This window comes from Streptomyces sp. STR69, assembly GCF_024519455.1.
Lineage (GTDB): Bacteria > Actinomycetota > Actinomycetes > Streptomycetales > Streptomycetaceae > Streptomyces.
Genome location: NZ_JALJRY010000005.1, coordinates 1 through 57,671 on the forward strand (window position 1 = coordinate 1; position 57,671 = coordinate 57,671).

The window sequence follows — 57,671 nt, forward strand, 5'->3', positions numbered from 1 at the left end:
TGTGCAGGTCGCTGACCTGCGGAAACGTTTGTTTTTGGGTGTCGGAGCGTCAACTCTGCCTGGACGGACTGAATCCGCTGCTCGCGAGTTCGTGCCACGTTGGCCTGCGTAGATTGATGTCCTTCTGACCTGCGTGGATGTGCATCAACCGAGTGGTGTTCTGCCTGGCTCCCCGGCGACGGGGCATGAATTGAGGCCGTCCTGAGGCCGGAGGTACTTGCGAAGTACGCCGGATGCGTTGTCCGACGAGTCGTCTACCGGTGGATCAAAGCGTTCGTGTGACGGCCGGGGCCTGCGGGCAGTAAGTCTGACGAACGTCCGAGGAAACTGCCCCAACAGGAAACAGTCCGGAACGCAGGTGTAGCAGCCCTTGAGGGGCCTTCGCCCGTTCCCGCAGGAACGCGACGGCGGGCGGCGATGAGCGGCCTGCCGTCGCGTCGATCGGCCCTCGTGCCGCATGTCGGCCTCGCCCTGAGCTGTCCTGTAGGGAGCGGCTGGGGGCGGGCGCGCGGCGTGCCCGACCCCAGCGTTCACGAAGGTGTGTCGGTCAGGTGTAGTAGCCGCTGGAATCGATGACGAGGTCGATGGTGCCGGTGCTGTCGTTGTAGAGGGTGATGGATCCCCCTGCTGTCGGTGGGGGTGAGGGCCGTGAGGGCCGGATCGTCGGAGCCGATGTCGTTGGTGAGACCGCTCTCGTCCAGCACTGTCCGGGCGGGGCGGAGGGCCGAACTCCAACCCGTCGGCGGTGGTGAGCCTGCCCTCCAGCGGATGCGGTCGCGTACCGGGACGGGGCGATGTCGGTGAGTTCCGCGACGGCGTCGAGGCCGTCACCCCGTGTTCGCCACAGGGTCGGCCACCTCGGCCGACGCGCTCCCCTCCGGCAGGTCGTGCAGCAGGAGTCGGCTGACATCGGCGGCGTGCGGGCTGACCGGTTCGAACCGGTCAGCCCGCCACGGTGAGTCTTGGCGATCAGGCTGTGGCGAGCAGCGAGCGGGCCCGTTCGGCCGGGACGGGCGCGACGCGGGCCGGCTGTGCGCCCGCGGTACCGCTTGCCGGGCCTGTCTCCGTGTCCATGCGCACCGCACCCTTCTGTAAAAGGAAGGTTCACCTTATTCACGTGCGGACAGGAGGTATCCGCGCCCACCCGCCGACTTGTGCCTCCGTCCGTTCCCGGGGAGCCGACATCTCCCTAGCGCGGGGGCCGCGCTCGGCTCGTCGTGGTGCGACGGCGGACCGAGCGTTCGTACGTGATCGCGGTGGCGAGGGTCAGGCCGGCGGCGGCGGCAGGGGCGGCGTCCAGCGTCCAGCTCCCGCTGTCGCCGGACGCGGCGGTCACCGCGACGGCGGCGGTGACCACGGCGGAGACCAGGCCGCAGGCGAGGAGGGCGGCGACAACGTACCGGGCGAGGTCGTGTCTCCGGCCGTGCTGGGGCAGGCCGGCGTCCAGCGCCGCCCAGTGACGGACGATCTCCCGTACCTCGTGGTGGTGCTGTGCGGCGGCACGGATCCGCAGAGCAGCCGTGACGATCGCACCCGCCACAGCCACCACGCATGCCGCCTGCCAGATCACGCCGACGAAGAGAAGTACGGCGATGCCCGCGAGCGTCGTCCAGCCGGTGAGACAGGCCGCCGCCGCGGTACGGCGGGAGACCGGACGGTCGGCGCCCGCACGCAGGTCGGCGAGGGCCGGGAGGTACCAGACGCAGCCGGACGAGGTCACCACCGCGGCGCCCAGGGCCAGGACGTGCTGGGCCATGGCCTACTCCGCCACGTCGAGTGCGACGATCTCCGGATGGTGCAGGTCGAACGCCGGGGACTCGGACCGGATCCGCGGCAGGGACACGAAGTTGTGCCGCGGCGGCGGGCAGGAGGTCGCCCACTCCAGGGAGCGGCCGTAGCCCCAGGGGTCGTCGACCTCGACCTTCTTTCCGTACTTGGCGGTCTTCCACACGTTGTAGAAGAACGGCAGGATCGACAGGCCGAGCAGGAACGAACCGATCGTCGAGACCGTGTTCAGGGCGGTGAAGCCGTCCGCGGCCAGATAGTCGGCATAGCGTCGGGGCATGCCCTCGGCGCCCAGCCAGTGCTGGACCAGGAACGTGGTGTGGAAGCCGATGGTGAGCGTCCAGAACGTGATCTTGCCGAGGCGTTCGTCGAGCATCTTGCCGGTCATCTTCGGCCACCAGAAGTGGAAGCCCGCGAACATCGCGTACACGACCGTACCGAAGACGGTGTAGTGGAAGTGGGCCACGACGAAGTACGAATCGGAGAGGTGGAAGTCCATCGGCGGCGAGGCCAGGATCACGCCGGTCAGGCCGCCGAAGAGGAACGTGATCAGGAAGCCGGTGGCCCAGAGCATCGGGGTCTCGAAGGACAGGGACCCCTTCCACATGGTTCCGATCCAGTTGAAGAACTTCACGCCGGTCGGCACGGCGATGAGGAACGTCATGAAGGAGAAGAACGGCAACAACACGCCACCGGTGACGTACATGTGGTGCGCCCACACCGTCACTGACAGGCCGGCGATCGCGATGGTGGCGCCGATCAGGCCCATGTAGCCGAACATCGGCTTGCGGGCGAAGACCGGGATCACCTCGGAGACGATGCCGAAGAACGGCAGCGCGAGCACGTACACCTCGGGATGGCCGAAGAACCAGAAGAGGTGCTGCCACAGCAGCGCCCCGCCGTTGGCAGCGTCGAACACGTGGGCGCCGAACCTGCGGTCCGTCTCCAGCGCGAACAGGGCGGCGGCGAGAACCGGAAAGATGATCAGGACCAGCACCGCGGTCAGCAGCACGTTCCACACGAAGATCGGCATGCGGAACATCGTCATGCCCGGTGCGCGCATGCAGATGATCGTGGTGATGAAGTTGACCGCGCCCAGGATCGAGCCGAAGCCGGACAGTGCGACGCCCATGATCCACAGGTCGGCGCCCAGGCCGGGTGAGTGCACGGCGTCCGACAGCGGGGCGTAGAGGAACCAGCCGAAGTCGGCGGCTCCTCCCGGGGTGAGGAAGCCGAAGGCCGCGATGGAGGAGCCGAACAGGAAGAGCCAGTAGGCGAGCATGTTCAGCCGGGGGAAGGCGACGTCGGGGGCGCCGATCTGCAGCGGCATGATCCAGTTGGCGAACCCGGTGAACAGGGGCATCGCGAACATCAGCAGCATGATCGAGCCGTGCATCGTGAACGCCTGGTTGAACTGCTCCTGCGACATGATCTGCAGGCCCGGCCGGGCGAGTTCCGCCCGCATCAGCAGGGCCGTCACACCGCCCACGATGAAGAACACGAACGCGGTGACCAGGTACAGCGTGCCGATCTTCTTGTGGTCGGTGGTCGTCAGCCAGTCCGCCCACGACGGCCGGGCCGCGGGCCGCACCGCAGGTCCGGATGCCTCGTCCGCCACGGCGACCACGGCACGCGGCCGCGCGGTCCTCACCTGCTGTATCTCGTCCACCGGACGGCGTCCTCCCCTGGTGTTCATGTCGTCGGCGAGCCGGGAAGCACCAGGAATGCGGGAACGGACCTGACCCTTCCCGGCCGCTGCCACATGATCGTCGGTGGGGTACGGGGTGCGGATAGGGTCGAACGGCCCCTGCGGAGGACCGCACATAGGGTCCAACGTCCCCTCTTCGTGCCGTTGGGCGGCCGGGTGCTCCTCACCCCGCGCCACGGTCGTACGCTGCTGAGCACCGACCGGTTCAGGAGCGCCAGAAATGCACGAATCGCCACCCCCGAACCCTGCGCCGTCACAGCGGCGACTCGATGTGCCGGACCGGATGCACAGCCTCCTTGAGGCCGTCACGAACATCGGCCGCGGCCTGGAGCTGCCCCAGGTCCTCGGCAGCATCGTGGATGCGGCGGTCACCCTCACCGACGCCGAGTACGGCGCCCTCGGCGTGATCGGCGACGGGCAGCGACTGTCGCAGTTCCTGCCGGTCGGTATGGCCGACGACCTCGCGGCCCGCATCGGCCAGGCCCCCTGCGGGCGCGGCATCCTCGGCGAGCTGATCCGCAATCCGGTTGCCCTGCGTCTCACGGATCTGACCCGCCACCCGGCCAGTTTCGGATTTCCCGAGCACCATCCGCCGATGCGCACGTTCCTGGGGGTGCCGGTCCGTGTCCGGGGCGAGGTGTTCGGCAACCTCTACCTGACCGAGAAGCGCGGGGGCGCGGGCTTCGACGCCGAGGACGAGGCCGTGCTGGCGACGCTGGCCAACGCGGCCGGGGTCGCCGTCGACAACGCCCGCCTGTACCACGACAGCCTCCGCCGGGAACGCTGGCTGGAGGCACTCAGCGAGATCACCCGCGCCCTGTTCGCCGGAACCGCCGTCCGCGAGGTGCTCCGCCTGATCGCCCGCAGGGCGTGTGAGGTGGCCGACGCCGACCTGACCGCCGTACTGCTCCCGGTAGAGGCGGACGGTGCCCGGCTCACGGTGGAGGTGGCTTACGGTCATGACGCCGAGCACGTCGAAGGAGCGGTCCTTCCCGCACACGGGTCGCCGGCCGGCCCGGCCGCCTGTACCGGTGAACCCGCGACCACTGCGGACGCCGGTGGCGAGCCGCGGGCCCATGCGCTCGGCGACGAGGGCGGCGATCCGAAGGGGTACGGCCCCATTCTGGCCGTCCCGTTGCCGCTGGATGCCTCGGCCTGCGGCGCCCTGCGCCTGAGCCGGCGCGTGGGCCGCCCGGCCTTCGACGACACCGAGGCGGCCCTGGTCTCCCGGTTCGCCGACCAGGCCGCGATCGCCCTGGAACTGGCCCGGCGCCGCGCCGAGTCGGAGGAGCTGGCCGTGCTGCACGAACGCGACCGCATCGCCCGCGACCTGCACGACCTGGCGATCCAGCGGCTGTTCGCCACCGGCATGACGTTGCAGAGCGCCACTCGCATGATCGAGAGCCCCGACGCCGCCGAGCGGGTCTCCCGGGCGGTACGGGATCTGGACACCACCGTCCAGATCATCCGCTCCACCATCTTCGAGCTACGCTCGGCCGGGGACGACCGCGGCGGTCCAGGGCTGCGCCGCCGGATGCCTGAAACCGCCCGGCTGGCCGCCCAGTCGCTCGGCTTCAGCCCGGTTCTCCGGATCGACGGACCGGTGGACTCCACCGTCCCCGCCGAGGTGGCCGAACACGTCCTGGCGGTGACCGCCGAAGCCCTCAGCAATACCGCCCGGCACGCACACGCCCGCCGGGCGGACGTCGTCCTGACCGTGCCGGCGACCGGGGATGTCCTCACCCTCGCAGTGACGGACGACGGGGTCGGCATGGGTGGCGCCCAGCACACCGGCGGACTGGCCAACCTGCGCTCCCGCGCCGCGCAGTACGGCGGGACGCTGACCGTCGAGTCCCCGGCACAGGGCGGCACCCGGCTCGTGTGGCGGGTGCCGCTGCCCGCAGACTGACGGAGCGCCGGTCTACCGCTCGGGCCCCCGCTGCTCCCGCAGCTTCCCGGCGAGCATCGCCGCCTGGATGCGGCGGCCCACACCCAGCTTGGCCAGGATGGACGACACCCGGTTCTTGATCGTCTTCTCCGCGAGGAACAGCCGCTCGGCGATCTGGCGGTTCGTCAGCCCCTCGCCGATCAGCTCCAGGATCTCCTGCTCGCGTGGCGAAAGCCGCTCCAACTCCGGTGAGACGTACGGGGCTTCGGGTTCCGGCCGAGGGTCGCGCAGCCGAGCCATCACCCGCGCGGCCGCCCGGGGATCCAGCATGGACTCCCCGCCCGCCACCGTACGGACGGCGGCCACCAGGTCCGAACCGTCGATCCGCTTGAGCACATAGCCGGCCGCGCCCGCCATGATGGCGTCGAACAACGCCTCGTCATCGTCGAACGAGGTCAGCATCAGACAGGCAAGTTCGGGCATCCGGGCCCGCAGCTCCCGGCACACCTCGACCCCCGCGTGGTCCCCGTCGCCGCCCTCGCCGAGCCGCACGTCCAGTACCGCGACATGCGGGCGGACCGCAGGCACCCGGGCGAGCGCCTCCCGGGCACTCGCCGCCTCCCCGGCCACGACGATGTCCGGCTCGGCCTCCAACAGGTCGCGCACCCCTCGGCGTACCACCTCGTGGTCATCCAGGATGAACACCCGCAGAGGTGAGGTGGGCGAGGGAACTAGGCCGGCGCGCGTCTGTGCTTCCACGGAAGCCAGCCTACGAGCCGGGCGGCCGCGGAGACCGACCACTTCGTGCCGGGCGTTCTGCGGGCGGTGACGTTCATCCGGTTCTGGACATTGGTCATGAAGGTGAGCGTGATGAGCTGCGCCGATTCCCGCTCCTCGAAATGGCGGGGCTCTTTCGTCGTACGCGGCATCGGGCACCCGCTGACGAGGTCGCTGACGGGGCACCAGCGGCAGGCGCGGGTGAACGCACCTCCGTCGCACGGCCCGCGGCTTCCTGTGGTCCGGCCGCAGGCCGCCGCATCCCCGCTCCGCGGGCTCCCGTACCCCCCCGGACGGGAGCGGGGCCGCAGCACCTGGTACGCGCCGGCCTCCGCGCCCGTACGCGCCAGTAGGGCCGAACGGCCCCTGCGGAACCACGGCGCGGCCTCATAACTTACGGAACCGTAGGTTGGCTCCCGCAGCGAAAGGCCGGTTTCTCCATGGCCGCCGTCTCCCCGTCCCCTTCCGCCCGCCGCACCACGTGGACGGACCCGCAGCTCCTCCACGCGCTGGAGGAAGTGGTCGAGCGCGAACTCAACCGCCACCTGGGGGTGTTCAAGGAGTGGATGCCCCACGAGTACGTCCCGTGGAGCCGAGGCCGGGACTTCGAGGGGGTCCTGGGCGGTGAGCCCTGGGCGCCGGAGCAGTCTCCGCTGACCGCGGTGGGCAAGGTCGCGATGGTGGTGAACCTCCTCACCGAGGACAACCTGCCCAGCTACCACCACGAGATCGCCACCCTGTTCGGGCGTGACGGCGCCTGGGGCACCTGGGTGCATCGGTGGACCGCGGAGGAAGCCCGGCACTCCATAGTCATGCGGGACTACCTGGTGGCGTCCCGCGCTGTGGACCCCGCGGCACTGGAGCGGGTCCGCATGACTCACATGTCCGCCGGATTCGTCTCCGACAACCGGCACTCGCCGCTCCACACCGTGGCGTACGTCGCCTTCCAGGAACTGGCCACCCGCATCTCGCACCGCAACACCGGGCACAGCTCGGGCGATCCGGTCTGCGACCGCCTGCTGGCGCGCATCGCCACCGACGAGAACCTGCACATGGTCTTCTACCGCAACCTGCTGGGGGCTGCCCTGGAGATCGCCCCCGACCAGGCATTGCGCGCCGTCGCCGACGTGGTGAGCGGCTTCCGGATGCCCGGCCACGGCCTGCCGGGCTTCGAGCGCGCCGCCGTCGAGATCGCCCTGGGCGGTGTCTACAACCTGCGCGTCCACCACGACGACGTTCTCCAGCCGGTGCTGCGGCACCTCAAGGTCCTGCGTCTGACCGGCCTTGGGCCCGAGGGGCTCAAGGCCCAGCAGGAGCTGGGCGAGTTCCTCGGTTCACTGGATGCGCAGGCGACCCGGTTCGACGAGCGCAGGGCCGTCATCGTGGCGCGGCGCGCTGCCGCCAGGCGCTGAGCGTGCCGTGTCCGTCACCGCCGAGTCGGCGCAACTCGACGATCTCTGCCTTGAACTCCGACGGGGACGACCGGCGTGAACGAGCGGTGGGGACGAGGCCTCTTCTTCCCCAGGTACTCCGTGAGGGACATCATCCTTCCGGGGCCGAAGCCCCTGATCTTCGATGTCCGTCAAAGAGCGCCCGGGGCGGGCTCCGTCGGCACCGGATGGGGAGTGGGTGACGCCGACGGTGTGCCGATTCACGGTGCTGCGGCCATCCGGACCGAGCACGACCACGCCGAACTCCCGAGCACGCTGGACTCGTTGGAGACATCGCTCCAGGTCAGCGTCATCCTCCCGCTACCGCCGGCCCTGACCGCGGTTCCCGTCAGGTCTGCCGGCATCGAGGGGGCCGATACCTGGACCGTGACGGGAGAGACGTCGTGCTGCGCCCGGCGACGTTCACCGCCGAGATCCGGTACTGGTAGGGCGACCCCAGTGCGACGGTGCCGTCAACGGACGTGACCGTTCCGGTTCTGTCGCGGGCCGGGGCGTGCTGACCTGGCTGAACGTCACGCCGTTGTCCTTCCCGATGAGGCCGGCGTTCGGCCAGGTCCGCAACGCGGCGGTCAGGCCGGTGGGGACAGCGGAACGTTGACCGCAAGGGGGTCCGACACCGACTTCACCGTCATGCTCGGGAACTCGCCGCCGTATCCCACCGTGTTGAGCGCGACGACCCGGTAGAGGTACGGCGTGGTCGTCGATGCCGTCGGGTCGGTGAAGGCGCGGGTCTCGTGGATGTTCGGCTGGTCGAGCGGCGAGTCGACCGTGCCGACGTCGACCCACGTGGTGCCGTCCCCCGACCGCTGGACGACGAAGGAGGTCTCGTTGATCGAGCTGTCCTGCCATTCCAGCCGGATCCGGGCGTTCTCGCCCGTGCCCACGACAGCGGACGAGAGCCCGCTCGCCTTCAGCGGCGGCAGCGCCAGCGACTCGGGACGCATCATGTCCATCTCCTCGTGGCTGAGGATGTGACAGTGGATGACGTACTCCCAGCCGAAGTTCACCAGCTTGTTGGTGATGGCTGCCGTCGGGTTGCCCTGCGGATCGATGTTGTTGAACATCGACGTGTCACCGAGTGGCATCGCCGGGTCCAGCGGCCGGACGGAGTTCGGCACTTCGAAGGGCACCGTCGGCACGACCGGCCTCAGCGCGACGATCGTGTCCTCCAGCGGGCTCATCCGCACCGTGTCCTTCCACCCCAGCTCGTTGGCGTCCGGCCGGATGACGATGTTGTCCCAGGTCACCCGGTTGAGTACCTGGACGTCGTACAGGTGGAAGTGGATCGGGTGCGTGTCCACCCCGTTGTGGGTGAACCGCCAGATCTGCGTCCCGTCCGCGTTGGTCCTGACAGGCGTCACCTTCACATCCCCCTTGGGCAGGTCGGTGCCGTCGATCAGCTCGGTCTGCGGGTTGATGTACGGGTACAACGTCACGTTCTGCGCCCCCGGGGTCGGTGGCTGCGCCTCGACGCCGAGGTTGGCCTGCATCCGGCCGAAGTCGTCGAACGTCGTCGCGTTCATCTCGTCGTGGATGGCCTTCGGCTGCAGCGGCATCGTCATCTTGCTGTTCGGTGTCTTGAGTGTGTTGAAGCCGAACGTCGACGTGTCGTTCACGCGGACCAAGCCGTCGCAGCTGTTCACGGACGTGTTGGCGACGTTGCAGTTGCTGCCGGCGGCAAAACTCGTGCCGTACGCCGAGTTGTAGGCCGCCTGCCCGACGATCGTCGGGTTCTGCCCCGACTCGAAGACGCCAGAGCCGTCCGCATGGTGCTTGAAGGCGGCCCGCAGCTTCACCAGGTCGAACGCCGGAGCCGGCGTCGTGCCGGCGATGGTCACCTGCATCACGGTGCGGGTGTTGGGCCCGTACCCCGGCAGGATCTTCGGCGCCCCGACCGGGCTTAGGTCGGGTGCGCCCGTGTAGTAGTCGTACGACGCGATGCGTGCCGGGTAGGCCGCGGGGGCGTCGTTGTACAGGATGAGCGTCTTGCCGGCGAACTTCGAGAAGTCCACCAGCACGTCGGCCCGCTCGGCCGGTGCGAGCGCCAGCGAGTGCTTGTCCACGTTGCCGACGTCGAAGCGCGTCGGGTCGGTGATCCAGGTCGTCGGCTGCTGACCGTCGATCACAGCCGGCGCGGGCAGGAAGCCGCCCTCGTTGGCGATCTGGATCCAGTCCGGCCCGGCGGCGTCGTTGTTCGCGTCCGCCGGGGTGGGCGACACGTTCGGGTCGGTCTGCGCGGCCGCCAGCTCGCTCGGCTTCAGCGCCACCTCGGTCGTGCCGTCGCCCTGCTTCGGGTCGGCGGTGTACCACTGGAAGTTGAAGAACCGGTCGTTCGCGGCGTTGAGCAGCCGCATCCGGTAGGTCTTCGGCTGGAGCGTCACCTTCGGGTAGGCGACCCCGTTGACGATGGGTGTGTCGTTGAACTGCTCCATGCCCGTGGAGATGTTCGGTGTGCCGGGGATCTGCTCCGGCTCGCAGTACGGGTCGGTCTGGTACTGCCAGGTCGATGGGTCGTCCAGCTTGCACTTCGGGTCGTAGTACGGGTTGGCGATCGGCCCGTACCTGGCGGTGCCGGCCGGCGGCCAGAACCACGGCCCGTACATCCAGCGTCCGTACGCGCTCATGCCCGAAGGGTCGCCCGGGTTCTGCGCGGGCATGTAGACGTGCTGGTACCAGAAACTGCCTCTGGTGCCCCAGCGTTGCGTGTTCCAGGTGGGGTCCTGGCCGTAGGAGACCGTCTTGCCGTTGGCGTCCTTCTGGTCCTTGAGCTGCGAGTCGTCCGGCACGAACGTGCGGTCCTGGACCAGCAGCGGGACGGTGTCACCCGCGTCGGGGATCGTACCGCTGTTGACCAGAGCCTTCTCCGTGTCGTCGGTGATGGTGTAGCCCGCGGCCTCGCCGGCGTACACGTTCAGCCGGGTGATGCCGTAGGAGTGGTCGTGGTAGAACATCAGCCGGGCGCTCTGCTGGTTGGTGTAGTAGAACGTCGAGCAGCCGTCGTCCTTCGCGGCGCAGAGCGTTGCCCCGGTTCCGTCCACCATGTCCGGCACGTTCTGCACACTGACACCCTGCGGCCAGTCGGTGGTCTCGCCGGCCGGGGTGATCCACTGGTGCGGGGTGCCGTCGCTGATCCACGGGGTGACGCCGCCGTGCAGGTGCAACGTGGCCCGGTTGTCCGGGAAGCAGCCGGTCTTGTCGTTGGTGCACATCGGGTTGCGCACCTCGTCCGTGACGGTGCCGTCGTTCTTCGGGGCCGGCATCGTCATCGGGCCCATGCCGGAGCCCATGCCGGTGCTGTCGACCGGCAGGAACAGGTCGCCGTCGGCGCCCTTGGGGAGCAGGTTCCGGAACACGATCCGCACCGGCCGGTCCTTGGTGGCGGTGATGAGGGGGCCCATCCACTGCGGTGAGGCCACACCCGTGTACGGCAGCGGTTGCCTGGTTCCGTCCATCAGCTCGTTGTAGAGCGGGACCTTCCGTCCGGGCACCGCGTCCGTCGACAGCTGGACGTAGCCCCGCACCAGGGTCGGCGGCAGGTCCGAGGAGAACCGGGTGAGGTACTGCACAAGGCCGATGACGTACTCGTCGGCCGGCTTGCCGCCGGTGGTGACGGGCTCCGGCACACCCACGGGGATGAATTTCTCCGACGGCTTCGTCGACGGTGCCTGCAACTGTGCGACGTCGGGGCAGCCCGTGCCGTTTGCGTTGGGGTCGCAGGTGACCGGGAGCTCGTCCTGGAACTTCTTCATCCCGGCCGAGAGGTAGCCGGCCCCCGGGGCGGTGACCTTGATTCCACTGATCGCGCCGGCGTTCGTCACGGCGGTTGCCGTTGCCCCGGTACCTCCCCTGCCCGTCGGGTCGGTGATGGTGACATCGGGCGTTCCGGTGTAACCGGAGCCGATGGTGCTCACGGTGAGCGCCCCCAGTTTCAGGCTGCTGGAGACCGTCGCCTGCGTCGCGCCGGGGATCGGGTCGGCCAGGGTCCCGTTGTGGATCGCGACGCCCGGTGCGCTGCCGTAGCCACTGCCGGGATCGTCGACGGTCACCTTGGTGACGCTGCCGTCGGCAGCGAGATCGGCCGGGTCGACGTGGCCCTTGGCCACCGTGCCGTTCGGGTCGTCGGGAAGGTCGAAGTCCACCGTCGGCATGGTGTAGCCCGACCCGCCGTCCGCGATCGTCACGGCATCCACCCCACCGGAGGCCGTTGCGGTGGCACCGCTGCCCCCGCCGCCGGTGATGCCGACGGCGAAGCCGCCGTAGCCGCCGCCGCCCGTGCCGGCCGTGAGGCCGACCACGGCCCCGGTCGACTGGACGGTGGCCTCCGCGGTCGCTGCCGTGGTGCCGCCGTCGACGGTGACCGACGTCGCGTCGGCGACGTAGCCGTGCCCCGGGGCGGTCACGTCGATACTGGCGATGCCGCCGGTCTGCGGGTCCACCGTGGCCGTCGCCTCGGCACCGGTCCCGGCGATCGCCGGGACCACCTGCGCCCCGAAGGAGTACTTCCGGTCCTGGGTCGGGTAGAGCGGGTAGTCGGTCGAACCCACCGTCACCGTGCCGCCCTTGGCCGGAGGCACGTTGGTCGGCGGAGAGGTGGTGCTGTCGACGCCGGCCGGGTACATGAAGGTGTCGGTGTTGGATGCGACGCCGGTGTCGACCGGGATGCCCTGGCCGTAGAAACCGATGACGTCGCCGGCCTGCACGGCGACGTCGGGGACGTTGTACGTCGTGACCTCTCCGGTTGTGCCGGTCGGCTTGGGCACCGTCTGCAGCCCGCTGTCGGCCACGACGGTGTATCCGTCCGGTGCGCCCGTCGGCCGCAGGACGTAGGCGTGGAAGAGGCCGCCCTCGGATGCCGTCGGGCTTCCCCCTGGCGTGGTCTGGTTCCAGGTCCGGAAGCTCTTGAGGCTGCCGCCGGGCAGCGGAGTTCCGGCCAGGACGACGAGTTCCGGCCCGAGTTCACCCGGCGGCGTCGCGTAGTCGGTCGCGTATGCCCGCTCGGCCAACGGGTTTCCCACCGATATTGCGGTGGACGTGATGGTCACCTTGGCCTTCGACAGGGTCAGCGGGCTGTTGGCCCAGTTCGGCCACGGGCCGAAGTAGTGTGGGACCTTCGTCCCGTCCGTCGGGCTGCTCGGCCCGCCGGCGGCAGCCGCCTGCGCCTGCTGGACCGGCGCCGGCGGCAGACCCATGAACATCGCCGCCATCGCCCCGACGCCCAGCAGCGCGACAGTGCGCCGCCTTCGCTCCTTCCCTGACGATCTCTTCTCTAACGATCTCTTCCCTGACGGTCTCGTTGCCTGTTCGGTGAACACGTCTTCCCTCTCCCTTTGGCGACCCGCAGCCGCTTGCACGCTCGGATCCGGCCCCCTTGGCCCACCCGAAGGCGGCGAGAACGAGGGCGCGAGCCCCTGCCACCGGTCGATGGCGCGGCCTGCCCGGGCCGCGCGACAACTCTGCGGTCGGCCGCAGAGTGCACGGGCAAAGATGACGAGCCTCTCATCCAGCTGTCATGACGGGGCGTCGCGAGGCCGGACTGCGCGGGACACCGCCACATCGGACGCTTCATCACTGGATGTGCCGACCGCATCACTTGATGTCACCGTGAGCGCCTTCGGGTGGCGCGAAACGGGTCGATCCAGGCGCTTTCCGCGATCGTCTTTTGAACATGTGGTGTGGCATTTATAAAGATCCTGTGAAAGTGGTAGATGACAGCGCAAGAGAGCGCTGTCGAGTGCGCGGGGAGTAAGGAAGTAACCACCATGGCCCGGCTGTTGGTCGTCGAGGACGAGGCACGGCTGCGCGCCTACCTCGCGCGCACGCTGGAGGCGGATGGTCACGTCGTCGACAGCGCGGGGTCCGGCCCGGACGCCGTATGCCGTCTGCTGGACGGCGAGTTCGACCTGGTCGTGCTCGACCTCATGCTGCCGGGCTTCGACGGCTTCGAGGTGATGCAGCGTGCCTTCGGCCGAAGACCCGGCCAGCGGGTTCTCGTCCTGTCCGCCGTGATGGATGTCGCCACCCGGGTCCGGTGCCTGCAGATCGGGGCCGTCGACTTCCTGGGCAAGCCCTTCGCGACCGCGGAGCTGGTGGAGCGTGTCCGTACCAGGCTCCGTACGCCCTCCGCCGGCGTTTCCCAGCGGTGGCTTCGCGTCGGGGAGGCCATCCTCGATCTTGAGCGGCAGGCGCTCACCCTCGACGGGAGGGACGTGCCCCTGTCGCACCGCGAGTTCATGCTGCTCGGCCACCTCATGCGGCGCGCAGGGGAGGTGTGCAGCCGGCGTGAGCTCCTCGCGAGCGTCTGGGGCTACGCCGACGACCCCGGGAGCAACGTGGTCGACGTGACGGTCCGGCGGATCCGCGGCAAGGTACCCCGGCCGGTCATCGAGACGGTGCGCAATGTCGGGTACGCGTTCAGTGCCGACTGACCGCCGGCGTCTCGTCTTCATCGGCTGGGCGCTGTTCGCCGCGAGCAGCCAGCTGCTGCTGTTCGTCGCACCCGCCCTTGAGACCGTGTCGTTCCACCTGGTGTGGATCAGCATGTCCATCGTCTACGGCGTCCAGAGCTGGTCGGTCCGTCGCATGTCCGTCGTGCTGACCGTGGTCATCCTGGTCACGGCTACTGCATCGAGCGGGTTCATGGAGGAGGGCTACGCCCGCTGGGACGAGCTCGCCGAAGTGCCGCTGATGGCACTGGTGTTCCTGGCCATGGTCTGGCACGTACGCCGGCGGGCCGCTGCCTTCGCGGAGACGCAGAGCCTTGTCGAGCGCGAGCGTCGCGCGCAGGAGGTCAAAGAACTGTTCGTCCGCAACTGCTCGCACGAGATGCGCACGCCGATCACGGTGGCCCGCTGCTACGCGGAGATGGTCCGGCACGAGCTGTCGACCCCGGAGAGCAAGGATGACCTCGACGTCGTGGTGGACGAGCTGGACAAGCTCGGCCGCCTCGCCGGGCGTCTCCTCGTCCTGGCCGATGCCTACGAGTCCACCGTGTTCGAGCGGGACCCCGTCGATCTTGGCTCTCTCCTGCAGCGGACGGTCCAGCGGTGGCGGCCGGCTTCGGACCGTGACTGGCTCCTGGACGCGCCCTCCGTCCTGGTCGAAGGTGACGAGTCCCGGCTTGAGGCCGCCCTCGACGCCTTGGTGGAGAACGCGGTGAAGTTCACCGCGGACGGGGACGCCATCGCGCTGCGCTGTCGCGCGACCGGCGACGGTGCAGTGGTTGACGTGGAGGACACGGGCATCGGCTTCGCCCGGTCGCAGGTCGACTACGGGAGCGGCCAACCGCAGTCGTCGGGTCGCCCTGGCACGGGGCTCGGCTTGGCGATCGTGCGTGCCATCGTCGAGGGGCATGGCGGTGTCCTCACTGTGGTGTCCGAGCGGCCGAGCGGTTCGTTGCTCCGGATGGTGCTGCCGCTGCACCCACCGGCGGACGAGCCGAGGTCGGCACCGGCCGGTCCGTCGGGGAAGCCGCGCTTGCGAGCCGAACCGGAAGAGCCGACACAGCACGCCTCACCCACCAAGAGCCCGTACCCGCAGGAGGCACCCCGTGAGACCGAGACCGGTATGACGGGTCGGCTCGGCATATGGAAGCCGCACCGCACAGGGCGGGCCCGGGGTCGCACCACGCGAACCCTTGGTCGTTACGGGACCGGCTCGCCCTGGTGGCGGGCCTGAACTCTCCGTCCCTGGTCGTCGTCGGCCTCGTACCGTCGCGTGTGGAGATGTCGCATACCGGCGTCGCGCTCATCCTCGTCGTGGTCGCCGCACCGGGCAGTCGTACGGCGGGCGTCGTCGTGGCTGAATCCGCTGCTCGTGAGTTCGGCGCCGGGTTCGTCTGCGTCGGCCGATGCCTTTCTGACCTGCATGGACGCGTGCGGATGTGTTGCCGCTGAGATGGGTTTTGGTCTGCTCTGCTGCGGCAGGGCCATGTGTTGAGGCCATAGGGATCGCGAGGAGCGAGGTCGATCCAGGCCGGTTGGACCATCCGTTCCCACAGTTCGGAGAGCAGGTAAGGATGCCGGGGCCCTCGGCCTGAGCGGGCGCGGACCAAACTTTCGGCTGCACTCTGTACGCCACCCTCGCCGGCAACACCGGCGTCACCGCCCACGCCTGTGTCCTGATCGCCCTAGCGGGGCCACCGCCGTCGAGCGGCACCTTGACGAAGCGCCGGTGGCCAGGCTCGTGGTCCACGGTGGCCGAAGCCCAGCAGACCTTCCGTGACCTGTGTGCCGCCTCCGGAACCTGGGCCTGGAACGGAGGAGTGATCTTCCCCAGATCGTGCAGCCCGCCCAGAACGCCAGCACCCGCCGGGCCTCGGGCACCGTCAGCCCCAGCGCCCCCGCGATCTTCTCGCGTACCGGATCGCTCAGTACGACGTCCCACAGAGCACCGAACACCCCTGTGGTGTCCAGCAGATGGCAGATCACTGGGTACGGGTGTGGAAGGCCATGCTCCTTGCCCCATAACCGGGTGTCGACCGGGGGGTCCTCGGGCGGGACGGACTCGCGTTTCATCATGACGGCAATGGATAACAGGCCCCACTGACAACGCGCCCCCACCTGCGCGAAGAGCAGATCGGAGTAAGCACAGGGCCGTAGACTCCAAGTTGTGGGGCCTCAGTTGACGCAATGGCGAGCCAATCCCAGGCGAGTCCAGCCGCGTTCCGCAAAGAACTTGCAAACTGCCGCAAGAGGCTCAGGTCAGCAAGAGTGCTCTCCGCGTGAGCGGAGGTGAACCGTTCGCCCGGAAATCGAGCGCGATGCTGGCGCGATGCTGGCGCGGTGCTCTCCGTGTTAGCAGACGCTTCAGGCGGTACGCAAGCCCGGCCGTATGCGCCGCCCGGCCTCGCCGCTCTTGCTGGGAGTGACAGGGGCAGGAGCCGGCAGGGGAGCCAGCTCTGCTGGATGGCGTCAGTTCTCTGACCTCTACTCTTGTGTCCTTAGAGGCTGGGAAATCCGTGGCGCAAGGGGAGAAGGAAGACTGACCGGTGAGTGACCGGGGTGTCGCCGATCTATGGGAGCGACAGAGTCATGAATCTCCCCAGGCGTTCGAGGCATTCGCCGCGTACCAGGATCTCGGTCCGGCGCGGAGTGTCACGAAGGTGGCACGGGAGTTGGATAAATCCGGCGCGCTGGTGGGCCGGTGGTCGCGGCAGTTCGCGTGGGTGATGCGGGCGACGGCGTACGACTGGGAGCAGGACCGGCTGTTCCTCGCGGAGCAGGCGCAGGCGCGACGTGAAATCGCGCGCAGGCACTCGAAGTTGGCGCAGGCCGTACAGAGCAAGGCGGTGGCGCGGCTCCAGACGCTGGACCCTCGGGAGCTGACGCCGTCGGAGCTGCTGCGCTACATCCAGGTCGCGGCGGAGATCGAACGCAGGGCCGTGGGCGAGGCACCGGTGGCCGGGACGGTTGAGGACCAGGACCAGGGCGCGGACGTGAAGGCGTTGACGGACGAGGAGCGTCAGGCCCGGATGCTCCATTTCCGTAGGGAGTTGGAGCGTCGGCTGTCGGAGGGCGCCCAGTGAGCCGGGGCCGGGCCAAGCGTCGGATGGTCGAGGACTTCGCGGACCCGTCGCTGATGAGCGACGATCAACTCAGGGCTGAGGTCGCCGAGTTGATCCGGGCCGGTGAGCTGTCGGCGCGGCGGTGGACGTGCGAGGTGGTCGGTTGTGACGGGCTGCCTCATGAGGGGTGGCGGCATCACCATGCCCGTGCGGCGCAGTGTCAGCCGCTGTGGCTGTGGACGGGGTGGATGCTGCTCACCGGCCGTGGCTGGGGTAAGTCCCGGACGGCGGCGGAGGCCGTACGGGAGTGGGCGCAGACGCCGGGGTCGCAGATCGCGGTGATCGCGAGGAACGCCACGCTGGTGCGGGATCTGCTTCGAGTCCCCTAAGTCGGGCCTGCTGTCGGTGTTTTCGCCCGAGGAGGTGGCGAAGTACAACTCGTCGCTCGGCGACACGGTCCTGAAGCTGACGAACGGCACGCTGATTCGCGGGTTCGGTGCGGAGACGCCGGACAACCTGCGTGTGTGGGCGTTCGACAAGGCGTGGTTGGACGAGTACGCGGCCTGGTCGCGGCATACCGCGCAAGAGGTCTACGACATGCTGTGGTTCTGTCTGCGAGAGGCGGACATCCCGCAGGTCGTCATCTCCACCACGCCGAAACCGCTCCCGCATGTGAAGCGACTCGTAGAGCGCGGCCGCACCCAGGAGAAGGCTCACGAGGAGGGCGGCGCGCCACCGCGGGTGGTGCTGACCCGCGGGCACATGCGGGAGAACGATGCCAACCTGTCGGCGGCGGCTCGGGAGGAGTTGGAGGAGGAGTACGCCGGCACCCGGCTGGGGCGGCAGGAGTTGTCCGGCGAGCTCCTGGAGGACGTTGAGGGCGCACTGTGGAAGGGATGGATGCTGGAGGTCGAGGGCTTCCGTCCTCGGCCCGAGCATCTGCCGGACCTTCAGCGGGTGGTGGTCGCGGTCGACCCGGCTACGAAGTCCCATGAGAACGCGGACATGACGGCCTTCACCGTGGCGGGGCGCGGGTTCCCGGTGGAGTCGATGTACGGGGACGACCGGCCCCGCGGGTATCTGCTGCACGCGGAGCAGGACCGGTACACGCCGACGCAGGCGATGAAGCGGGCCGCGACGCTGTACCACGAGCACCGTGCGGGCTGCGTGGTCATCGAGGCGAACAACGGTGGCGACTACTTGCCCGCGCTGCTGGAGCAATTAGATCCGATGGTGAACTGGCGGATCGTTCATGCGACGCGGGGGAAGCGGGCTCGGGCGGCTCCGGCCGCTCAGCTGTACGAGCAGGTACGGGTGCATCACGTCGGCTCGGCGCGGGTGTTCGCAGAGTCGGAGGAACAGATGACGACGTTCGTGGGGCAGGGGAGACGGAGGACTCGCCAGACCGGCTCGACAGCGCGGTGTGGGCGCCGTGGGATCTGTTCTTTGATCCGACGATGCCGCCGCCGCGCGGTGGGGATGATCAGCGGTTGACAGGCAGGCGGTGATGGCTGGATGCGGTTGTGAACTCACCTACGGCGAAGGTGAGTTGTCAGTGGCACCCCTTACCGTTCGAGCTAGGAATTTTGGCTCGACCAGGAGGATGGCCATGACCGAGGATCTGCGCCGGAAGTACAGCAGCGCCGACATTGCTGCGTTGATGACCCTGGCCCGGGGCGGGTGTTACGCCCCAGAGTGTGGGGCGCCGACCCTGCGCATGATCGACGGGGAGCCGGTTCTCAGTCTTGAGATTGCACACATTCGTGCTCTCAAGCCGGACGGGAAGCGGTACACCGAGTCGTGGAGTGTGAAGGAGCGCAACAGCTTCGCCAACCTATTGCTCCTGTGTAATGTCCATCACAAGCGGGTCGATGGGAAGGGAGGCGAGAAGTACACCGTGGAGATCCTGGAAAGCTGGAAGTACGCCCGTGAGGCTGACGGGCAGGCTGCCTTGGCAGGGTTAAGCGGGCTGACGGAAGAGCGGCTGGCCGAGATGATTCAAGAGGCGCAGGAGGCTTATGTCGAGCGGATCGTCCCGGTTCTGGGTGCGGTCGCGCGGCAGATGCCGGAGCTGGCGTCTTTGATGAGGATTCTCAAGTCGGATATGGAGGAACTGCGGGGCCGTCGACCTGGGGTGTCCGAGGACTCGGCCTGGATGGTGTACCGGGCCAGCGAGGGGCTGGCGCACCTCCAGGACAATGCCCCCACGCTGCTGAAGGCTAGTGAAGATCTTCAGCATCTGCAGGACAGCCTGCCTGCGCTGTCGCGCCTGGCCGCCCTGCCGGGGAAGCTCAGTACGGCAGCTGACGAGATCAAGAGTGCGGCTGCTGCTCTTTCTGACGCTCGGCGCTACTGATCAGAGACTTGTGGGTCGGTCATCACGGCAGGTCGCATGACTACCCTGGTCCTTCAGCGCGGGGCTGACGACGGAGGAACCGCCCCTGATGGGCCTGCGCCAATTCGTGATCGATGCGTGGTCGTGGCTGAACTACAAGCCGGTGATGGCCGACGCCGGTCGTCCGGGGAGCCGCGCGTTTCCGGAGCTGACCAGGACGCGGGTGCCACCGGATGAGTTGCAGCGGCTGGCCGCATACAAGGTGCTCGCGTCGTACGACAACAACCAGGCCGGGCAGCTCGCTGCGGCCGGTGGTGACACGGGCGCGCTGGAGCACCGGAACTCGGCGACGCGGCCAACCTCGTGGACACCGCGCTCGGTTACCTCCTGGGTTCGGAGCAGAAGGTCGCGGTCGAGGGTGCGGAGCACGCCGACGAGGAGACGCCGACGTCGGGCGCGGCCGAGGCGGTTGCGGTGCAGGAGTGGTTGCGGACGTGGGCGGACAAGGAACTGCTGACGTTCCGGGTGCAGCAAGCGGAGCGGGCGGCGGTCTTTCTCGGGGACTCCGTGATGGGATGCCCAACCGGCAGCCGAGACCAGCCCCAGCACAAAACGGCGCTCCCGCAACCGTAGCCCGAAGACCAGTTCCACCTGACCACGTACGACTTGACCAGCATGCGGCCCCTCGTTCAACGAGGGGCCGCCGCGGTTGGCGATGTATTTCCTGCTGCTGAGCATCGCCAGCCGATTCTCAGCAGTCAGCAGCGGGTGCTATCGGACAGCACATCCCAGTGCCAGTGCTCGTTCCTGTACTGGTGGAATCCGAACCTGGCTGCGTTGGTGCGCAACCACGTCCACGTCGGCCCCGATCCGTTGATGCAGCCGACCGAGGCGTCGATGCCTGCAAAGTCGATGGCCAATCCCATCTGATGGTTCGAAGTCCCAGGGCGAGCCACACGGCTGTAGTTGCCCTGCCGGCAGAGGGAATTGGCGTTGCACAGGGCCTGCTGGTGCGCCATGGTCCGAAACGCGCTGGAAGCGTTCAGGGTGAGTCCTGACGCCCTTGCCGAGCGGAGCATGGCTGCGATGGCACCCGATACGCGAGAGTTCACCACAGCCTCACCGTTCGCGCCGGGTACCCGATAGGCGGTGTTCCCGCTCTCTTCGCTCGTGCTGCGCAGACCTGCCACCGCGCACAGGCGGATGAGCACCCTGGCGGAGTTGTGGTAGCCGTCCGCCACTCCAAGGTCTCGAGTCCCCGATGCGCAGGGCACGTTACGGGAGTCGTTGTAGACAGGAGTGATCGGAGTCGCCGACGTACCTCCGCCCGACGTGCGTGAAGCCCAGACGGCAACATGCCCTGGATCACGGTAAATTACCGCATTTCCATCGTTCTGCAGTTCGAGGTAGGCACCAGGGTGGCCTGCGGTGCTGCTGGCCCAGATCGGGACATGACTCGGCGCGTAGAGCACGAGATTGCCATCCGTCTGCATCTGCGCCACGGTGCCCGGACGGCCCGCGGTGCCGCTCGCCCAAAGGGCGGGATCGCTGCCTCGGTACAGGACCAGGTTGCCGTCGGTCTGCATGATCAGCGTGTAGCGGCCGTCAGGGGACTGAAGCTTGCCGCCCGTGGCCAGCGACTGTCCGCCTCTCAAAGTGTGAGGGGCTTGCGCCGCTTGAGCCGGGCCGACACTTCCCAGGAGCAGGGCGAGTATCGGGGCCAGCAGCACGGTCAGCCCAAGTCGCCGGAGGACAGTTTTCACAGGCGGGCTCATCTCTCGACTTCTGCAAGGCTGTGAGCCCACCCTCCATGCAGGGCGGAGCGCACACGGTCTTCAAATCCGTGTCCATGTCGTCAAGATTTAAAGATGAGATGCATCCCGGACATCTGTTCCAATCGGCCCTCGGCCAGTGGCTGCACGGCGTCATCCCGGGAATCGGCAGACACGCCGCGTGCATGGCTGCGCAGAAGCCAGCTGTACGCCAATCCACCCTTCGACCGACACAAAGCTGGGCGAGCCCCCGGCGGAGTGTTCATCCTCCACACCGCGCGCCCGAAGCCGCAGCCCGCCCGATCTCGCCAACTCGCTCTGGAAGAAGGTGACTGAGCCGGATTAACTGACGAGACAACGACTGGCCTGCGGAAATGGCTACAGAGGCTCCGCCCCGAGTAGAGGGGCGGAGCCTCTGCATGTTGGACGGGGAATCCGCTGCGCGCGGGTTCGATTCCCGTCCTAGAGCTGGCGCGATCGTCCTCTACGCCTTCAGTGTCATCTTGCCGGGCCTCGTTGAGGCCGCAAGGACAGGAACAGACTGGCACGGGCTGAGGAGCACCCACATGGATTACCTCATCTGACCTGCGAAAACGTCAAGATGAGCATTGATCGGCAAGGATCGCACAGATCCTCAAAGGACTCTTGCTGGGCTGCCCCTCCGCCCGAACCAGGGACGTCCGACGCGACTCCGAACCAGGCTGTCGAGCGGGACGAACCCCGGTCACGCACCTCCTTTGCCTGCCTCACTGGCAGCCGCTGACGCCACTCAGCAGTTCTTCACCCAGTGGACCCAGTACCAGGGGGCGTCGTCGTCCCAGCTGAGGGCACCTCCGTCGTGCCAGCGCGAGACGCCACTGTCGTCCAAGAAGTTGGCAACGGTACCCGTGGTTTGGTTGTTGATCCACGACCCATCAGCCGTCCACGGGATCCTGTAGCGGGCGCAGCTGTACATGGGGATCGACGAGCCCGTGAAGTTGATGCCGCTGTAGGCGCAGAAGTATCCGTAGTCGACAGACGAGGCGCAGGGGTCAGCCAGCGCCCCCTTGGTCATGTCGCGGGGGTGAGCTTCGCCAGGGACAGCCACGAACATCAGGTTCTTGCCGCCCAGGTCGATCACGTTGGCGGCCACCTGCTTCCCGCCTGTCTGGGTGAGATACCCGTCCACTTCGTTCTGGAGTGCCGAAGTCTGAGAGGCGGTGAGTCCCGCCTGCTTGGCCTGGGAGGCGTAGGGGCTGGTGGCGCCTTCAGCACCGGCTGATGCGACGCCGGCGCTGAAGGTCAGCGCCAGAGTGGCCACGGCAACCGCGAACATCGCCCTGATCTTTGACAATCTGCTTTGCATTGGTACCCCCTTATGGTGCGTGCCATGGATTGCTGCTCGGCGGTGGATTGCTGGACGTCTCAACGTAGGTGTCGCCGAATGGAGGGCGCCAAGGGTTCGATTACCGTCGAAACATGTTTGATGGCGAAGCGACCGCGAGGGGGCGCGGTGTACGACGTCTCCGACCACGAGACCGCAACCCAGGTCGAGGACCAGTCGGGCTGCCCGGAGTGCCGTCGCTGCGATGTGCCCGGCACCGCGGCCTGGGATGGCTGCGAAGACCCGTGCAGCGGCGCGGCGTCCGGGCAGCTCACGGTCAACGTGACCCGCATCTACCCGTCGACGACCACCTTCCCGTCGCCGGACCAGACTGTGAGAGACCTGCGGAACTGTCAGCCTCCGCCCGTGACCGCGGTCGAGATGGTCGTCACGCTGCTGCGGTGCGCGCCGGGCCCCACCGAAGAGGGCTGCCCGCCAGGCTGTGACGATCTGTCCGAGGCGGCTCGCGTCCTCCACGTCGATGCGCTGACGGCCTACAGCGCCCTGCTGCCTGCCGGCGGCCGGTGGGGCCGCAGAGGACGGCAGGTCGTAGCGGTTGACCGGTTACGTTGCAGTCGTCATAGGCGTTTGCCGAGCGGACCGCCGGACGCTTCCTGTCCACCGACCCGGTCCCCTGCGGCCCGAACGCCAAATCGAAATCGGCTTAACCCGCGGCTGTCGAACGAGTCTCATCCGGGTTCGCCCGGAGGGGTAATCGCCGCATGTCAGAGCGGCCTTCGTCCGATCCTGCGTTCCGGATCAAGAAACACGCGGGACCAGTACTAAGGCCGTAGGCATGAGTGTGGTGCGCCACTGCCGCAGAGGCTCCGCCCCGACACCCAGGGCGGAGCCTCTGCGCGTTGGAATGAAAATCCGCTGCGGGCGGGTTCGAAGGCCGTCCTTGAGCTGGCGCGATCGTTCTCCATGCCTTCGGCACGATCCTGCCGGGCCTCATTGAGGCCGAGTTGAGGCCGCAAGGACAGGAACAGACTGACAAGGGCTGACTAGCTCCAACATGGATAACCGCATCTGACCTGCGAAAACGTCAAGGATGAGCGTTGATCGGCAAGGACCGCCAAGATCCCCAAAGGACTCATAATCCGTCGGCCGTGGGTTCGAGTCCCACCCGCCCCACCACTCGCTACGCGAGCAGAATCGATCTGACTGGCAACTTTGCTGGAGGGTCGGGCGAGTTGAGGGTCCTGGCGGCCCTGTCGTGATCATGATTTCATGATCGTCTGGACAAATTTTGGACGCCGATTCCGGTCAAGTCGGGCATGGTGCCTACGTGGTATTTCGTGTCGACGTCGAGCAGGTCTTCGCCGCCTCGCCCCGTGGCGGGAAGTGGCCCATGGGAACGTCCCGACATCCAGCGCACTTCCCTCGCGTGGTTTGTTTGTGATCGATGGCTGCGCCCAATGTTGGTGATGTATCTTGGGTACATACATCGTGGATGTTGGAGGTGTCCGATGTCCGTCACGCAGATTGATCTCGACGACGAGGCGCTGGCCGAGGCCATGCGGCTCATGGGCGTCACGACGAAAAAGGAGACCGTCAACGCAGCCCTTCGGGACTATGTGGCGCGGATCAAGAGGCTCGAGGCTGCGGAGAAGCTGGCCGCGCGCGGTGCGCGTGGCGAGTTCGAGCAGGCCGCGGCGGCGCATGACGCGGAGAAGCGTGCCCGGCGCGAGGCCTTCGAGTGATCACGTATCTGGTGGACACCTCGGCTCTGTGGCACCTGTTTCGCACCCCAGGCGCGTTGCGGCCCTGGGAGGGACACATTGCCGCCGGGGTGTTCCACATCTGCGAGCCGACACGGGCCGAATTTCTCTACTCGGCAACCAGCCCGTCCCATCGGGATGAGCTCGCAGAGGAACTGGACGCGCTCTGCTCGCTCTCTCCGGTTCCGAAGAACGCCTGGCGTTGGGTCGACACGGCCCAGTACAAACTGACCCAGCGGGGCCGGCATCGCGCGGCTGGAGCGATCGATCTGTTGGTGTGTGCGACCGCGGTCCATCACGGGCACACCGTGCTCCACGTGGACAACGATTTCGTGACGGTGGCCGGAGTCCTCAAGGAAGTTCAGCAGCGAGACGTACGAGCCTGATCTTCTGAAGCCGGTTCACTGTGTCGGTCTGTTGGCCCCACCGATGATCGATGCCCAAGTCACTGCCCCAGAACTGTGAACCTGGTCGGTCCTCTGAGCGCGGCCGTCGCACCGTCCAGATCCGCGAGCCGAGCGGCAAGGGTGGCCTCCGCGAGCCGGGTCGGCAGTGCGGCGTTGAACTTGAGGCCGTTCAGCGCACGCGCGTCCACTGCCGGAAGGCACAGCTGATCGGCGGCCTCCGAAATGACCTTCCTCCATTCTGCGGGCGTCGCGTCCTCGCGAAGTCGGATGCAGGTGTCAGTTGGCCGCTGGAGGGGATCGGCGATCGTGGTGAGCGTGGCGGCCAGGGTGGCGTTGGCCCGGTAGCCGGCCCAGGTCCACCAGCGCACACTGGTGCCGCATCCGCCCCTTACGACCATCGTCCCGTCAGGGTGGACCAGTTCCGAGCTGCTCTCGCGTGCCTGAGTGAGCGCGGTCTTGGCGCGCCCGGTGAGGGCGACCGGTGGGTCGACGCCGAGGAGTACTTCCCGTGCCGCGCGCGTCAGTTCGTACGAGGCGGTCCGGCCGGAAGCTGCTCCTCCCCAGCGCGCCTTCCCGCCGCCGTCGACCGGTTCGACGAAGCATCGCCGCCGGGACCAGTCGATGTACGTCACCTGCCAGCTCTGCCCGGCGGGGAGCAGGCGCCGAGGCCCCACCACCTCTTCGGTCAGCAGCGCGGGATTGGTCGTGCCGATCTCTGTACGGCCCGCGAGCACCGTGAACTCCGGAGCCGCGGTGAACACCGCGGTGAGGTCCATGAAGTGCCGGTAGCCGAAGCGGCGTTCCGCCTCGGGGCCGATGAGCAGCATCCCTCCGTCCTGGCTCAGGAATCCCTCATCGACCAGGTGGCGCACGATAGGTTCGGCCGAGGCTCCGGCGGGGTCACCACCGGCTCCACCCAACCGCGCGACCACAGCAGCAGGGCTGCCGCAGCGATCAGTCCGTCTTCGTCGACGGTGAGGAACAGACAGTTGCGGGTGGAACCCGGCCGTCGGCCGGTCCGGCCAAGACGCTGGAGGAAAGAGGCCACGGTGGCGGGTGCATCGATCTGGATGACGCGGTCCAAGTCGCCTACGTCGATGCCGAGTTCCAGGGTGCTGGTGGAGACGATCACGCAGTCGCGTGCTTCGGCGAAGGCTTCCTCTGCTCGCCGCCGTTCATCCACAGAGAGGGACGCGTGGGACAGGAAAGTGGTCACGCCTTTGGCCCGCAGGCTCTCTCCGAGCTTCTCGACCTCTCGGCGCGATTCGCAGAACACGAGCCGCTTCTGGCCGCGGTGCAGCGCCGCGATCACCGTGGCCGCGTTCTCCAAGGAGCCCTCGTAGTCGACCTGGATGTCGCCGGGAGGCGGCAGCGCGGGGGATTCCTCGCGCAGGTGTGGGGCGACGACCCGCGCCGGACGGTGCCCGCTCGCCGAGCCCTGGAGCCAGCTGAACAGCTCATCAAGGTTGCCCACCGTCGCGGACAGCCCGATGCATTGTACTGGTCGTCCAACGACCCCGGACCCTGGTCCGGGAGTCGATCAGGCTGATGACCTCGTAGCCCTCGATGTTCAACGGCCGGGTCAGCACGGTCACCAGGCCTTCGGGACGGGTGTTCGTACGGCCGCCCGAGCCGATGGCGGCGGCAGCGACCGCCGCGAGTGAGAGCGTGCGAGCGCGTCTATGACGGCGGCCACCACCTTGTGCTCCGGCGCCTTGCGGACGAACTTGCGCTGATGCTTGTAGATCGTGGTGTCGAGTATCCGCATGCCGAGCGTGAGTGCGGCCGGTTCCACCGGAGGGGCTGCGACGGGCGCCTCGATCGCGTCGTCGGCGAACACTCGCCTTCCTGCGGCCGTGGCTTCGGCTTGACCTTCGTCGCCCTCTTCACCTGCTTGACAGGGACGGGCGCCGTCGTGGACCCGGCTTCCGCGTCCGACCACGCCGGCTGTACGGACTCGCGTGGCAGCTCGCGCCACTCCGGGGGTGCCAGCTCCGCCGACGGGGCCAGGACCAGTACAGGTACCGCCATCTCGGCGAGTGCGGCACCGCCTTGATATCCGGCCTTGCGCGGGGTGTAGCGGATCTCCCTCCGACCAGGGCACGGTGACCCGGCCGCCGTTCTCCAGTACCTGGGGTCCGGAAAGCGCGACCTCGCCCTCACCGACTTCCGTCCACGTACGCCAGTGAGCTGACTCCACGCCCTCTGCGGCCGACAACTCGCACCCGGCTTCCGCCCGGTCCAGCACATGTCCGTGGCCGGACACCACTACCACCGGACGCCCTTGCCCACGCGCGGCGTTGAGCAGTTCGGCGAGGTACTTCACCTGGCTCACCGACCAGTCGGCGAGTGAGCTCCGCTGTCCGTGATCGAGATTCTCGCCGATCGTGATCAGTACCACAGCGACCACATCGTCCGAGGCGACTGCCGCGACCAGTCGCGAATCGAGCAACTGCCCGGCCGGTCCGGGGATCTCATTCTTGTGGAAGAGGACCGCCGTGTGCCGGTGCTGTTCCCAGAAAGCGGCGAAGCCTTCCTTCTCCTCGTCCTGACCGCCGGACACCGGCCGTCCGCACAGCAAGGTCGCACGGCTGATCGCCGTGACCGAAGGGACCATCGCCACGGCGGCGGCCCGCTGCCCGGCGCCGGACAGTTCGCTCCACCGTCCGGTGACGGTCAGCTCCCCGCCGAGCTGGGCACCGACCGCACTGGTCATCCCGTCCAGGACCATCATCACCGGTGGCCGTACCTTCGCCAGCGGCAGCGCGACGCTCCGCAGGACGTCTTCAATGGGTAGCGCCCGACCGGGCTGTGCGGCGGTGGCGCGTTTGACCCACGGCCCGAGCCGGGCCACGAAAGCCTCGTCGAGTGTGGCCCGTCGCCGTCGCGCCGCGTCGTGCAACGTGCGATACGCCAGCGCCAGCGCGGGCTCGGCCTCTCCGTCTCCCACCCACAGCCGTGCCAGTGCCCGGTCCACTCACCCCCAGTCGGCGACATGTGTACGCACGGCCTGCCCGACCGAGGAGACGGTCGGTTCCGCTGCGTCCAGCCAGCGCCGCAGCCTTACCGCCATACGAGCGAGTTCGACCCGCTTCGGGCAGAGGACGGCTGCGAGTTGGTGCTCCGCCACATGTTCCCAGGCGGTTTGAGCGGCCTGCGGCCCTTCGGCCAGGGCTTCGGCCAATCCGTCCAGGCGCGCCTGGAAGCCTGAGGGAAGGAAGGGATTGCCTGCGAGCGCGGCGGTCAGATGGGCGTCGTCCGCCAGCAGGTCGGCCTGCTGCAACATGTCGACAACCCATTGCAGAGCCTCCTCGCGCTGGTGGCCCCCGGCCCGAGGCCTCGCCGATCCAACGGGTCAGCGTGCCCTCCACCGCCCGCGCGTAGGCGCGCAGTTCGGAGGGACGGGATCCCAGCCCGAACACCGAGCCCAGAGCCACAGCCGCATCGGCCGACGCCTCGTCATCGTCGGATTCCACCTTCGCAAGAAGGTCCGCACCACTGTCCCCGAGCTGAACACCCGGTATGTCGGCGACATAACCTATCTGGCCGTGGGCAACGGCCAATTCCTCTACCCGGCAACGGTGTTGCACCTGTGCTCGAGACGGCTGGCGGGCTGGTCGATCGCCGATCACATGCGCACCTCGCTGGTCACCGACGCTCTCAAGGCCGCGGCTGCCGCCCGGGGTGCCCGTGGCCTGCACGGGGCGATCTTCCACAGCGACAACGGCGTGCAATACGCAGCGGAGGGGTTTGCGTAGGTATGCGCGGACCTCGGTGTGATCAGATAACGGGGAGCAATGGGCACCAGCGCGGACAACGCTGCCGTGGAATCGCTGAACGCGACCATGAAACGAGAGACGCTCCACGGCAGGAACAACGGTCAACTGTGCTGACCACCGTCGCATAACAACCGGTGTCCACGATCAAGGGTGTCGTCCCTTTCGCCCGAGATATGCAGGAGCGGGCTGATGCCGCGGTCGGCTCTGGCCTTCGTCCCTTCGACGAAGTCGGCCGCTTCTTCGGCGTTGCTCTCTGTACCTCAGTCGATCGTCCGTCTGTGTCCGCTCACAGGACTTGCGTCCAGACTCCGGCCGGGTGCTCCTGAGGGGGTAGCCACAACTGAGGCTGGCGGCTGAGGAGGTCTCCTCCGCCCTGTTGCCAGGGGAAGACCGCGTCGCGGTTGGGCCACACCACCTGTAGGAACGGGAACGGCGGCTTGCGATAGAACCTGATTGCCTGACCGAAGAACGCCTTGTACCACCCATAGTCGACCGGCTTCAGCACGACTGGGACATTCGCGATGTCGTGCCGTTCTTGGTTGGTTTCCAAGGGTTCTCCCTCGACGGCCCGCCCACCGAGGTCGTTGAGGACCGGCTGCATCAGGGGGATGTCCAGGCCGAACATGGCGAGTTCGGGCACGCGGTGCCTGTGCCACAGGCCGATGGTGTAGGCCCAGCCGGGTCCCAGGTCGTCGGCGGGAACCCCGACGACCTGCCAGCCGTGGCGGTCGATGGTTTCAGCCGTCGCCCGAGTATGAGGGGCGAGGTCGTCAATCTGTTGGCAGACAACGCAGTGGCAGGTGGTGCGGTCGGTGGTCATGGTGGAGTCGTCACCTGCTGAAGGGGTAGCTGATCTGTGTCAGATCATCCGCGATGTCCGTGAGGGAGACTTCGGGATTCAGTCGGCTGACCATTTGCTGCGTCAACGGGGTGCCGCGGTAGACCAGATCCACGACGCTGGCGTCGAGTTCTGTCTCGTAGTACGAGAGCGCGAACTCGCTGTAGAAGTCAGGGGTGTCCGGGGTCACTCCACTCGTCAGCTACCCCCAGACCGCGCACACCACTGGCACCGCCCTGTGGTCAAGCGCGACGAACACTCATCCCAACGACACGCTCTTCTTCCAGCCCGACGGCAATCTCGTCATCTACGACAGCGACGGAACGGTTCTGTGGGCCTCCGGGACCAACAACTGACCGAACAGATGGGCGTCCACACGAACGGATCAGAACCCGCTGCTCGCAGTTTCGGAGCCCGCCCTCCTGGCTGGGAGGACGGGCGTTGCGGCCAGCCGGAATGAGCCATCCGGGACGCGTTCGGGACGCAGGTTGGACACAAGGATCGGAAGAGACTGACATGAGTAGAGGAAGAGCGAGGTGCCAAACCTCGTCTGAACTGGGAAAACGGTCAGGATGAGCAGTGATCGACACGGACCGTCAAGATCCTCAAAGGACTCATAATCCGTCGGCCGTGGGTTCGAGTCCCACCCGCCCCACCTGTGCAGGTCGCTGACCTGCGGAAACGTTTGTTTTTGGGTGTCGGAGCGTCAACTTTGCCTGGACGGACTGAATCCGCTGCCCATGGGTTTGGGGTTCGGCGGTGTTCGGCGAGTTCCCACCCCTCTGAGCTGCGGCAGAGTGGGTTCTCGAGGTCGTTGCTCGCGATCCGGACGACTGCCTTGAGAGCCGATACCAAGACCCAGGGGCCGTGCAGGGGCCGGGACAACGCAGTCGTGTTCAGGCCGGTGGTGTCTCCGGGCCTATTCGTTGTCCCATTTGCCGGGTGCGCGGTCTGGGGCTGCCGTCCACGGTGCGGCCGGTGAGCGGGCGCGAGTAGGGCGTCGTCGGCTGTTTCATCGTGCTGTTTTTGACTGGTAGGGCCGCTGAAAAGGGTACCGACAAGCCTCGGCCAGTTTGCCGAGCGGAGCAGCGACGGTGTCTTGATCAGGTGTGTGGTCGCGTTCAAGCCGTCCGCGGGTGCCGTGAAGGACCGCTATGGACGAAGGCCGGGGAAGGGGGGCTGCGAGGCGCGTTCTTGGCCCTGTCGTCGGCATTGATCGGCCACGTCCTCGGCGCCGACCCGGGACGTCCGGGGCCCCGGGTCCCTGGCCGGCAGCGCCCGGCGCGAGTCCAACCGACCGACCGCATCGCGCAGTTGGGCGCTGGTGGGGGCGTCCGGGCGCAACCAGGGGGACAGGTCCGCCGTCCGCCGTCCGCCGTCCGCCGTCCGCCGTCCGCCGTCCGCGGCAGGGGAGCGCGTGCTACCGACGCTTCGAGCTACGCCCGCCGGTCGTCCGATCCGCTCGCCCGGAGGACACGGCCCAGAGCTTCGGTGGAAGTCTGCCCGCCGTCTTCCCTGGGATTCCGGAACGCGCGAGACTGCACTATGCCTTTCGTGGGACGACCGTCTCCGCCCCCGGCGTGGGGTCTGGCGGCTACCCTCACCGGGCACGGCAAAGCCGTGAACGCGGTGGGGTTCAGTCCGGACGGGCGGCTGCTGGCGTCCGGAAGCGGCGACCGGACGGTGATCCTCTGGGACGTAACCGACCCGGCACACATGACCCGGTCGGCGACTCTTGTCCATCAACGCCCTGGCTGGTTGGCGCGTGACGGCTGGCGGCAGGGTGGTGTCCACGCAGTGGATTTCAGTCCGGACGGGCGGTTACTTGCCTGCGGCAGCGACCGAACTGTGATCCTTTGGGACGTAACCGACCCGGCACGCCCGACCCGTTGCGCCGCTGCCACCCACCAACGGCACGTCTGGCTGTCAGGTCCCGTCGGAACGGTGATGTTCAGTCCGGACGGACGTTTGTTGGCCACGGGTTCCTCCGGTGACAAGAACACAGGTGTCCTGTGGGATGTGAGTGAGCCGACGCATCCGGTGCGGACCGCCGTCGTCCGGCCGCAGGTCCGTGATTGGGCGAAGAAGCTCTCTTCAGGCGGGGCGCCTGCCGTCCATTCGGTGGGATTCAGTCCGGACGGACGGTTACTGGCCACCGCAAGCGGGGATTCCGGCGTTGTCTCCGGCACCTTCGGGTCTTGGCAGAATGGCGCCGTCATGGTGTGGGATGTCACCGACCCGACTCATCCTGTCGGGACAGCCGCCCTCCCCCTTGCCGGCCGTGGGGACGCGGGGCAGATGTATGCGGTGGCGTTCAGTCCTGACGGGCGGTTGCTGGCCTCCGGAGGCGCGAACGCGACCGTGGCCCTGTGGGATGTCGTCGGCCCTGCGCACCTGGCCACGAGCGCCACTCTCATCGGCCACCGCGGTGCCGTGCGGGCTCTGGCGTTCAGTCCGGACGGACGGCTGCTGGCCAGCTGCGGCGCCGACAGAACGGTGAGGTTGTGGGACGGGAGCTGACGCGCTCAAGCGCCGATCACCGTCGGCGACGCAGACCTGGAAGGCGGCGCGAGCGTGGCTGTGGCGGTCGTCGGCCGCAGTAGGTGGCGCGGCGAGGCGTCGTATCCGGGCAGCAGCCGCGGGGTGGCGGATCATCCGTACGCGTCGCCAGGTGCCGCCGTACGAAGGCCGACGCGGCGCCCGTCAGTCGGTTTGTATCTCCCTCGCCGTCCTGCAGGGGTGTTGGAGCGTCAACTTTGCCTGGACGGACTCAATCCGCTGCTCGCGGGTTTGGGGTTCGGCGGTGCTTGGGGAGTTCGAACCCCTCTGACCTGCGGTGGAGCAGGTGGCCAAGGTTGTCCCCCGCGGTCCGGGTGGCTGTCCTGAGGGCCGATGCCAAGACCCAGGGGCCATACAGGGGCCGGGATGGCGCGGTCGTGTCCAGCCGCGGTGTCTCCGGGCCGATGGTGCGCTTGGTGTTCAGTGGCAGCAGGTGGCTGCTGAGAGAGCGTCTGGCGATGGCCGAGGGGCGAGGGAAACGGCCCGAAAGGGAAACTGTGCGGCTGTTCGGTCCCGGTGCTGATCACGGTGGTGGCTGCTGTCCAGGTTCTGGAGCTGCTGGCCGTCACCGGTCGCTCGTCAGGCCGAACGGCAGCTCCGGGTGAGTGTCTGCCGTCTCGATGAGCCGGTTGTACTTGGCGATGCGCTCGCCACGGGCCGGGGCACCGGACTTGAGCTGGCCGCAGCCGGCGCCGATGACGAGGTCGGCGATGAAGGTGTCCTCGGTCTCGCCGGAGCGGTGCGAGACCATCTGCGTGTAACCGGCCTCGCGGCAGATCCGGATCGCTTCCAGGGTCTCGGTGACGGTGCCGATCTGGTTGACCTTGATCAGGGCGGCGTTGGCGACCTTGCGGTCGACGGCCTCGGTGATGATGGCGGGATCGGTGACGAAGATGTCGTCGCCGACGAGCTGGATCCGTGTCCCCAGGCGAGCGGTGAGCTGTGTCCAGCCGTCCCAGTCGTTCTCGGCGAGGCCGTCCTCGATGGACCAGACGGGGAAGCGGTCGGTCATCTCCTCGTAGCGGTCGATGAGTTGGGCGGAGGTCAGGTCCTGGCCGGAGATGAGGTAGCGGCCGTCGCGGTAGAACTCGCTGGCGGCGGGGTCCAGGGCGATGGCGATGCCGTCGCGGCCCGGGGTGTATCCGGCGTCGTCGATGGCCTCGACCAGCTGGTGCAGGACGTCTTCGGGCCGGTCGATGGCGGGGGCGAAGCCGCCCTCGTCGCCCAGTCCGACCGCATGCCCGGCGGCGGCGAGGCGGGCCCTGAGCCGGGCGTAGACCTCGGCCCCGGCCCGTACGGCCTCGGGCAGACTCGGCGCGCCGAGCGGAGCGAGCATGAACTCCTGGAAGTCCAGGCTGTTGGCGGCGTGGGCGCCGCCGTTGACGACGTTGAAGTGCGGGACCGGCAGCAGCGGTCGGGCTCCGGTGGTCTCGGAGATGCGCTGCCACAACTCCTGGCCGCGAGCTGCCGCCTCGGCGCGGGCGGCGGCGATGGAGACGCCGACGATCGCGTTGGCCCCGAGCCGGGACTTGGTCGGTGTGCCGTCCAACTCGATGAGTACGGCGTCGAGTTCGGCCGCGGAGCCGAAGCGCCGGCCGACGAGCGCCTTGGCGATCTCGCCGTTGACGTGTGCCACCGCCCCGGTGACCCCCTGGCCGCCGTAGCGTGACTGGTCACCGTCGCGCAGTTCGACCGCCTCCCGGGTACCGGTGGACGCGCCGGAGGGCACGCCGGCGCGTACGGTGATGCCGGCCGTGGTGCGCAGGGTCACCGAGAGGGTCGGCCGGGCGCGGGAGTCCAGGATCTCCACCGCGTGCACGTACTCAATGCGTAGCGTCATGGTCGGCTGCCTTCCGTCCCTGAGTCGGTGGGCTTCACTGTCACCGTAGGCGCCTGACACCGCCGGGTTCCGGGGCCGTTCGGCCCTGAAGCGCGGCCGTTCGGACCGCTGCGCGGCTCGCGGGCCGCCTCCGGGAGGCATCGATCCCGGCGTACCGCGGGTCGTGGGCGGGCACGCACAGCGCCTTCTCGTGCATGTCGTTCTCGTCGCGGACGACGAACATGCCGACGGCCCGGCCGACCATCCACCTCACCGGCAACGCCGTTCGGCACCACCGGTCGGCCTACGCCGCGCTGGTGCACCGTGCCATGCAGGGCCCACATGTCTTCGACCAGTTACTCGGCCGTCCGCAGGGGCTTTGGCCCCAGCGGGGTCACGAGCCTTCGGCGTCCGGCCTTACGGATCCGTGCCGGGGACCGAGACGTTTCAGCAGGGTGGACACGGCCGGGTGTTGGATGCGTGGGCCCAGGACGCGCTCCAAGGTCTCGACCTCGGCGGAGCGGAGTGAGCGGCATGACGCGGACATCTGTCCCGACCTTGCCGGGGTAGAGGTCGACTCGGCCGGGCCCGGTACACCGTCATGCTGGTCCGGATGCGGCTCGACCCTGCCACGAAGACGTACGTCGCCCCGACCAGTCGCCGAGAGCAGGGCGTGACGCGACGGACGACATCGCCTCGAACGAGCCGTCTGCCGACAGCTCTTCAAGGTCCTGGAACAGGCGATGTTCTCCGCTCGAACGCCCATGTCCTGACCTGTTCGCCGACCGGTCCGCCTTTCACACACCGGGGCGGTCGAGCTCGTAGGGGCCGAGGACCGGGAAGTACGTCTCCAGGAAGGTGGTGAGCAGGGTTTGTTGGGTGTCGAGTTCCTGATCGCCGGAGACGGTGTCGTTCAGGCAGAACACCTGCTTGTCCCGGCGGGCCAGCAGGGTTTCGAGGCGGGTGGCGAGTGCGGGGTGGGACACGTCGAGGTAGGCGTAGCGCACCTGGGCAGGGACGGCGCGGGCGGTGTGGAAGGCGTAGTAGTGGTGGAGCGAGGAGACGAAGGAGACGTCGTCGAGGCTGCGGAAGCGGTGGCCGGCCGTGGCGTGGTGCTCGGCCGGGAACCTCGTCTCCAACTCGTACAGGACGCTGCGCCGCAGAGCGTGCGGTGTGTGTTTCATCTTCTGGCTGATGACCGTGCCGAAGGTGGCCTCGACCAGGGCGCGGCTGTTCTTGCCCGCGGCCGCCACCGGCACGTCCGACTCGGTCGGCTCGCCCGGCGGGATGAGCACCGGGGACGGGAAGAACCTGGTGAGGCCGTTGGCCAGGAAGAAGTCCTGAGGGACGACGGGGCGGCCCAGGAACACATCGTCGTTGAAGTAGAGGAAGTGCTCGGACAGGCCGTCGATGTGGTGCAGTTGGCTTTCGATGGAGTGGGAGTTGAACGTCGGCAGCAGGCTCGGGTCGTCGAAGATCTCCTTGTGGCTGACGACGCGGAGACCGGGCATGCCCACGTCCAGCCAGGACGGGACCTGGCCGTCGGTGACCAGGTAGACCGTGCGTACCCAGGGGGCGTACTGGTCGAGCGAGCGCAGTGAGTAACGCAGTTCGTCGCGGTTGAGGTACCGGGCCGCGTTGTCCGCCTCCTCGTGGTACGCCTGCCCCGCGCAGGCCGCCCGGCGCCGTGCCCACTCCGGGTCGTGCCCGTCGACCCAGGTGTACACGACGTCGACGGGGAACCGGACGTCCTCGGGGCCCGGCCGGGAGAACTCCCTGCGGGTGCGCACCAGCGACAACGGGTGGTCGGCGGAGGCGAGCGCGGTGAACAGGGTGTCGGGGACGTGCACCGGGGTGTCGGCGCGCGGCACCTGCTCGGCGCTGAGGTTGGGACGTGGCGCCAGCAACAGGTCCCCCGTCTCCTCGTCGGCCGCCCAGAACTCGATGTCGCAGCCGTACTTGGAGCCGAGCGTCAACTGCCCTCGCGCATCGCCGTAGTACCAGGTCATGCGGAGCACGTCCGCCCGCGCCAGCCGCCGCCAGGTGCGGTGACGGAACGCCGGCCGGGTCGTAGGGCGCGCGCGCCGGACACCGTCGACGGCACACACGTAACCGGGACGCTCGCGGCCCGCCCGCTCCAGGGCGCGCAGCGCCGTCGCCCGGTCCCGGGCGGCGAGGGCGACGACCGCGGAGGTGCTGCTGCGACCGCGAACGCAGAAGTAGTCGAGACCCGCCCCGTCGAGGACCGTGCGGACCGCGGCCGCGTTGGCGTTGCGTGCCGCCAGTGGCGAGATGTCGGGGCGTACGAGGACCAGTTTGGGCACATCGTGGACCAGCCGCACCTCTCGGTCGTGGCCGGCGAGCAGGCCGGGATGGTGGCGCACCAGCCATGCCGCGCGCACGCCACCCAGCAGGCGGTGCACCGACGGCAGGCTTGCGATCCGCCGCTTGACGCGCGCGCGGGCCTGCGGGGTCGTGCGTTCCACGAGGGCCCGTCTGAGGCGGGCGGGCACGGCGCGCCGGTACAGGCGCACCGGCCATGACGCCTCGGGGTTGTGGTGGACCGCGGTTGGGTGCGGCGGTTCCGGCCGACGGGAGGTTTCTCCTTCTGGGGACAGGGCGGTGTTCACGTGACGGCCCTCCTCGTGCGTTGCCTCGCTGCACGATCACTGTCCCTCCCGCGGGGGCGACGGGCTTGAGCCCTTCGGGCCATGTCATGGGCCGAACAGGACCGCAACCGCAGGGGTGTTCGCGGCTCTGGGGGTGCAGCCGATCTTCCGTCCGGGCAGTTCCACCACGCACCGCCGCCTCGCCGTGTTGCCCACGTACGCGAGAGGCATGACCCTGACGCGATGGGTGCGACGAACGCCCGGGACCAGCGGTCGCTCTTCTCCGGCGTCACCGCCCAGGTGGCGCGACGCCCCGGCGGCCCGGCCGCGTTCGCCTTCTCGACCTGCCGAGTGCTGGATTCGGTCGACCCGCAGCGACTCCGGCCGCGACCACGATGCCCTGCCGCGGAATGTGCGAACCCGCAGTTCGCAGCTCCCGGGCGCGGACGGGCGGGGCCGGGCCGATGCTCGCGGCGGCGGCGTCGGCCACCGTCGGCCGGCCGCCACTTCGGGGCCGTTCGGTGCGCGGCCGTGCCACCGCCGACGAGCGCGGCGAAGAGACCGACCGGTGGGGTGACGAAGCCGAGAAGCCGTGCGCGGTCGCGACGCCAGGCGCCGATCGGCCCACAGCCGGCAGGCTCGCTGCCGCGCGGTCGACCGCCGACTCGGTTGTCACGTCGGCATGCCTCTCACCAAGCCCTTCGTCGCGGGACGCGACCCGCTGCTGTGGCAAGCGCCCAACTCATCGATCCCCAGGGGCCATTCAGGGGCTACAAGGACAGAAACACATCGACAAGGACCGCACAGGACTGCCACGGATCAGCGCGTCTGAGCTGGGAAAACGTCAAGGATGAGCGTTGATCGGCAAGGACCGTCAAGATCCTCAAAAGGACTCATAATCCGTCGGCCGTGGGTTCGAGTCCCACCCGCCCCACCATGCGCCTCTGTGAACTGCGGAAACGTCTCATCAGGGGTGCGGATTCAGGGCGTTGGTCCACGGGGCTGAATCCGCTGCTCGTGAGTTCGGCTCCGTTGCCATCGGCGTTAGTTGAGGTCACTCTGACCTGCGCAGACGTATCGGCCCATGGCTGGAGGATGGCGTCGTGGGTGGGCTGTGCGAGCGTCTGGATGTCGAATTCTGGACGCTGGCTGGACACGAGGATCCGGAAGTGCTGCCCAGGGACCTTCGAGTGGGCGGCCTGCCGGGCCGGCGGGGCACGGACGCAGCTCGAATGGGGTGCGGTCCGAGGTGGGACGCGAAAGCAGCTCGTACTGGAAACGGCCCAGAGAGGACCGACAGGCGGGCGGGAGCGGCCGGGCTGGGCGGCTCCCGTCCATACAGCCGCGGTCTTTTTGCTCATCCCGCTGCTCCCGGGGCCGCGACGCCTACCGCTGAGGCGGGACGCGGTCCGCTGCCCAGGGCCGCCGAGCGCTCGCTGCTGGTGATCGCCGACGACGTGACGTGGCTCGACAAGGCCGACGCGGCCGTCCTCGGGTTCGTCGTACGGCGCGTCACGGACGCTCCGATGTCGAGCACGACCTTGCCCGACAGTGCGGCGGCGGGAAAGCTCCCGGTAGGGAGCCGGCGGGATGCTCATCACGACCCGGTCACCGGCGCGGGCCGCCTTCTCGGGTGTCTCGGCGCGGGCTCGCCGACCGAGCTCGGCCACCGTCTCTGCCAGGGTCTGGGAACCGCGGGATCTGGACAGCAGGACGTCGGCCGACCGCGATCGCGAGCCGGGCGAGGTTCGTGATGAGCGCCGGCCTGCTGCGCTCCGATCTCACCGCAGAGGATCTGGTTCTGTTCAGCGGCTCCCTGAGCCAGGCCGCCCTGACGACCGGCGACAGCCGTCCGGGCCAGGGGCGCCGCCTCCTGCGCATCTCCCTCGACCGCCTCAGCAGCCGCAACACCGCACCCCTACGAGTCTCGGTGACAGGGAGTACAGCTCTCACCGCAGTGGGCGCTGTTCGCGCGAAGACGCCGGATCAAGAAGAAGAGACCGACGTCTTGCGGGAGGTCGGGCCGGCCCCGTTCGCCGACGATCCGGCCGTCGGCCATGTAGGAGAAGCTGATGGCCTGCACCGAGATCTTGTTGCCCAAGTGTCACCTGATGACCACCGGGTGATCGCCACCCGCCGGGCGTTCTGTCGGATCCCGGGAAACGATGGGAGACGTCACCGCGAGCAACCAGCCGCCGAAGCACCGCGCGAACACCCGAATCGCGCTGGAAGGACATGCCGTGACCGCTACCGCTCCCAAGGCTCCGACTGCACCAGGGGTGCGGTCCTGGTGGGGAATCCCGTACGCCACCGCCGAGCGGTACCGCCGCCCCGTGGTCGCGGATTTCGATCCGAACCGCCCCTATGACCGCAAGGGCGTCGTTTCTGTCCAGCCCGACAGCGGCGACTGGCTGGAAGCGGACAGCGGGATGGGCGAGGACTGTCTGAACCTGAACGTGTGGGCTCCCGAGCAGCCGGCCGGGAAGACGCTGCCGGTGGCGGTGTACATCCACGGCGGCGGATTCGAGTACGGAGCGAACACCCAGATCACCTCCAACGCCTCCGGCCTCGCCGCGACGGGGCGCGTGGTGGGCGTGTCGGTCAACTACCGGCTCGGCGCGCTGGGTGCGCTCTCGCTCTCGCAGTACGGCGGGCGGCTCGCCGAAGCCAGCAATCTCTGTCTGCAGGACATCATCGCCGCGCTGACCTGGATCAAGCAGAACATCGCCCACTTCGGCGGCGACCCCGACAACGTCACCGTCTACGGCCACAGCGGCGGCGCCTATGCCACCTTCGGGCTGCTCGGCGCCGCCTCCGCAGGCGGCCTGTACCGGCGATTGGCCGGCTTCTCCGCCGGGCCCTCGCGTCTCCAGCAGGCCTGGTGGGCCGAGGAACTCGCCCACCGGTTCGTCACCGAGCTCGACGTCGCGGACAACCCGGAGAAGCTGCTCGACCTTGATACGGCCTCCCTGGTGGCTGCCCTGCACAAGGTCACCCCGACGGACCTCGGAGTCCGTGGCGGGATGGACAGCAAGAGCCTCGGCGTCGTCCTGGACGCCGGACAGCCCGGCGCGGTGCTGCACGCCCACCCCATGGACGAACTCGTCTCGGGCGCACACCGTGATGTCGACGTGCTGCTGAGCATGGCCAGTGACGACATGGGCTGGTGGGTGGCGAACGACCTCGACCGGTTCGACCCGCACACCGTCGACCGCATCGTCGACGAGGTCGCCGGGTGGCGCATTCCCCGTTCCCGCGCCAAGAAGATCGTCGACGCCTACGACCAGGGCGGCCGCACCCCTGCCGAAGTCCGCGCCGCACTCCTGTCGGACTACATCTTCGGGCTCCCCGCAGCCCGCGGCGCCCTGGCGCACACCGCGGCGGGCGGCAACGCCCATCTCCTGATGATCGGGCCCGCCGAGGGCGCGCCCGCCGTGCACGGCACCGAGATGTACGCGCTGGTCGGCCAGGAGCGGCCGGGCCGCAGCGCGGAACAGGCCGAGCGTGACAAGCGTATCCGCGACATCGTGCTCGACTTCGCCACCGGCGAGCAGCCCCGGCTGTGGCCCGCCGTCACGAACCGGCCCACCTCGGAAAGCGTCGGCAACCCTCCCTTCGAGGCCACCACCCACTATCAGCAGGCCCTCGACCTGTGGGAGGGCATCGACCGCCCCTGACGGGCATCGGGCGACACCCAACCGCGCACCACGGGGGCGAACAGAGTGAGGAATCCGACATGAGCCAACCGACAGCAGTCGGCGAGGCCGCACCAGTCACGATGCGGGCCGTCGTCGTCACCCGGCCCGGCGGCCTCGACGCACTGGAGATCCAGGATGTTCCGGTGCCTGTCCGCAAGCCCGGCTGGGTGCGGATCAGGGTGAAGGCGTTCGGCGTCAACGAGTCCGAGGTCACCACCCGCAAGGGCGAGTCGGATGCGGAGGTCGGCTACCCGCGTGTGCCCGGCATCGAGGGCGTCGGCGTGGTCGATGAGGCCGATGAGGACAGCGGGCTGCGGCCGGGACAGCAGGTGGCCACGATGATGGGCGGCATGGGCCGCTCCTACGACGGCACGTACGCCCAGTACGTGAGCGTCCCGGCCGGGCAGGTCATCCCGTTCGAGTCCGGTCTGCCGTGGGAGGTCGTCGGTGCGCTGCCGGAGATGTTCCAGACCGCCTACGGATCGCTGACCACCGGCCTGGACCTCAAGGCCGGGCAGACGCTGCTGATCCGCGGCGGCACCTCCACGGTCGGGCTGAGCGCGGCCACGATCGCGAAGGACCTCGGAGCCACCGTGCTGTCCACCACCCGCAGCCCCGGTCGGGCCGGGGAATTGCTGGCCGCGGGCGTCGACCATCCCCTCGTCGACAGCGGCACGATCGCCGACCAGGTGCGCGAGCTGATGCCGGAGGGTGTCGACGCCGTACTGGAGCTGGTGGGCTGCTCGGTTCTCGCCGACACCCTCCGCACCGTTCGCCGGCACGGCACGGTCTGCTTCACCGGAGCCCTGGCGGGCCAGTGGACGATCCCCGATTTCAGCCCGTTCATGATCCCGGGCGGGGTGCGGCTGACGTCCTACGGCGGTCAGGCAGCCGACCTCCCGGCCGACGTCTTCGCCCACCAGCTCCAGGCCATCGCCGCAGGACGCCTCAACGTTCCGGTCGCGAAGGTCTACCACGGCCTGGAACAGGTCCGTGACGCCCAGGCCGACGTCGAGTCCGGCACCACGCCGGGCAAGCACGTCGTCGTCCTGGACGACTGAGACCCGGGCAACCGAGAAACGACAACCAACCACTTCCGATGCGCGAGGGCCGACAACGTAAGCGCCGGTGAGCACGAAATCCTGACACCGCGTGAGGCGCAAGGGGCGCCCGTGCCTGCCCCACCAGGCACCTGTTCCCCTGGCCAGGAACTCTGATTCGTCAGCAGGATGCGCCCATGGGCAGCGGCAACGGCGGCCGGCACCGTTTCGGTAATGTTCGAGCAGGCTGCCGCCGGTCCGGGCGACCTCAGCGTGCTCGAGGGAAAAGCCGCTCGACAGCGGTCACCACCGCGGCGCGGCGGGCGGCGGTGGTGGGGTCCACGGCGTGTGCGGCGGCGGCCTCGCTGAGTTCGGGTTGTGACGCCCAGGTCATGGCGATCTGGTTGACCAGGGCGAGGACGTCGGCCGGGTCCCAGGCGGGGTCGAGCTGTCCAGCCTGCTGCACCTGGCGGAGCAGGTCGATCTTACGGGCGATCACTGCCTGGTCGGGATCGTCGGCACCGGTTGCGGTACCCGGCAGTTCGAGGCGCCCCCAGGTGATCAGGCGGTGGTGGTCTGGACGGGCGACGAAGTAGTCGAACAGGCGGCCCGCGTAGCCAGGGAGGTCGGTCGGGTCTATCTGGGTGGCCTCGGCGATGACGACATACTCCCGTGCAGCGACAGCGGCATAGAGCGCGTCTTTGCTGCGGAAGTAGGCGTAGACGCGTTCTTTGCTGGTCCTGGCGAGCTTGGCGATGCGGTCCACGCGGGCGCCGGCGATGCCGTGGCGGGCGAACTCCTCCATGGCGGCGGCAAGGATGCGCTCGCGCGTGGTGTCGCCGGGGGCGGCGGGAGCTGCGGTCTGGCCGGAGTCGCGGGACTGGGACATGCGCCCAGGATAGAGCACCGAACTGTTTGGTTTGGCATTCGGGTGATCGGCGCGTAGGGTCAAACGGAACAGTTCGGTTTGACCTCTGCGGGTGAAGCCGGCGAACCACTGAGGGAGTGAACTCATGCAGCACCGCAATCTGGGCTCTCAGGGCCTGCGCGTCTCGGCGCTCGGTCTGGGGACCATGGGCATGTCCATGGCCTACGGCGCCTCGAACGACGACGAGGGCCTCGCGACCATTCGCCGCGCCCACGAACTCGGGATCGACTTCTTCGACACCGCCGAGCTGTACGGCGCCGGTACCGGCAGCAACGAGATCCTCCTGGGCAAGGCGGTCAAAGACTTCCGCGACGAGGTGGTCCTCGCGACCAAGTTCGGCTTCGACATGACCGCCCCGGCGCTCAGCCCCGGCTTCAACAGCCGCCCGGAAAACATCCGCAAGGTCGCCGAGAACAGCCTGCGCTACCTGCAGAGCGACCGCATCGACCTCTTCTACCAGCACATCTCCGACCCGGACGTTCCGGTCGAGGAGGTCGCCGGCGTGGTCGGCGAACTGATCACCGAAGGCAAGGTGAAGTACTTCGGTCTGAGCAACGTCGGCCCCCAGTACATCCGCCGCGCTCACGCCGTCACCCCGGTCTCCGTGCTCCAGTACGAGTACTCGCTCTTCGAGCGGGAGGTCGAGGAGAAGATCCTTCCCGTTCTGCGGGAACTCGGCGTCGGCCTGGTGCCCTACTCCCCGCTCGGTCGCGGCTTCCTCACCGGCCAGGTCAAGCCCGCGAGCGAGTACCCCGCGGACGACATGCGCAGCTGGGACGAGCGTTGGCAGGGCGAGAACTACACGTACAACCTGCACGCCACCGAGCAGCTCAAGGACCTGGCCGACACCACGGGTATCACCGTCGCCCAGCTAGCGCTGGCCTGGCTGCTCGCCCAGGGCGAGGACGTCGCGCCCATTCCAGGCACCCGCAGCACCAAGCGCCTCGAGGAGAACGCCGGCGCCACCGACGTCCAGCTCTCCGCCACCGATCTGGCCCGCATCGCCGAGATCCTTCCCAACGGCTCGGCAGGCAGCCGCCTCCCGGCCGCGATGCTGTCCAGCTTCACCACCGACTGAACCGCCCCTCCACGCGGCCCGCACGGGCCGGTCGACAGCAGCCGGTGACGCCGCACAGGTGACGTGCGGGTCATCATCGTCAACCGGCCCGGCGGCCGAGAGTGGTAAGTCAGCCGACATGCCATCGTGGTGACGTCGAAGTTGCCTTCACACGGTCCGTGCCGAAGTGAAGCTCGTACCCTCGACGACAACGCGACGGCACGCGACTTCGCCTCGCTGCTTCCGCTGACTCTGCGGATGGATGACCTGTTCAAGCGCGAGAAGTACGGTCACCTGTCCCGGTCTCTCGCCGTGGGAGGCGAGCCGCGGTTCAGCTACGAGATCGGCGACATCGCCTACTGGTCACCTGGTCCCGACATCGCCGTCCTCTATGACCACGACGGCGAGTCCATCCCCGACCCCGGCATCGTGATCCTCGGGAAAATCGACCACATGGGGGCCGATGCCCTCAAGAAGTACGACGGCGCGGTCGACGTCGCCATCGAGGCCATCGACTGAGACCCAGCCGGAAACCACCGAGATCTCGTCAACCAAGGGAGCGAGGGGGGAGAGTCGGGGATTCGCCGGCCGCGAAGGCGGACGGCGTGAGGCCGGTGCGGTCGCGGAAGAAGCGGCCGAAGTTCGCGGGATCGGTGAAGCCGAGGTGCACGGCCACGGTCCGGGCATCCCATTGGGTGCCTGTCAGCAGGCGCCGGGCTTCGAGGAGGCGCCGCTCGTCGATGAGTTCACGTACTCCCTTGCCGGTGGCGTCTTGGGCGGCACGGCTGAGGGTGCGGACCGAGCAGCCGAGCAACTCGGCGTAGTCCGCGGCTTGGTGGAGTTCGCGGAAGTGCAGCTCCAAGGCGTCCAGGAAGCGCCCGTACCTGTCGGCGCGGCCGGTGCCGGCGGTGGCCGTGCCGATGGGGGCGATGCCCGGGGAGTTGGCCAGGCGCAGCAGCAGTGATTCGACCAGGCTGCGCCGCAGGGCGTGGTGGATGTCGAGGGGGCGGCGCCCCAGTGCGCGGTGTTCGTCCAGGAGCTGGAGTGCCGTCTGCTGGAGCCAGGCGGTGTCGTCGGGGTGCGGGCTGAGCACGGCAGGGGCCTCGTGTGCGGTGAGCGGGGCCAGGAGACGGGCGAGGTCGGGCCGCAGCACGTCCGGTTCGAACAGGATGAACGTACCGCGGGCCGCGCCGGGCGGATGCCAGCACTGCGCGTGCCCGGGACGCACCCACAGCCACTGGCCGGCGGCGACCGTCCGCGTGACGTGATCGACGTCATGCAGCAGCTCACCCTCGGTGACCGCGATGAGGTAGTGGAAGGTGGCACGGCCCGGACGTGGAGGGTTCCACGGCCAGTCGTCGTGCTGGGCGAAGAAATCCTCGACGGTACTCACCTCAAGGCCGTACGGCGTACCGACCGGGGGCTGGAAACCGTACAGCCGAACCGCAGCCGGACCGGCCGCGGTTGCGCTCGGGTGTGGGTGTCGCTCGTCGACCATCACGTGTCCGCAGCCTACCGCCCTTCCGGTCGGTTTCGACGGAAGGATGGAACGTGCCACCGCGCCCGCGCGGCGCGCCCTCCACCTCCTGCGATGCCGCAGCCCGTCACCACCTGAGAGGGCCCACAGCCCATGAACGCATCGACCCTGCACAAGACCGCCGCCGACTGCGCGGAGGAACTCCCCGGAGCACAGCTGGAGCATCCCTTCGGCCCGGAGTGGGAGGTCTTCAAGGTGCGCGGCAAGGTGTTCATGCTGATGACCGAGGTCCCCGGGCGGCCCGTCGTGATCCTCAAGGCGGACCCCGGAGAGGCCCACGCCCTGCGGGAGCAGTACAGCCACATCACTCCCGGCTACCACATGAACAAGAAGCACTGGATCACCCTGGAGAGCGGAGAAGGCGTCGACGAGGAACTCGTCAGGGAGCTCGTCACCGACTCCTATCGTCTCGTTGTCGCTCACCTGCCCAAGGCCGAGCGGCCTGTCGACCCGCACACCTACGGCACCGGCACGCGGGGGGTCCGGTGAGCGCGGCGGGTGAGCGGCTCCAGGGCACCGCCCGCCGGGCGGCCCTGGCCCTCCCCGACGTCAGCCACGGCTACCCCTTCACCCCGGGACTCGACGTGTACAAGGTCGCGGGGAAAGTCCAACGCTTATACAGCTGAGTTGTCCCACGAACGGGGCGGTGACGGGCGTCGGCTGGTGGTTCGTAACGGCTACCACCAGCTCAGAGAGGTCACCACCTCGGCCCGGAGCAGCCCAGGTCAAGGCGCGGCCCTGGCGGACCGTCACGAACCGGATACCCGGCGACTACCCCAAAGCCCTGGGTCAGGGCCAGTGGCACCGAAACAGCCCGGTTCCCAGGCGCAGGGCAGCGATACGTCTATCCGGAACGGGAGGCGGCGGCAGACCTCCGGGCCTGGGCGGGGCAGGTCGCGTCGCGCCCTTCGGCGCTCCAAGGTCTCTTGGCGCCTCTCGCGGTGGCCTTGATGACCACCTCCACCGATACGACGTCCGGGTCTTCGGCGTGGCGGGCGCCGGCGGCCGTGCAGACCACCTGGGCGAGGGCATCTCCGAACAGTGGTTTGACAGTGGCGGGGAAATCCGCCGGGTCGTCGAAGCGCAGCTCGATCGACACCTTGGCGCCATCGGTCCGGACCGTCGGATCCTTCTTCAGCTTCCGCAGCAGGCTGCCCATGCCCACGCTCAGTTCGGATCTGGTCGGGCCCTGGAACAACAGTCGTACGGCCGCTTCGACGCTGGGCCGCTGGGGGATCCTGCGGGGGGCCGCGACCAGGCCGCCCTTGCCCGTGAAGTAGAGCGTGATGGTCGACCGGATACCGGTGGCGGGTTCCCCCGAGCCCACCACACCGGTCGTGGGGATGCCGCAGGCGCCGAGCAGGAGCGCCCCCGCGAGAAGAAGCAGCGCGGGCCGGACGGCCCGGTGGACAGGGCTCACGGATGGCTCCCCTCGGCCGGTTCGGCGGGTACTGGTGGTGGCTCGTCCTGTCGCAGCGGGAGCTCTACGGTGAAGACGGCGCCGCCGTGCGCACCGTTCGCCGCCTGGATGGTGCCGCCGTGCAGGTGGACGTTCTCCGCGGTGATGGCGAGTCCGAGGCCGCTGCCCTCGGTCCTGGTGCGGGCCGTGTCCGATTTGTAGAAGCGGTCGAAGACGTGGGGCAGGACGCTTTCGGGGATGCCCGGTCCGCTGTCCAGCACTTCGATGACCGCCCGCCGCCCGTCGTCGGGGTGTTCCCACTCGAAGAGGTGCAACCGTACGGGGCGTCCGCCGTGGCGGAGGGCGTTCCCGACCAGGTTGGCGACGATCACGTCGAGGCGGCGCGGGTCGAGGCTGCCGCGGAGTGTGCCCGGCGGTGGAAGCCGTGCCTCGACCGTCTCCAGCCAGGCGCGGGAGGCGAGGGTGCGCCGGACGGAGTCCGCGAGGTCGATCTCGTCCAGGTGCAGACTGGCCGCGCCCGCGTCGAAGCGGGACATCTCCATGAGGTCCTCCACCAGGCGGGCCAGCTTGACGGTTTCCTCGCTGATGAGCCGTACGGCGGTGGCGGTGTCGGGGTCGAGATGGACCGCGTCCTCGTCGAGGATGTCGGTGACCGCGGACATGGCGGCCAGCGGGGTGCGCAGTTCGTGGGAGACGTCGGCGGCGAAGCGGCGGGCGCGTGCCTCCATGCGGCGCAGTTCTGCGACCGACTCCTCCAGCGCGGCGGCGGTCTCGTTGAAGGTGTGGGAGAGGTCGGCGAGTTCGTCGGAGCCGTTGACGGCGAGCCGGGTGTCGAGGTGGCCCTCGGCGATGCTACGGGTGGCCCGGCGCAGCTCGCGTACCGGCCGCAGTACGCCACGGGCGGCCAGCAGTGCGAGCAGGACGGCCAAGATCAGCGCAGGCACCGTGGCGCGCTCGACGGCGGGGACCAGGGCCTGGACGTAGGCCTGTTCGGTGGTCTGCGGCACCGTCAGGAAGACGTCGAGCCCGGACGGGTCGGACGTCGGCCGCTCCGCGGAGCCGAAGGTGACCGGCACGCCGACGACGAGTGCGGGGCTGCCGTGTGTCGTCACCCGCTGGAAGACGGTGTTCTCGCCGGAGGCCACGGCCTTGCGCAGGTCGGGCGTCAGCTGCTCGAACGGGTCCTGCGGTGAGGAGGTGGCGCTCAGGCCGCCGTAAGTGGCCAGCACGCGCCAGTTCTTCAACGGTTCGGAGCGCGCCAACTGCTGTGCGAACAGGTTCAGTTGGTTCTGGTCCGGGGGAAAGTCGAGGTCGGCGGCGAGGGTGTCGACATGGTCGCGGAACTGCCCGATCACCCCGTCCTGGCTCTGCTGGAGCACCCCCGTACGAGCTTCCCGGAACGTCAGGGCGCCGGTCGTCAGGGTGGAGACGCAGGCGACCAGCACGAAGGCCACCAGCAGCCGGCCGCGCAGGCCGCGCAGCGGCGGGGGCGCCTTCACCGTGATCTGAACTGATAGCCGAAGCCGCGCACGGTCTGTATATAGCGCGGCTGTCCCGGAGGCTCACCCATCTTGGTGCGCAGCCGTTTGACGCAAGCGTCCACCAGCCGTGAGTCACCGTGGTAGCTGTGCTCCCAGACGGCTTCCAGCAGTTGCTGCCGGCTGAACACCTGACCGGGCGAGGCGGAGAGGGTCAGCAGGAGCCGTAGTTCGGAGGGAGCGAGGGCGACCGGTGCGCCTTGGTGGGTGACGGTCAACGCGGCCCGGTCGATGGTCAGTTCTCCATGGGTTTCCGTCTTCGGCGTGGTTCCGTCGGAGGGTGTGCCGCCGACCCGTCGAAGGACGGCACGGATACGGGCTTCGAGCACGCGGGCCTGGACGGGCTTGACGACGTAGTCGTCGGCTCCCGCTTCGAGTCCGACCACGATGTCGATGTCGTCGCCCCGGGCGGTCGCCATGATGATCGGAACCTGGTCGTCGGCCCCGCGGATGCGGCGGCACACGTCGAGCCCGGACAGGCCGGGCAGCATCAGATCGAGGACGACGACGTCCGGCCGGAACGACCGCAGCTGTTCCAGCCCGTCCTCACCCGTCCCGGCGGCGGCGACGTCGTGCCCCTGGCGGCGCAGCGCGAGTTGGACACCCTCACGAACAGCGCGGTCGTCTTCGATGAGCAGGACACGTGGCATGTGCTCAGTATCCGTACAACACCAGGCCAGGCCGGTGCTGTTACCGGACGATCACATACTCGCGGGCGGGTGGGCGGACCCGGCGTCCTGTCGCCGCCCATCGGCTGTTGCCGTTTGATCACACTCCGGGCCAGTTCCCATCACACCGCGGGTCCAGCCTCATCCACCATGAACGCACACAAGAGCATGCCGAAGAGGGTCCGCGTTTCCGTGGCGACCGCCCTGGCGATCGGCCTGCTGCCGGTCCTGGCCGCCTGCGGCGGTTCGAGCGACAAGACCGGCGCGAGCTCCGACTCCACGGCCGGCGGAGCGAACGCGGCGAACGACAGTACGACGAACGCCGACGGGGCGGTGCAGCTCACCGTCCCGGACGGCGCGGACGCCGAGACCAAGAAGACGTATATCCAGCAGAACACCCTCGCGGCCTGCATGAAGAAGCAGGGCTTCACCTACACACCGCACGTGGTGACGGCGAGCGGCGACGACTCCTTCGCCGGGCTGGACGCGGAGGACTACGTGGCGGCGAAGAAGTCCCGGGAGAAGTACGGGTTCGGCAACTACGCCGCCGCCGTCTACCCCGACGACCCCAATGCCCCCTTCAGCAACCCCGGAGGGAAGGCGGGAGAAAAGCGGACCGACGCCGTCGCCGACGACGACGAGAAGGGTCTCACCCCCGCCCAGCAGAAGGCGTACCAGGAGGCGCTGGCGGGCCCCCAGGCCAAGTCCAAGGCGGACGAGAAGATCGGCGGCTGCGAACTCAAGGCGTCGATAGCCGTGAACGGACACGCGCTGAGCGCCGCCGAGGAGAAGAAGGCGGAGAACGCCAAGGCGGAGGCGAACCGCGCGAACGGTCTCGAGCTCAACGGCGACGCCCAACTGGTGCAGCTCGCCCAGGGGTACGCCACCTGCCTGAAGGCACAGGGCATCCCGGTCAGCACCACCCAGCCGACCGGTATGTCCGACATGGTGCGGATGGAGCAGAAGGTGCCGGAGAACCACTTCAGCATGTCCAAGGCGGAGGCGCTGCCGCTGCTCACCAAGGAGATCGACCTCTCCCTGAAGGACCTGGAATGCGGCAAGAAGTTCCGGGCCGCGTACTTCCCCAAGGAGAAGGCCCACCCGTACTACGGCGACAACGCATGAGCCGGTTCAGCAGCCGCAAGCACCTGGGCGCGCTGGTCGGCGCGGTGGTTCTGGTCGGCGCGGGCGGCTGGATCGCCGGTACGCAGGTGCGCTCGCCCGCCGACGCCGCCGCCGCGCACACCGCGCCGAAGGCCGGCCCGGTGACCGTGGCCGTCCAGCGGCAGTCCCTTACCGCGACCGTGGTGGCGTCGGGGTCCGTCGAGTTCGCCTCGCCGCGCCCGCTCGCGCTGGCCGGCGCGGTCGGCACCGGAGCGTCCGCGACCGCCGGCGGCGAGGGCGCGGAGCAGCGGATCACCAAGGCACCGGTCGCCGGTACCAAGGTCAAGGAGGGCGACGTACTGATGGCGGTCAACGGCCGTCCGGTGCTCGCGCTGAGCGGAACCGTGCCGATGTACCGGGCGCTGGGCCCAGGTGCCTCCGGCGACGATGTGAAGCAGCTCCAGAAAGCGTTGCACCGGCTCGGATTCTTTTCCGGATCGATCAGCGGCAACTACGGCCAGGGCACCGCGGCGGCGGTCACCAGCTGGTACTCGAGCAAGGGGTACGAGGCCCAGAAGCCCAGCGCGGACGACGAGCAGCAACTGGGCCAGCTGCAGCAGGCGGTGTCCGCCGCCCAGCAGACGCTGCTCACGACCAACAGCGCGAGCAGCAGCAGCGGCGACGAAACGGAGACAGGGACAGCGGCGGGGACGGAAGCGGGCGCGAGCGGCAGTACGAGCTCGCCGAACCCGCAGTCCAGCACCGACGCACAGATCCACCAACTGCAGCTCGAATCCGCGAAGAAGGCGCTGAACATGGCGAACGCCGCGCTCAGCACCTTCCAGGCCTCCTACGGGACGAAGGTCCCGGCCGGCGAGGTCGTCTTCTTCCCGAAGCTGCCCGTACGGCTGAACAAGGTGACGGTGAAGACGGGGGACACCGCGTCCGGCCCGATCGGCACCGTGACCAGCTCCGACCTGGAGGTGCAGGCGGTCGTCCCCGGCGCGGACGCCCAACTGCTGCGGAAGGGCATGGCCGTCGAGCTGACGACGACGGACGGCAAGAAGGCGGCTGGCACGGTGTCGGCGCTCGGCGCCGACGCCGCGTCCTCGACGACCACGGCGACGGGCTCGGACGGGGACAGCGAGGGATCCACCGGGACGACCTCGGGGGACACCGGGAGCGAATCCGCCGGCACCTCCGCCACCGACTCCTCGGCCCCGGTCCAGCTGCGGATCTCCGTACCCAACTCCGGCGAACTGGCCGACGAGGCCGAGGCCGCGGTGAAGGTGACCATCAAGATCGGTGCCTCGGACGGCAAGGTGCTGGTCGTACCGCTCGCCGCGATCCGCACCTCGTCCGACGGAAACGTCCGGGTGCAGGTCGAGCGCGGCGGCAGACTGAGCGACGTCCATGTCACCGTCGGGCTCTCCGCGGCCGGACTCGTCGAGGTGAAGCCGACGGGCGGCACGCTGGAGCAGGGCGACAAGGTGGTGGTGGGCGAATGACCCCGGGCACCGCCCCAGCCGCCATGGTTCCGACGACCGAGGGTGCCGCACCGGAGGACGACGGCGGTGACCCGGACGCCGTCATCGAACTCACCGGTGTGGAGCGGACCTTTGACTCCGAGCCCCCGGTGCACGCGCTGCGCGGTGTGAACCTGACCGTTCGGCGCGGCGAGCACCTCTCGATCGTCGGCCCTTCCGGCTCGGGGAAGTCGACGCTGCTCAACACGCTGGGCCTGCTCGACCGTCCCACCTCCGGTACCTACCGGCTCGACGGCGTCGAGACCACCGGGCTCGGCGACCTCGAACGCACCGCGCTGCGCGGCAGTCGTATCGGGTTCGTGTTCCAGTCCTTCCACCTCCTGCCGTACCGCACCGTCGACGAGAACGTCATGCTGGCCGAGGCGTACCGCAGGCCACGCCCGGGGCTCGGCCGCGGTACCCGTCTGACCCGCGCCCGGGAGGCGCTGGACCGGGTCGGGCTCGGGCACCGGTCGGGCTTCAGGCCCGACCGGCTCTCCGGCGGCGAACGCCAACGCGTCGCCATCGCACGGGCGTTGATCAGCGATCCCGCGCTGCTGCTCTGTGACGAACCGACCGGCAACCTGGACAGCGAGAACACCCTCTCCGTGCTGGAACTCTTCGACGACCTGTGCGCCCAGGGCATGACCCTGGTGCTCATCACCCACGACGAGACGGTCAGCCGCCGCGCGGGCCAGCGGGTCCGCATCACCGACGGCCGCCTCACCCAGGAGCCCGAGTGAAACTCGCGACGAGGGGGCTGACGAGGGCGGGGACGAGGGCGAAGGCGACACCGGCCGGGACCCGCATCGAACGCCCCTGGATGGACCCCCGGGACCTGTGGACGGAAGCTCTCGCGGGCGTCATGGCCCGCCCCGTACGGTCCGCCCTGACCACACTCGGCACCGTGCTCGGCATCACCACGCTGGTCATCACCATCGGGGTGGCCTCCACGGCCGGCAACCAGATCGTCGGCCGGTTCGACGCGCTCACCGCGACCTCGGTGACTGTGACCGTGCCGTCTGTGGCGCCCGGTTCGGACGACGAGCCACTGGTGGACTGGTCGGGGACCGACGCCGTCCGGCGGCTGGCCGGCGTGGACTCGGCCGCCGCCCTCGCCGACTCCCCACTGACCAACAGCGTCCAGGTGCGGTCCAACGACGTGAAGGCGCCCGGCGACGTCTCCGGCCAGACCCTGGCCGTGGTGGCCGCCTCGGCCGGCCTGCCCGCCGGGGTACGCGGTGCGATGACTTCGGGACGGTTCTACGACGCCGGCGACATCGCCCGGCACGCCCAGGTGGCGGTCCTCGGCGACCAAGCGGCACGGCTGCTTGGCATCAAGCGGGTGGAGGACTCCCCGGCGATCTTCTTCCGGGGCCAGTCGTACACCGTCATCGGCATCCTCGGCGGCATCAGGCGCGAGCAGCGCCTGTCCACCGCTGTGATGCTCCCGCCCACCACCGCGGCGGACCGCCTCGGCCTGGAGGACGTCACCCAGGTACTCATCAACACCGCGCTCGGCGCGGCCCGGCAGGTGGCACGCCAGGCTCCGATCGCCCTGGCCCCCGGGCAGCAGAACTCCCTCGCCGTGGCGGCGCCGGCCGACCTGTCCAAGGCTCGAAACGGTGTCCAGAACGACGTCAACGGCCTTTTCCTCGTCCTCGGCCTGGTCTCGCTGGTAGTGGGCGCGATCGGCATCGCCAACGTCACCCTGGTGACGGTGATGGAAAGGGTCGGCGAAATCGGGCTGCGGCGCGCGCTGGGCGCCTCGCGACGACAGGTGGCCGGCCAGTTCCTCCTGGAGTCGACGACGATCGGCCTGCTCGGCGGCATCGTCGGCGCGGCCCTGGGCATCGCCGTCGTGGTGTGTGTCGCCGTCTTCAAGGAGTGGACCCCGGTCCTGGACCTGAACCTCGCCCTCGGCGCCCCGCTCGCCGGAGCCCTTGTCGGCCTGCTCGCCGGTCTCTACCCGTCGCTGCGCGCCGCCCGGATGGAACCGGTGGACGCGCTCCGGGCACCTTCCTAGACCGGCACCCTCCCCAAGTTTGTCAAAGCCGAATGGCCGAGGCAAAAAAAGAAACACCGCGTTCAGTTCGAGAAAAAGAAAAGAATGAGGAGAATTTCCATGGCTATCAGCAAGATCATCACCCCCGCGGCGGCTGCCAGGCGCGCGGCGCAGGCGCGGCAGAACGCAGTCCTGGAGCGTAAGCAGCGGGCGGCCGCCCGGGCCCGCATGCTGCAGGCCGCTCGCCGTCGCCCCATCGGCGGCTGATGAATTGACACCGGAGGGCGGGCCTTCGGCATTGCGCCGGGGCCCGCCCTTGATGGTTGCGCGGATTCCGCAGGCAGCGAAATGGAATGAGGGATGAACGTTGACCATGCTCGGAGACCAGCCGACCATGCAGTTCCGCGTGGTCGAACCGGAGCCCGCCCGGTCGACAGGCCGACGCGTCGGCTCCTCGCGCAACCGTGTGCACGGCCGTCACCGTCGCCCCGTCATGGACAGCGCCGACCACGGTGGGGCCGACCGCGACGGGACCGAGCACTACAGGGTCGGCCACAGCGCCTACGAGACCGTTCCGGATCAGGAACAGACCCGGGCGGAGCCGGCGGTCCACGCCGGCGTCCCGGTCCGCCAGGCGGTCAGCCGTTTCTGGCCGCTGACCAGGGGGGACCGCGCCTGGCTGGTGCTGATCTGCGTCTGTGTGGTGCTTGCAGCCCTCGCCGAGACAGCGTCGATCCTGCTGTTCAGCGAACTGACCGACAACGCGCTCCAGGCCGGTTCGCTCTCCGCGTTCTGGGCCCCAGCCGGCATGTGGTTCGCCGCGGCGCTGCTCGGCGCGTTCGTCGGTTACATCGGCAACTCGCTCGCGGTCTGGACCGCCGAACGCTTTGTGATGCGGCTGCGGGAGAAGGTCTTCGCCCACGTTCAGACCCTCCCGCCCGACTTCTTCAGCCGTCACCGCACCGGCGATCTGGTCGAGCGTCTCACTGGGGACGTCGAGTCGATCGAGCAGATGGTGGTCTCCGGTGCGGTCGGTACCGTCTCAGCCGTCTTCAGCACGGTGCTCTTCTCCGCCGCCGCGCTCTATCTGCGCTGGGATCTCGCGCTGGCCACCTTCACGCTGGCCCCGCTGTTCTGGCTGGCCGCCAAGCGGTTCTCCGGGCGCATCAAGATCGTCGCCCGGCAGGAGCGGGTCGCCGACGGTGCGATCACCTCGGTGGTCGAGGAGTCACTCGGCCACATCGTCCTGACCCAGGCCTACAACCGAGGTCGAGCCGAGGAGAAGCGGCTGCGCCGCGAGGCCCGCGCCTGGATGCGCGCCTCGGTGACCGGCGCCCGCCTCAGCGAGCTCTACGAACAACTCGTCGAGGTCGTCGAGACGCTCTGCGTGCTCATCGTGATCGGGCTCGGCGCCTGGGAGATCTCCAAGGGCCGGATGACCATCGGTCAACTGCTGGCCTTCGCCGCCTTCCTGGGCTACCTGTACCCGCCGATCCGCTCCCTCGGCCAGCTCGGCCTGACCCTGACCGCCGCCACCGCCGGCGCCGAGCGGCTGCTGGAGATCCTCGACGCCCGGGCCGCCGTCACCGACCCGGCACCCGGCAGCGCGGTCGAGCTGCGCCGGGTACGCGGCGAGATCGAGTTCCACCAGGTCGGCTTCCGCTACCCCGGCGCTGCCAAGGACTCCCTCAGCGCGGTGTCGTTCACGGCCCGTCCCGGTGAACTGGTCCTGGTCACCGGCGCGAGCGGGGCCGGCAAGTCCACCGTCTCCAAGCTGCTGCTGCGCTTCTACGACCCGGCTGCCGGGCTGGTCCGGCTGGACGGGGTCCCCCTGGACCGGCTGCCGGTGGAGTTCCTGCGGGAAAACGTCGCCCTGCTGCCTCAGGAGACGCTCATCCTGCACGACTCCATCCACGAGAACATCGCCTGCGGCCGGCCGGGCGCCTCCGACACCGACGTCGTCCAGGCCGCCCGCGACGCCGACGCGCATGAGTTCATCGCCGCCCTCCCTGACGGCTACGGCACGCCGATCGACCCGCACACCGCGGAACTCTCCGGCGGCCAGCTCCAACGCATCGCCATCGCCCGCGCGATGCTCCGCGACGCGCCGGTACTCGTCCTCGACGAGCCCACCACCGGCCTGGACGCCCCGACCGCGCGCCGGGTCGTCGAACCGCTGCGCCGCCTGATGCGGGGGCGTACCACCATCATGATCACTCACGATCTGAACCTCGCCCGGGACGCCGACCGTATCCTCGTACTGGACCACGGTCGCCTCGTCGAAGCCGGCACCCACCACGAGCTGATGGCCCACGGCGGCACATACACCTACCTCCACCGCTCGCAGGACAACAGCACCGGGCAGCTCAGGGAATCGCGGTAGCCCTTTCCGTCCGTGGGCGTTCGGTGGCCGATCGCGGTCGGGTTCCAGTGCTGCGGGCCGCCGTTGAAGGCCGCCATCCCTGGCGCGGTCGACCCGGGCGAGGACCGCGACCGCGATCTCCTCGCCCCGTACCGCGAACTCCTCTTCGGTCAGCGGGTCTGCCGAAGCCATGGGTGTCACCCAGGCCCGCGTCTCACGCATCGAGAAGGGCCGACTGGAGCGCAGCGAGGTCGACACCCTCGCTGCCTACGTCAAGGCGCTCGGCGGCAAGTTGAAGATCGTCGCCGACTTCGGCGACGAGACCTATGGCCTCGGTTGACCGGTCGACAGACCACAGCCGGGGTTAATGGACACCCTGGTCGACAGGTTCGCCTCTTGAATTGGCGCAGATGCTCCACCCGGATACAGGGGCGGGGCATCTGCGCATTGGAAGGCGAATCCGCTGCGCGTGGGTTCGATTCCCGACCTTGAGCTGGCGCGATCGTCCTCTATGTCTTCAGTGCGATCCTGTCGGGCCTCATTGAGGCCGAGTTGAGGCCACAAGGATAGGAACAGACCGACAAGGGCTGACGGGCCCCAACCTGGATAACCGGATCTGACCTGCGAAAACGTCTCATCAGGTTCACGGGGTCCTCCCGCAGTCGTACGGACACCGGCCGGTGATACGACGTGCGGCCACCCGGGGCGTTTCCACCATGGCCGCCATGTCGATCATCACCGAGTTCTTCAGACGGCCCCTCATGACCGGTGCTGTGGCGCCCAGTTCACGACGACCGGCGTACGCGATGACCGAGGGCATCGGCCTGGAGCAGGCCCGCACCGTTGCCGAACTCGGCCCGGGGACCCGGGTGTTCACCGACGCGATCGTCGCCCGGCTCGCCTCCGACGCACGGCTCGTCGCCGTCGAACTCAACCCGGTGCTCGCCGCACGGCCGACGGCCACCCGGCGCGATACACGGCTGACCGCGGTGCAGGGGTCGGCGGCCGAACGGGCCGCCGCGGTGGTCTCCGGGCTGCCGTGGACGGTCATACCGCAGAACCAGCGCGGGTACATCCTGGATGCCGTGACCGAAGTCTTCGCGCCCGGCGGCCGGTTCACCACCTTCGCCTACCTGCACGCGGCCTGGACCCCGCCCGCCCGTCAACTCACCGCCGAACCGGCCCGCCGTTTCAACCGGTTGGAACGCTCGAAGACGGTGTGGGCGAACCTGCCGCCCGCTTTCGTGCACCGGGCCACCCAGAGGCCATGACCGCGAGCAGACCCGCGAGAGCGAGGACCACGACCGGGAAGACCAGCGCGAGGGGGGAGACCATCCGCGCGGGGACCCGCCGACCGCGGCCCAGGTCGACACGGTCATCCGCTCCGCACTGCACCAGGCCGACGAGCGCGCCGTCGCCGAGGTCGCCGCCCGCCTGGCACGGGCCGAGGACTGCACCGAGGTGAGGGTCAAGGTCGGGCTGCGCGGACGGATCGCCGCGGCCTTGCTCGGTGCCTCGAGGGGCCGGTGCGCGAGGTGGTCCGTCCGGCGGCCGGCGGAGAGAAGACGCTCAAGGACCTGGTCGCCGAGATGAAGGCGACCGACGCCGCCTTCGCCCGCTCCAAGCGGGAGGTGTTCAAGTCCTCCTTCGGCAACCGCTACCGCGCCGGGCTGATGAAACTTCTGGAGGCCCTCGACTTCCGCTCCTCCCACGACCGGCACAAGCCCGTCATCGAAGCCCTGGCCCTCATCGAGCGGCACAAGGACTCCTCCGCCACCACCTACCTGCCGCTCGGCGAGACCGTCCGGTTGCAAGGCGTGGTCCGCAAGGTCGGCGCCCGGTTCCGGCTCGCCCGACCTCTCACTGGGGGCCTCCGTCGGCCATGGGCGAAACCTGCGGCCCGACCGGTTCACCTGCGCTGACGTCCGGTGCGCTGTGCAGCCTCAGCCTGCGCCGGGGAGGTGAGCGGAGTGAGTTGGTGGATGTCGTGGCGGAGCCGTAGGGCCGCGATCTCGGCTTGGTCCGGCGGTCCCGAGGCGCTCAGAAGGTCGGTGAGTTCCTGAAGGTAGGTCTCGTGCCCGGCCGGGGACACGAGGAAGAGCATCCGGGCGGGTTCGGCGCCGGGGTTCGAGAATGCGTGAGGGCATCCGGCGGGTACGAACATGAAGCTCCCGGGGCCGCCCCGCATCACCTTCGCGCCGGTCCCGGACTCCCAGGAGCGCCAGTCGCCGATGGCCTGGGGGGTGGGATGGAAGGCGAGGAGGTCGAGTTCGCCTGCGAGGACGTAGAACACCTCCTCGGCCCGGTGATGCAGGTGCGCTCCGACATCGAATCCCGGCGCGACCTCGGCCTCGAACACCGACCAGGTCGTCGACTGTTCCGCACCAGCCTTCATGGTCATGGTCTGGATTCGGCGGCCGCCCCCGGGCGGCAGCAGCAGTCCATCGGTCATGTCTACTCGTTTCAGGGGTTCAG

The 57,671-nt window shown here is 68.8% G+C and carries 46 protein-coding genes and 5 pseudogenes (1 of these 51 running past the window's edge); 28 read left to right on the forward strand and 23 right to left on the reverse strand.

Annotated features, from left to right (window positions below):
- Positions 1-1,189 precede the first annotated feature (1,189 nt).
- Together OC490_RS10465 and ctaD are read right to left on the reverse strand one after the other, a co-directional pair.
- Positions 1,190-1,756, reverse strand: coding sequence for a hypothetical protein (locus OC490_RS10465; protein WP_262057595.1), 567 nt, complete (start codon positions 1,754-1,756; stop codon positions 1,190-1,192).
- Between the two features lie 3 nt (positions 1,757-1,759).
- A complete protein-coding gene (gene ctaD / locus OC490_RS10470) occupies positions 1,760-3,481 on the reverse strand; it encodes a cytochrome c oxidase subunit I (protein ID WP_262057596.1) in 1,722 nt (573 codons plus the stop codon).
- Positions 3,482-3,776: 295 nt separating this feature from the next.
- Between ctaD and OC490_RS10475 the strand changes: the two genes are divergently transcribed.
- Complete coding sequence (locus tag OC490_RS10475) at positions 3,777-5,402, forward strand: GAF domain-containing sensor histidine kinase (RefSeq protein ID WP_262057597.1); 1,626 nt, start codon at positions 3,777-3,779, stop codon at positions 5,400-5,402.
- Between the two features lie 12 nt (positions 5,403-5,414).
- On the opposite strand, the gene OC490_RS10480 is transcribed toward OC490_RS10475, so the two are convergent.
- Both OC490_RS10480 and OC490_RS10485 read right to left on the reverse strand, forming a co-directional pair.
- On the reverse strand, positions 5,415-6,140 hold the full coding sequence (locus OC490_RS10480; protein WP_262057598.1) for a response regulator: 726 nt from the start codon (positions 6,138-6,140) through the stop codon (positions 5,415-5,417).
- The gene (locus OC490_RS10485) at positions 6,113-6,238 is read right to left on the reverse strand and encodes a hypothetical protein (protein WP_262057599.1); all 126 of its coding nucleotides are present in this window, start codon (positions 6,236-6,238) and stop codon (positions 6,113-6,115) included. The genes OC490_RS10480 and OC490_RS10485 overlap by 28 nt, the downstream gene beginning before the upstream one ends.
- A gap of 360 nt (positions 6,239-6,598) precedes the next feature.
- On the opposite strand from OC490_RS10485, the gene OC490_RS10490 reads away from it, so the two are divergent.
- Positions 6,599-7,570, forward strand: a complete 972-nt coding sequence (locus tag OC490_RS10490; protein ID WP_262057600.1) for an acyl-ACP desaturase — start codon at positions 6,599-6,601, stop codon at positions 7,568-7,570.
- 608 nt (positions 7,571-8,178) lie between these two features.
- Here OC490_RS10490 and OC490_RS10495 read toward each other — a convergent pair.
- The gene (locus tag OC490_RS10495) at positions 8,179-12,798 is read right to left on the reverse strand and encodes a multicopper oxidase domain-containing protein (RefSeq protein WP_262057601.1); all 4,620 of its coding nucleotides are present in this window, start codon (positions 12,796-12,798) and stop codon (positions 8,179-8,181) included.
- Positions 12,799-13,368: 570 nt separating this feature from the next.
- Between OC490_RS10495 and OC490_RS10500 the strand changes: the two genes are divergently transcribed.
- Both OC490_RS10500 and OC490_RS10505 read left to right on the forward strand, forming a co-directional pair.
- On the forward strand, positions 13,369-14,034 hold the full coding sequence (locus OC490_RS10500) for a response regulator transcription factor (protein WP_262057602.1): 666 nt from the start codon (positions 13,369-13,371) through the stop codon (positions 14,032-14,034).
- Positions 14,024-15,283 carry a sensor histidine kinase gene (locus tag OC490_RS10505; protein ID WP_262057603.1) on the forward strand — a complete coding sequence of 420 codons (1,260 nt, stop codon included), beginning with the start codon at positions 14,024-14,026 and terminating at the stop codon, positions 15,281-15,283. Before OC490_RS10500 ends, OC490_RS10505 begins: the two co-directional genes overlap by 11 nt.
- 69 nt (positions 15,284-15,352) lie before the next feature.
- Here the strand turns inward: OC490_RS10505 and OC490_RS10510 are convergent.
- Positions 15,353-16,125, reverse strand: a pseudogene (locus tag OC490_RS10510) (HD domain-containing protein).
- Between the two features lie 470 nt (positions 16,126-16,595).
- Between OC490_RS10510 and OC490_RS10520 the strand changes: the two are divergent.
- From OC490_RS10520 to OC490_RS10540, 5 genes are all read left to right on the forward strand, one after another.
- The gene (locus OC490_RS10520; protein WP_262057605.1) at positions 16,596-17,132 is read left to right on the forward strand and encodes a hypothetical protein; all 537 of its coding nucleotides are present in this window, start codon (positions 16,596-16,598) and stop codon (positions 17,130-17,132) included.
- Complete coding sequence (locus OC490_RS10525) at positions 17,129-17,500, forward strand: hypothetical protein (RefSeq protein ID WP_262057606.1); 372 nt, start codon at positions 17,129-17,131, stop codon at positions 17,498-17,500. Before OC490_RS10520 ends, OC490_RS10525 begins: the two co-directional genes overlap by 4 nt.
- Positions 17,501-17,534: 34 nt before the next feature.
- Complete coding sequence (locus tag OC490_RS10530) at positions 17,535-18,605, forward strand: terminase large subunit domain-containing protein (protein ID WP_262057607.1); 1,071 nt, start codon at positions 17,535-17,537, stop codon at positions 18,603-18,605.
- Between the two features lie 115 nt (positions 18,606-18,720).
- Entirely contained in the window at positions 18,721-19,467 is a 747-nt protein-coding gene (locus OC490_RS10535; protein WP_262057608.1) for a hypothetical protein, read from the forward strand.
- Between the two features lie 342 nt (positions 19,468-19,809).
- Positions 19,810-20,079 carry a hypothetical protein gene (locus tag OC490_RS10540; RefSeq protein ID WP_262057609.1) on the forward strand — a complete coding sequence of 90 codons (270 nt, stop codon included), beginning with the start codon at positions 19,810-19,812 and terminating at the stop codon, positions 20,077-20,079.
- Between the two features lie 125 nt (positions 20,080-20,204).
- Here the strand turns inward: OC490_RS10540 and OC490_RS10545 are convergent, their stop codons facing one another.
- Positions 20,205-21,209: a D-alanyl-D-alanine carboxypeptidase family protein gene (locus OC490_RS10545; protein ID WP_262057610.1), complete on the reverse strand. Its 1,005-nt coding sequence runs from the start codon at positions 21,207-21,209 to the stop codon at positions 20,205-20,207.
- A gap of 778 nt (positions 21,210-21,987) precedes the next feature.
- On the reverse strand, positions 21,988-22,533 hold the full coding sequence (locus OC490_RS10550; RefSeq protein WP_262057611.1) for a hypothetical protein: 546 nt from the start codon (positions 22,531-22,533) through the stop codon (positions 21,988-21,990).
- A 1,517-nt stretch (positions 22,534-24,050) separates the two neighbouring features.
- Between OC490_RS10550 and OC490_RS10555 the strand changes: the two genes are divergently transcribed.
- Positions 24,051-24,284, forward strand: coding sequence for a type II toxin-antitoxin system VapB family antitoxin (locus tag OC490_RS10555; protein WP_053672219.1), 234 nt, complete (start codon positions 24,051-24,053; stop codon positions 24,282-24,284).
- A complete protein-coding gene (locus OC490_RS10560; RefSeq protein WP_262057612.1) occupies positions 24,281-24,688 on the forward strand; it encodes a PIN domain nuclease in 408 nt (135 codons plus the stop codon). Before OC490_RS10555 ends, OC490_RS10560 begins: the two co-directional genes overlap by 4 nt.
- A 59-nt stretch (positions 24,689-24,747) precedes the next feature.
- Here the strand turns inward: OC490_RS10560 and OC490_RS10565 are convergent.
- The 3 genes and pseudogenes from OC490_RS10565 to OC490_RS10575 all read right to left on the reverse strand — a co-directional run.
- Positions 24,748-26,225: pseudogene (locus tag OC490_RS10565) on the reverse strand (helicase-related protein); the annotation flags it as partial.
- Positions 26,226-26,300: 75 nt separating this feature from the next.
- Positions 26,301-27,686 carry a BREX-2 system phosphatase PglZ gene (pglZ, locus tag OC490_RS10570; RefSeq protein WP_262057613.1) on the reverse strand — a complete coding sequence of 462 codons (1,386 nt, stop codon included), beginning with the start codon at positions 27,684-27,686 and terminating at the stop codon, positions 26,301-26,303.
- The gene (locus OC490_RS10575; protein WP_262057614.1) at positions 27,687-27,995 is read right to left on the reverse strand and encodes a hypothetical protein; all 309 of its coding nucleotides are present in this window, start codon (positions 27,993-27,995) and stop codon (positions 27,687-27,689) included.
- An 88-nt stretch (positions 27,996-28,083) separates the two neighbouring features.
- Here OC490_RS10575 and OC490_RS10580 point away from each other — a divergent pair.
- Positions 28,084-28,581: pseudogene (locus OC490_RS10580) on the forward strand (DDE-type integrase/transposase/recombinase); the annotation flags it as partial.
- Positions 28,582-28,774: 193 nt separating this feature from the next.
- Here OC490_RS10580 and OC490_RS10585 read toward each other — a convergent pair.
- Both OC490_RS10585 and OC490_RS10590 read right to left on the reverse strand, forming a co-directional pair.
- Positions 28,775-29,308: a DUF4262 domain-containing protein gene (locus OC490_RS10585; protein WP_262057615.1), complete on the reverse strand. Its 534-nt coding sequence runs from the start codon at positions 29,306-29,308 to the stop codon at positions 28,775-28,777.
- Between the two features lie 10 nt (positions 29,309-29,318).
- Positions 29,319-29,516: a hypothetical protein gene (locus OC490_RS10590; RefSeq protein WP_262057616.1), complete on the reverse strand. Its 198-nt coding sequence runs from the start codon at positions 29,514-29,516 to the stop codon at positions 29,319-29,321.
- Here OC490_RS10590 and OC490_RS10595 point away from each other — a divergent pair.
- The gene (locus OC490_RS10595; RefSeq protein WP_262057617.1) at positions 29,503-29,682 is read left to right on the forward strand and encodes a hypothetical protein; all 180 of its coding nucleotides are present in this window, start codon (positions 29,503-29,505) and stop codon (positions 29,680-29,682) included. The genes OC490_RS10590 and OC490_RS10595 overlap by 14 nt on opposite strands.
- 1,264 nt (positions 29,683-30,946) lie before the next feature.
- On the forward strand, positions 30,947-31,846 hold the full coding sequence (locus tag OC490_RS10600; RefSeq protein ID WP_410098602.1) for a WD40 repeat domain-containing protein: 900 nt from the start codon (positions 30,947-30,949) through the stop codon (positions 31,844-31,846).
- Positions 31,847-32,450: 604 nt separating this feature from the next.
- Here OC490_RS10600 and eno read toward each other — a convergent pair.
- The 3 genes and pseudogenes from eno to OC490_RS10620 form a co-directional block, all read right to left on the reverse strand.
- A complete protein-coding gene (gene eno / locus OC490_RS10605) occupies positions 32,451-33,725 on the reverse strand; it encodes a phosphopyruvate hydratase (RefSeq protein WP_262057619.1) in 1,275 nt (424 codons plus the stop codon).
- Between the two features lie 142 nt (positions 33,726-33,867).
- Positions 33,868-33,960 (reverse strand): annotated as a pseudogene (locus OC490_RS49545) (inorganic pyrophosphatase); the annotation flags it as partial.
- A gap of 541 nt (positions 33,961-34,501) precedes the next feature.
- A complete protein-coding gene (locus OC490_RS10620; protein WP_410098603.1) occupies positions 34,502-36,334 on the reverse strand; it encodes a stealth family protein in 1,833 nt (610 codons plus the stop codon).
- A 2,219-nt stretch (positions 36,335-38,553) separates the two neighbouring features.
- Between OC490_RS10620 and OC490_RS10625 the strand changes: the two genes are divergently transcribed.
- Positions 38,554-39,990, forward strand: a complete 1,437-nt coding sequence (locus OC490_RS10625; protein ID WP_262057620.1) for a carboxylesterase family protein — start codon at positions 38,554-38,556, stop codon at positions 39,988-39,990.
- Positions 39,991-40,049: 59 nt separating this feature from the next.
- Entirely contained in the window at positions 40,050-41,072 is a 1,023-nt protein-coding gene (locus OC490_RS10630) for an alcohol dehydrogenase catalytic domain-containing protein (protein WP_262057621.1), read from the forward strand.
- Between the two features lie 247 nt (positions 41,073-41,319).
- Here OC490_RS10630 and OC490_RS10635 read toward each other — a convergent pair whose 3' ends face one another.
- On the reverse strand, positions 41,320-41,940 hold the full coding sequence (locus OC490_RS10635) for a TetR family transcriptional regulator (protein WP_262057622.1): 621 nt from the start codon (positions 41,938-41,940) through the stop codon (positions 41,320-41,322).
- 124 nt (positions 41,941-42,064) lie between these two features.
- On the opposite strand from OC490_RS10635, the gene OC490_RS10640 reads away from it, so the two are divergent.
- Entirely contained in the window at positions 42,065-43,057 is a 993-nt protein-coding gene (locus OC490_RS10640) for an aldo/keto reductase (protein WP_262057623.1), read from the forward strand.
- A gap of 129 nt (positions 43,058-43,186) precedes the next feature.
- Positions 43,187-43,555: a cyclophilin-like fold protein gene (locus OC490_RS10645; RefSeq protein ID WP_262057921.1), complete on the forward strand. Its 369-nt coding sequence runs from the start codon at positions 43,187-43,189 to the stop codon at positions 43,553-43,555.
- 28 nt (positions 43,556-43,583) lie between these two features.
- On the opposite strand, the gene OC490_RS10650 is transcribed toward OC490_RS10645, so the two are convergent.
- Positions 43,584-44,429, reverse strand: coding sequence for a helix-turn-helix domain-containing protein (locus OC490_RS10650; protein WP_262057624.1), 846 nt, complete (start codon positions 44,427-44,429; stop codon positions 43,584-43,586).
- A gap of 237 nt (positions 44,430-44,666) precedes the next feature.
- On the opposite strand from OC490_RS10650, the gene OC490_RS10655 reads away from it, so the two are divergent.
- Positions 44,667-45,062, forward strand: coding sequence for an MmcQ/YjbR family DNA-binding protein (locus tag OC490_RS10655; protein WP_262057625.1), 396 nt, complete (start codon positions 44,667-44,669; stop codon positions 45,060-45,062).
- Between the two features lie 355 nt (positions 45,063-45,417).
- On the opposite strand, the gene OC490_RS10660 is transcribed toward OC490_RS10655, so the two are convergent.
- From OC490_RS10660 to OC490_RS10670, 3 genes are read right to left on the reverse strand one after another with little or no spacing between them, the layout of a single operon-like run.
- Positions 45,418-45,993: a hypothetical protein gene (locus tag OC490_RS10660; protein ID WP_262057626.1), complete on the reverse strand. Its 576-nt coding sequence runs from the start codon at positions 45,991-45,993 to the stop codon at positions 45,418-45,420.
- Positions 45,990-47,492, reverse strand: a complete 1,503-nt coding sequence (locus tag OC490_RS10665) for a sensor histidine kinase (protein ID WP_262057627.1) — start codon at positions 47,490-47,492, stop codon at positions 45,990-45,992. Before OC490_RS10665 ends, OC490_RS10660 begins: the two co-directional genes overlap by 4 nt.
- Positions 47,489-48,181: a response regulator transcription factor gene (locus tag OC490_RS10670; protein WP_262057628.1), complete on the reverse strand. Its 693-nt coding sequence runs from the start codon at positions 48,179-48,181 to the stop codon at positions 47,489-47,491. Before OC490_RS10670 ends, OC490_RS10665 begins: the two co-directional genes overlap by 4 nt.
- Positions 48,182-48,349: 168 nt before the next feature.
- Between OC490_RS10670 and OC490_RS10675 the strand changes: the two genes are divergently transcribed.
- The 9 genes and pseudogenes from OC490_RS10675 (at position 48,350) to OC490_RS10715 (ending at position 57,118) form a co-directional block, all read left to right on the forward strand.
- A complete protein-coding gene (locus OC490_RS10675; RefSeq protein ID WP_262057629.1) occupies positions 48,350-49,324 on the forward strand; it encodes a hypothetical protein in 975 nt (324 codons plus the stop codon).
- Positions 49,321-50,811: a peptidoglycan-binding protein gene (locus OC490_RS10680; RefSeq protein WP_262057630.1), complete on the forward strand. Its 1,491-nt coding sequence runs from the start codon at positions 49,321-49,323 to the stop codon at positions 50,809-50,811. Before OC490_RS10675 ends, OC490_RS10680 begins: the two co-directional genes overlap by 4 nt.
- Before the next feature lie 23 nt (positions 50,812-50,834).
- Positions 50,835-51,572 carry an ABC transporter ATP-binding protein gene (locus OC490_RS10685; RefSeq protein ID WP_262057922.1) on the forward strand — a complete coding sequence of 246 codons (738 nt, stop codon included), beginning with the start codon at positions 50,835-50,837 and terminating at the stop codon, positions 51,570-51,572.
- Positions 51,569-52,855 carry an ABC transporter permease gene (locus tag OC490_RS10690; protein WP_262057631.1) on the forward strand — a complete coding sequence of 429 codons (1,287 nt, stop codon included), beginning with the start codon at positions 51,569-51,571 and terminating at the stop codon, positions 52,853-52,855. The genes OC490_RS10685 and OC490_RS10690 overlap by 4 nt, the downstream gene beginning before the upstream one ends.
- Before the next feature lie 99 nt (positions 52,856-52,954).
- The gene (locus tag OC490_RS10695) at positions 52,955-53,101 is read left to right on the forward strand and encodes a hypothetical protein (RefSeq protein WP_262057632.1); all 147 of its coding nucleotides are present in this window, start codon (positions 52,955-52,957) and stop codon (positions 53,099-53,101) included.
- A 106-nt stretch (positions 53,102-53,207) separates the two neighbouring features.
- Positions 53,208-55,217 carry an ABC transporter ATP-binding protein gene (locus OC490_RS10700; protein WP_262057923.1) on the forward strand — a complete coding sequence of 670 codons (2,010 nt, stop codon included), beginning with the start codon at positions 53,208-53,210 and terminating at the stop codon, positions 55,215-55,217.
- A gap of 100 nt (positions 55,218-55,317) precedes the next feature.
- Positions 55,318-55,536 (forward strand): annotated as a pseudogene (locus tag OC490_RS10705) (XRE family transcriptional regulator); the annotation flags it as partial.
- Positions 55,537-55,921: 385 nt separating this feature from the next.
- Positions 55,922-56,467: a class I SAM-dependent methyltransferase gene (locus tag OC490_RS10710; RefSeq protein ID WP_262057633.1), complete on the forward strand. Its 546-nt coding sequence runs from the start codon at positions 55,922-55,924 to the stop codon at positions 56,465-56,467.
- A gap of 255 nt (positions 56,468-56,722) precedes the next feature.
- Positions 56,723-57,118 (forward strand): hypothetical protein, encoded by a 396-nt coding sequence (locus OC490_RS10715; RefSeq protein ID WP_262057634.1) that lies wholly within the window; start codon positions 56,723-56,725, stop codon positions 57,116-57,118.
- Here the strand turns inward: OC490_RS10715 and OC490_RS10720 are convergent.
- Both OC490_RS10720 and OC490_RS10725 read right to left on the reverse strand, forming a co-directional pair.
- Positions 57,106-57,648: a cupin domain-containing protein gene (locus tag OC490_RS10720; RefSeq protein WP_262057635.1), complete on the reverse strand. Its 543-nt coding sequence runs from the start codon at positions 57,646-57,648 to the stop codon at positions 57,106-57,108. The two genes, OC490_RS10715 and OC490_RS10720, sit on opposite strands and share 13 nt — an antisense overlap.
- 19 nt (positions 57,649-57,667) lie before the next feature.
- Positions 57,668-57,671: the 3' portion of an NmrA/HSCARG family protein gene (locus tag OC490_RS10725; protein ID WP_262057636.1), read on the reverse strand. The gene runs 881 nt beyond the window's last position; only the last 4 of its 885 coding nucleotides appear in the window; its start codon lies beyond the right edge, outside the window; the stop codon is at positions 57,668-57,670.

Excerpts from the sequence above, each read along its gene's own strand:
- OC490_RS10465 (WP_262057595.1), bottom strand. The coding sequence starts at position 1,756 with ATGGCCCAGCACGTCCTGGCCCTGGGCGCCGCGGTGGTGACCTCGTCC.
- ctaD (WP_262057596.1), bottom strand. The coding sequence starts at position 3,481 with ATGAACACCAGGGGAGGACGCCGTCCGGTGGACGAGATACAGCAGGTG.
- OC490_RS10475 (WP_262057597.1), top strand. The coding sequence starts at position 3,777 with ATGCACAGCCTCCTTGAGGCCGTCACGAACATCGGCCGCGGCCTGGAG.
- OC490_RS10485 (WP_262057599.1), bottom strand. The coding sequence starts at position 6,238 with ATGACCAATGTCCAGAACCGGATGAACGTCACCGCCCGCAGAACGCCC.
- OC490_RS10490 (WP_262057600.1), top strand. The coding sequence starts at position 6,599 with ATGGCCGCCGTCTCCCCGTCCCCTTCCGCCCGCCGCACCACGTGGACG.
- OC490_RS10495 (WP_262057601.1), bottom strand. The coding sequence starts at position 12,798 with ATGGGTCTGCCGCCGGCGCCGGTCCAGCAGGCGCAGGCGGCTGCCGCC.
- OC490_RS10500 (WP_262057602.1), top strand. The coding sequence starts at position 13,369 with ATGGCCCGGCTGTTGGTCGTCGAGGACGAGGCACGGCTGCGCGCCTAC.
- OC490_RS10535 (WP_262057608.1), top strand. The coding sequence starts at position 18,721 with ATGACCGAGGATCTGCGCCGGAAGTACAGCAGCGCCGACATTGCTGCG.
- OC490_RS10550 (WP_262057611.1), bottom strand. The coding sequence starts at position 22,533 with ATGTTCGCGGTTGCCGTGGCCACTCTGGCGCTGACCTTCAGCGCCGGC.
- OC490_RS10555 (WP_053672219.1), top strand. The coding sequence starts at position 24,051 with ATGTCCGTCACGCAGATTGATCTCGACGACGAGGCGCTGGCCGAGGCC.
- OC490_RS10575 (WP_262057614.1), bottom strand. The coding sequence starts at position 27,995 with ATGTTGCAGCAGGCCGACCTGCTGGCGGACGACGCCCATCTGACCGCC.
- OC490_RS10585 (WP_262057615.1), bottom strand. The coding sequence starts at position 29,308 with ATGACCACCGACCGCACCACCTGCCACTGCGTTGTCTGCCAACAGATT.
- eno (WP_262057619.1), bottom strand. The coding sequence starts at position 33,725 with ATGACGCTACGCATTGAGTACGTGCACGCGGTGGAGATCCTGGACTCC.
- OC490_RS10630 (WP_262057621.1), top strand. The coding sequence starts at position 40,050 with ATGAGCCAACCGACAGCAGTCGGCGAGGCCGCACCAGTCACGATGCGG.
- OC490_RS10635 (WP_262057622.1), bottom strand. The coding sequence starts at position 41,940 with ATGTCCCAGTCCCGCGACTCCGGCCAGACCGCAGCTCCCGCCGCCCCC.
- OC490_RS10640 (WP_262057623.1), top strand. The coding sequence starts at position 42,065 with ATGCAGCACCGCAATCTGGGCTCTCAGGGCCTGCGCGTCTCGGCGCTC.
- OC490_RS10655 (WP_262057625.1), top strand. The coding sequence starts at position 44,667 with ATGAACGCATCGACCCTGCACAAGACCGCCGCCGACTGCGCGGAGGAA.
- OC490_RS10670 (WP_262057628.1), bottom strand. The coding sequence starts at position 48,181 with ATGCCACGTGTCCTGCTCATCGAAGACGACCGCGCTGTTCGTGAGGGT.
- OC490_RS10675 (WP_262057629.1), top strand. The coding sequence starts at position 48,350 with ATGAACGCACACAAGAGCATGCCGAAGAGGGTCCGCGTTTCCGTGGCG.
- OC490_RS10680 (WP_262057630.1), top strand. The coding sequence starts at position 49,321 with ATGAGCCGGTTCAGCAGCCGCAAGCACCTGGGCGCGCTGGTCGGCGCG.
- OC490_RS10685 (WP_262057922.1), top strand. The coding sequence starts at position 50,835 with ATGGTTCCGACGACCGAGGGTGCCGCACCGGAGGACGACGGCGGTGAC.
- OC490_RS10695 (WP_262057632.1), top strand. The coding sequence starts at position 52,955 with ATGGCTATCAGCAAGATCATCACCCCCGCGGCGGCTGCCAGGCGCGCG.
- OC490_RS10700 (WP_262057923.1), top strand. The coding sequence starts at position 53,208 with ATGCTCGGAGACCAGCCGACCATGCAGTTCCGCGTGGTCGAACCGGAG.
- OC490_RS10710 (WP_262057633.1), top strand. The coding sequence starts at position 55,922 with ATGTCGATCATCACCGAGTTCTTCAGACGGCCCCTCATGACCGGTGCT.
- OC490_RS10720 (WP_262057635.1), bottom strand. The coding sequence starts at position 57,648 with ATGACCGATGGACTGCTGCTGCCGCCCGGGGGCGGCCGCCGAATCCAG.